This window comes from Longicatena sp. (assembly GCF_982403165.1).
Window position 1 is genome coordinate 1 of record NZ_CEVYEL010000003.1, and the last position, 57,671, is coordinate 57,671.

Annotated in this window: 56 protein-coding genes and 7 tRNA genes (1 of these 63 running past the window's edge); 5 read left to right on the forward strand and 58 right to left on the reverse strand. The window is 38.3% G+C overall.

Annotated features, from left to right (window positions below; translation table 11 throughout):
- Positions 1–33: 33 nt before the first annotated feature.
- From AC1VS3_RS00855 to AC1VS3_RS00910, 12 genes are all read right to left on the reverse strand, one after another.
- Positions 34–1,593 carry a fibronectin type III domain-containing protein gene (locus AC1VS3_RS00855; protein ID WP_481275476.1) on the reverse strand — a complete coding sequence of 520 codons (1,560 nt, stop codon included), beginning with the start codon at positions 1,591–1,593 and terminating at the stop codon, positions 34–36.
- Positions 1,594–1,795: 202 nt separating this feature from the next.
- Positions 1,796–3,664 carry an ABC transporter ATP-binding protein gene (locus AC1VS3_RS00860; RefSeq protein WP_008687747.1) on the reverse strand — a complete coding sequence of 623 codons (1,869 nt, stop codon included), beginning with the start codon at positions 3,662–3,664 and terminating at the stop codon, positions 1,796–1,798.
- The gene (locus AC1VS3_RS00865; RefSeq protein ID WP_008687744.1) at positions 3,657–5,930 is read right to left on the reverse strand and encodes an ABC transporter ATP-binding protein; all 2,274 of its coding nucleotides are present in this window, start codon (positions 5,928–5,930) and stop codon (positions 3,657–3,659) included. The genes AC1VS3_RS00860 and AC1VS3_RS00865 overlap by 8 nt, the downstream gene beginning before the upstream one ends.
- Positions 5,924–6,388, reverse strand: coding sequence for a MarR family winged helix-turn-helix transcriptional regulator (locus AC1VS3_RS00870; RefSeq protein ID WP_008687742.1), 465 nt, complete (start codon positions 6,386–6,388; stop codon positions 5,924–5,926). Before AC1VS3_RS00870 ends, AC1VS3_RS00865 begins: the two co-directional genes overlap by 7 nt.
- Positions 6,389–6,600: 212 nt before the next feature.
- Positions 6,601–7,878 carry a hypothetical protein gene (locus tag AC1VS3_RS00875; protein WP_008687740.1) on the reverse strand — a complete coding sequence of 426 codons (1,278 nt, stop codon included), beginning with the start codon at positions 7,876–7,878 and terminating at the stop codon, positions 6,601–6,603.
- Positions 7,879–8,015: 137 nt separating this feature from the next.
- Positions 8,016–9,578 (reverse strand): putative ABC exporter domain-containing protein, encoded by a 1,563-nt coding sequence (locus AC1VS3_RS00880; protein WP_008687738.1) that lies wholly within the window; start codon positions 9,576–9,578, stop codon positions 8,016–8,018.
- Positions 9,575–10,282 (reverse strand): ABC transporter ATP-binding protein, encoded by a 708-nt coding sequence (locus tag AC1VS3_RS00885; RefSeq protein WP_008687736.1) that lies wholly within the window; start codon positions 10,280–10,282, stop codon positions 9,575–9,577. Before AC1VS3_RS00885 ends, AC1VS3_RS00880 begins: the two co-directional genes overlap by 4 nt.
- A 30-nt stretch (positions 10,283–10,312) precedes the next feature.
- A complete protein-coding gene (locus AC1VS3_RS00890) occupies positions 10,313–11,059 on the reverse strand; it encodes a DUF2812 domain-containing protein (RefSeq protein ID WP_481275477.1) in 747 nt (248 codons plus the stop codon).
- The gene (locus tag AC1VS3_RS00895; protein ID WP_008687732.1) at positions 11,056–11,385 is read right to left on the reverse strand and encodes a PadR family transcriptional regulator; all 330 of its coding nucleotides are present in this window, start codon (positions 11,383–11,385) and stop codon (positions 11,056–11,058) included. The genes AC1VS3_RS00890 and AC1VS3_RS00895 overlap by 4 nt, the downstream gene beginning before the upstream one ends.
- A gap of 288 nt (positions 11,386–11,673) precedes the next feature.
- Positions 11,674–12,228 carry a serine O-acetyltransferase EpsC gene (gene epsC, locus AC1VS3_RS00900; RefSeq protein ID WP_008687730.1) on the reverse strand — a complete coding sequence of 185 codons (555 nt, stop codon included), beginning with the start codon at positions 12,226–12,228 and terminating at the stop codon, positions 11,674–11,676.
- Positions 12,228–13,112, reverse strand: coding sequence for a cysteine synthase A (gene cysK, locus AC1VS3_RS00905; RefSeq protein WP_008687729.1), 885 nt, complete (start codon positions 13,110–13,112; stop codon positions 12,228–12,230). The genes epsC and cysK overlap by 1 nt, the downstream gene beginning before the upstream one ends.
- A gap of 296 nt (positions 13,113–13,408) precedes the next feature.
- Positions 13,409–14,410 (reverse strand): nucleoid-associated protein, encoded by a 1,002-nt coding sequence (locus AC1VS3_RS00910; RefSeq protein WP_008687727.1) that lies wholly within the window; start codon positions 14,408–14,410, stop codon positions 13,409–13,411.
- A gap of 147 nt (positions 14,411–14,557) precedes the next feature.
- Between AC1VS3_RS00910 and AC1VS3_RS00915 the strand changes: the two genes are divergently transcribed.
- Complete coding sequence (locus tag AC1VS3_RS00915; RefSeq protein WP_008687724.1) at positions 14,558–15,121, forward strand: HD domain-containing protein; 564 nt, start codon at positions 14,558–14,560, stop codon at positions 15,119–15,121.
- An 82-nt stretch (positions 15,122–15,203) separates the two neighbouring features.
- Here AC1VS3_RS00915 and AC1VS3_RS00920 read toward each other — a convergent pair whose 3' ends face one another.
- Genes AC1VS3_RS00920 through AC1VS3_RS00955 form a run of 8 tightly spaced genes read right to left on the reverse strand, consistent with a single transcriptional unit; the run spans position 15,204 to position 22,857 of the window.
- On the reverse strand, positions 15,204–15,500 hold the full coding sequence (locus tag AC1VS3_RS00920; RefSeq protein WP_008687722.1) for a DUF4176 domain-containing protein: 297 nt from the start codon (positions 15,498–15,500) through the stop codon (positions 15,204–15,206).
- 25 nt (positions 15,501–15,525) lie between these two features.
- Positions 15,526–16,410, reverse strand: coding sequence for a hypothetical protein (locus AC1VS3_RS00925; RefSeq protein ID WP_008687720.1), 885 nt, complete (start codon positions 16,408–16,410; stop codon positions 15,526–15,528).
- A gap of 32 nt (positions 16,411–16,442) precedes the next feature.
- On the reverse strand, positions 16,443–16,619 hold the full coding sequence (locus AC1VS3_RS00930; RefSeq protein ID WP_008978628.1) for a hypothetical protein: 177 nt from the start codon (positions 16,617–16,619) through the stop codon (positions 16,443–16,445).
- Positions 16,620–16,916, reverse strand: a complete 297-nt coding sequence (locus AC1VS3_RS00935) for a pore-forming ESAT-6 family protein (RefSeq protein WP_008687718.1) — start codon at positions 16,914–16,916, stop codon at positions 16,620–16,622.
- 12 nt (positions 16,917–16,928) lie between these two features.
- Entirely contained in the window at positions 16,929–17,231 is a 303-nt protein-coding gene (locus AC1VS3_RS00940; protein WP_008687713.1) for a WXG100 family type VII secretion target, read from the reverse strand.
- 13 nt (positions 17,232–17,244) lie between these two features.
- The gene (locus tag AC1VS3_RS00945) at positions 17,245–17,499 is read right to left on the reverse strand and encodes a hypothetical protein (protein WP_008687711.1); all 255 of its coding nucleotides are present in this window, start codon (positions 17,497–17,499) and stop codon (positions 17,245–17,247) included.
- The gene (locus AC1VS3_RS00950) at positions 17,492–21,589 is read right to left on the reverse strand and encodes an FtsK/SpoIIIE domain-containing protein (protein WP_008687708.1); all 4,098 of its coding nucleotides are present in this window, start codon (positions 21,587–21,589) and stop codon (positions 17,492–17,494) included. The genes AC1VS3_RS00945 and AC1VS3_RS00950 overlap by 8 nt, the downstream gene beginning before the upstream one ends.
- Positions 21,586–22,857, reverse strand: coding sequence for an FHA domain-containing protein (locus AC1VS3_RS00955; RefSeq protein ID WP_008687706.1), 1,272 nt, complete (start codon positions 22,855–22,857; stop codon positions 21,586–21,588). The genes AC1VS3_RS00950 and AC1VS3_RS00955 overlap by 4 nt, the downstream gene beginning before the upstream one ends.
- 201 nt (positions 22,858–23,058) lie before the next feature.
- On the opposite strand from AC1VS3_RS00955, the gene AC1VS3_RS00960 reads away from it, so the two are divergent.
- Positions 23,059–23,625: a hypothetical protein gene (locus AC1VS3_RS00960; protein WP_008687703.1), complete on the forward strand. Its 567-nt coding sequence runs from the start codon at positions 23,059–23,061 to the stop codon at positions 23,623–23,625.
- Between the two features lie 117 nt (positions 23,626–23,742).
- On the opposite strand, the gene AC1VS3_RS00965 is transcribed toward AC1VS3_RS00960, so the two are convergent.
- The 26 genes from AC1VS3_RS00965 to AC1VS3_RS01090 form a co-directional block, all read right to left on the reverse strand.
- Positions 23,743–24,444, reverse strand: coding sequence for an ABC transporter ATP-binding protein (locus AC1VS3_RS00965; RefSeq protein ID WP_008687702.1), 702 nt, complete (start codon positions 24,442–24,444; stop codon positions 23,743–23,745).
- Positions 24,428–24,796, reverse strand: coding sequence for a GntR family transcriptional regulator (locus AC1VS3_RS00970; RefSeq protein WP_008687700.1), 369 nt, complete (start codon positions 24,794–24,796; stop codon positions 24,428–24,430). Before AC1VS3_RS00970 ends, AC1VS3_RS00965 begins: the two co-directional genes overlap by 17 nt.
- 15 nt (positions 24,797–24,811) lie before the next feature.
- The gene (locus AC1VS3_RS00975) at positions 24,812–25,009 is read right to left on the reverse strand and encodes a hypothetical protein (protein ID WP_008687699.1); all 198 of its coding nucleotides are present in this window, start codon (positions 25,007–25,009) and stop codon (positions 24,812–24,814) included.
- Positions 25,009–25,782, reverse strand: a complete 774-nt coding sequence (locus tag AC1VS3_RS00980; protein WP_008687696.1) for a hypothetical protein — start codon at positions 25,780–25,782, stop codon at positions 25,009–25,011. The genes AC1VS3_RS00975 and AC1VS3_RS00980 overlap by 1 nt, the downstream gene beginning before the upstream one ends.
- Positions 25,783–26,077: 295 nt before the next feature.
- A complete protein-coding gene (locus tag AC1VS3_RS00985) occupies positions 26,078–27,421 on the reverse strand; it encodes an ABC transporter permease (protein ID WP_008687693.1) in 1,344 nt (447 codons plus the stop codon).
- The gene (locus tag AC1VS3_RS00990) at positions 27,399–28,292 is read right to left on the reverse strand and encodes an ATP-binding cassette domain-containing protein (protein ID WP_008687691.1); all 894 of its coding nucleotides are present in this window, start codon (positions 28,290–28,292) and stop codon (positions 27,399–27,401) included. The genes AC1VS3_RS00985 and AC1VS3_RS00990 overlap by 23 nt, the downstream gene beginning before the upstream one ends.
- A complete protein-coding gene (locus AC1VS3_RS00995; RefSeq protein ID WP_008687689.1) occupies positions 28,282–29,001 on the reverse strand; it encodes a hypothetical protein in 720 nt (239 codons plus the stop codon). Before AC1VS3_RS00995 ends, AC1VS3_RS00990 begins: the two co-directional genes overlap by 11 nt.
- Positions 28,998–29,513 (reverse strand): RNA polymerase sigma factor, encoded by a 516-nt coding sequence (locus tag AC1VS3_RS01000; protein WP_008687687.1) that lies wholly within the window; start codon positions 29,511–29,513, stop codon positions 28,998–29,000. Before AC1VS3_RS01000 ends, AC1VS3_RS00995 begins: the two co-directional genes overlap by 4 nt.
- Positions 29,514–29,975: 462 nt before the next feature.
- Positions 29,976–30,051, reverse strand: a tRNA-Phe gene (locus tag AC1VS3_RS01005).
- 3 nt (positions 30,052–30,054) lie between these two features.
- Positions 30,055–30,131 (reverse strand) — tRNA-Met (locus tag AC1VS3_RS01010).
- 44 nt (positions 30,132–30,175) lie between these two features.
- Positions 30,176–30,266: transfer RNA gene (locus AC1VS3_RS01015), tRNA-Ser, on the reverse strand.
- Positions 30,267–30,283: 17 nt separating this feature from the next.
- A tRNA-Ile gene (locus AC1VS3_RS01020) sits at positions 30,284–30,360 on the reverse strand.
- Positions 30,361–30,372: 12 nt separating this feature from the next.
- Positions 30,373–30,449 (reverse strand) — tRNA-Met (locus AC1VS3_RS01025).
- A gap of 6 nt (positions 30,450–30,455) precedes the next feature.
- Positions 30,456–30,532: transfer RNA gene (locus AC1VS3_RS01030), tRNA-Pro, on the reverse strand.
- Positions 30,533–30,539: 7 nt separating this feature from the next.
- Positions 30,540–30,616, reverse strand: a tRNA-Arg gene (locus AC1VS3_RS01035).
- 167 nt (positions 30,617–30,783) lie between these two features.
- Complete coding sequence (locus tag AC1VS3_RS01040; protein ID WP_008687685.1) at positions 30,784–31,422, reverse strand: V-type ATP synthase subunit D; 639 nt, start codon at positions 31,420–31,422, stop codon at positions 30,784–30,786.
- A gap of 2 nt (positions 31,423–31,424) precedes the next feature.
- Positions 31,425–32,867, reverse strand: coding sequence for a V-type ATP synthase subunit B (locus AC1VS3_RS01045; RefSeq protein ID WP_008687681.1), 1,443 nt, complete (start codon positions 32,865–32,867; stop codon positions 31,425–31,427).
- A gap of 16 nt (positions 32,868–32,883) precedes the next feature.
- Complete coding sequence (locus AC1VS3_RS01050) at positions 32,884–34,635, reverse strand: V-type ATP synthase subunit A (protein ID WP_008687679.1); 1,752 nt, start codon at positions 34,633–34,635, stop codon at positions 32,884–32,886.
- A gap of 37 nt (positions 34,636–34,672) precedes the next feature.
- Positions 34,673–35,269 (reverse strand): V-type ATP synthase subunit E, encoded by a 597-nt coding sequence (locus AC1VS3_RS01055; protein WP_008687677.1) that lies wholly within the window; start codon positions 35,267–35,269, stop codon positions 34,673–34,675.
- An 11-nt stretch (positions 35,270–35,280) separates the two neighbouring features.
- Positions 35,281–35,589: a V-type ATP synthase subunit F gene (locus tag AC1VS3_RS01060; protein ID WP_008687674.1), complete on the reverse strand. Its 309-nt coding sequence runs from the start codon at positions 35,587–35,589 to the stop codon at positions 35,281–35,283.
- Positions 35,590–35,892: 303 nt separating this feature from the next.
- Positions 35,893–36,336, reverse strand: coding sequence for an ATP synthase subunit C (locus tag AC1VS3_RS01065; RefSeq protein ID WP_008687672.1), 444 nt, complete (start codon positions 36,334–36,336; stop codon positions 35,893–35,895).
- A gap of 13 nt (positions 36,337–36,349) precedes the next feature.
- Positions 36,350–38,269: a V-type ATP synthase subunit I gene (locus AC1VS3_RS01070; protein WP_008687670.1), complete on the reverse strand. Its 1,920-nt coding sequence runs from the start codon at positions 38,267–38,269 to the stop codon at positions 36,350–36,352.
- Positions 38,270–38,282: 13 nt separating this feature from the next.
- Complete coding sequence (locus tag AC1VS3_RS01075; protein ID WP_008687668.1) at positions 38,283–39,320, reverse strand: V0D/AC39 family V-type ATPase subunit; 1,038 nt, start codon at positions 39,318–39,320, stop codon at positions 38,283–38,285.
- Positions 39,321–39,349: 29 nt separating this feature from the next.
- Positions 39,350–39,661: a hypothetical protein gene (locus tag AC1VS3_RS01080; RefSeq protein ID WP_008687666.1), complete on the reverse strand. Its 312-nt coding sequence runs from the start codon at positions 39,659–39,661 to the stop codon at positions 39,350–39,352.
- A 206-nt stretch (positions 39,662–39,867) separates the two neighbouring features.
- Positions 39,868–41,142 carry a cation:proton antiporter gene (locus AC1VS3_RS01085; protein WP_008687665.1) on the reverse strand — a complete coding sequence of 425 codons (1,275 nt, stop codon included), beginning with the start codon at positions 41,140–41,142 and terminating at the stop codon, positions 39,868–39,870.
- Between the two features lie 183 nt (positions 41,143–41,325).
- Entirely contained in the window at positions 41,326–42,270 is a 945-nt protein-coding gene (locus AC1VS3_RS01090; protein ID WP_008687662.1) for an RluA family pseudouridine synthase, read from the reverse strand.
- A 137-nt stretch (positions 42,271–42,407) separates the two neighbouring features.
- On the opposite strand from AC1VS3_RS01090, the gene AC1VS3_RS01095 reads away from it, so the two are divergent.
- Positions 42,408–44,759, forward strand: coding sequence for an ATP-dependent DNA helicase (locus AC1VS3_RS01095; protein ID WP_226906230.1), 2,352 nt, complete (start codon positions 42,408–42,410; stop codon positions 44,757–44,759).
- A gap of 12 nt (positions 44,760–44,771) precedes the next feature.
- Positions 44,772–45,557, forward strand: a complete 786-nt coding sequence (locus AC1VS3_RS01100; RefSeq protein WP_008687656.1) for a YdcF family protein — start codon at positions 44,772–44,774, stop codon at positions 45,555–45,557.
- A 41-nt stretch (positions 45,558–45,598) separates the two neighbouring features.
- Here the strand turns inward: AC1VS3_RS01100 and AC1VS3_RS01105 are convergent, their stop codons facing one another.
- The 4 genes from AC1VS3_RS01105 to AC1VS3_RS01120 form a co-directional block, all read right to left on the reverse strand.
- On the reverse strand, positions 45,599–46,240 hold the full coding sequence (locus AC1VS3_RS01105) for an HAD family hydrolase (protein WP_008687654.1): 642 nt from the start codon (positions 46,238–46,240) through the stop codon (positions 45,599–45,601).
- A 151-nt stretch (positions 46,241–46,391) separates the two neighbouring features.
- Positions 46,392–46,859 carry a hypothetical protein gene (locus AC1VS3_RS01110; RefSeq protein WP_008687652.1) on the reverse strand — a complete coding sequence of 156 codons (468 nt, stop codon included), beginning with the start codon at positions 46,857–46,859 and terminating at the stop codon, positions 46,392–46,394.
- A 160-nt stretch (positions 46,860–47,019) separates the two neighbouring features.
- Positions 47,020–47,808 (reverse strand): polysaccharide deacetylase family protein, encoded by a 789-nt coding sequence (locus AC1VS3_RS01115; RefSeq protein ID WP_008687650.1) that lies wholly within the window; start codon positions 47,806–47,808, stop codon positions 47,020–47,022.
- Positions 47,805–49,214, reverse strand: coding sequence for an aldehyde dehydrogenase (locus AC1VS3_RS01120; RefSeq protein ID WP_226896975.1), 1,410 nt, complete (start codon positions 49,212–49,214; stop codon positions 47,805–47,807). Before AC1VS3_RS01120 ends, AC1VS3_RS01115 begins: the two co-directional genes overlap by 4 nt.
- Positions 49,215–49,386: 172 nt before the next feature.
- Between AC1VS3_RS01120 and AC1VS3_RS01125 the strand changes: the two genes are divergently transcribed.
- Positions 49,387–50,901, forward strand: coding sequence for a 4Fe-4S dicluster domain-containing protein (locus tag AC1VS3_RS01125; RefSeq protein ID WP_008687646.1), 1,515 nt, complete (start codon positions 49,387–49,389; stop codon positions 50,899–50,901).
- 281 nt (positions 50,902–51,182) lie between these two features.
- Here the strand turns inward: AC1VS3_RS01125 and AC1VS3_RS01130 are convergent, their stop codons facing one another.
- The 8 genes from AC1VS3_RS01130 to AC1VS3_RS01165 all read right to left on the reverse strand — a co-directional run.
- A complete protein-coding gene (locus tag AC1VS3_RS01130) occupies positions 51,183–52,082 on the reverse strand; it encodes a cation diffusion facilitator family transporter (protein WP_008687644.1) in 900 nt (299 codons plus the stop codon).
- Positions 52,083–52,425: 343 nt separating this feature from the next.
- The gene (locus tag AC1VS3_RS01135; RefSeq protein WP_008687642.1) at positions 52,426–53,088 is read right to left on the reverse strand and encodes a DUF4867 family protein; all 663 of its coding nucleotides are present in this window, start codon (positions 53,086–53,088) and stop codon (positions 52,426–52,428) included.
- Positions 53,030–54,436: an MATE family efflux transporter gene (locus AC1VS3_RS01140; RefSeq protein WP_008687641.1), complete on the reverse strand. Its 1,407-nt coding sequence runs from the start codon at positions 54,434–54,436 to the stop codon at positions 53,030–53,032. The genes AC1VS3_RS01135 and AC1VS3_RS01140 overlap by 59 nt, the downstream gene beginning before the upstream one ends.
- Positions 54,437–54,563: 127 nt before the next feature.
- A complete protein-coding gene (deoC, locus tag AC1VS3_RS01145) occupies positions 54,564–55,211 on the reverse strand; it encodes a deoxyribose-phosphate aldolase (protein WP_008687638.1) in 648 nt (215 codons plus the stop codon).
- Positions 55,212–55,247: 36 nt separating this feature from the next.
- The gene (locus AC1VS3_RS01150; protein ID WP_008687637.1) at positions 55,248–56,087 is read right to left on the reverse strand and encodes a PTS system mannose/fructose/sorbose family transporter subunit IID; all 840 of its coding nucleotides are present in this window, start codon (positions 56,085–56,087) and stop codon (positions 55,248–55,250) included.
- The gene (locus AC1VS3_RS01155) at positions 56,074–56,847 is read right to left on the reverse strand and encodes a PTS mannose/fructose/sorbose/N-acetylgalactosamine transporter subunit IIC (protein ID WP_008687636.1); all 774 of its coding nucleotides are present in this window, start codon (positions 56,845–56,847) and stop codon (positions 56,074–56,076) included. The genes AC1VS3_RS01150 and AC1VS3_RS01155 overlap by 14 nt, the downstream gene beginning before the upstream one ends.
- Positions 56,848–56,865: 18 nt before the next feature.
- Positions 56,866–57,339 carry a PTS sugar transporter subunit IIB gene (locus tag AC1VS3_RS01160; protein WP_008687635.1) on the reverse strand — a complete coding sequence of 158 codons (474 nt, stop codon included), beginning with the start codon at positions 57,337–57,339 and terminating at the stop codon, positions 56,866–56,868.
- A gap of 14 nt (positions 57,340–57,353) precedes the next feature.
- On the reverse strand, positions 57,354–57,671 hold the 3' portion of the coding sequence (locus AC1VS3_RS01165) for a PTS sugar transporter subunit IIA (RefSeq protein ID WP_008687634.1). Its footprint extends 102 nt past the window's final position; 318 of the gene's 420 nt are visible here — the last part of the coding sequence; the start codon falls outside the window, past its right edge; the stop codon is at positions 57,354–57,356.

A 57,671-nucleotide genomic window follows, 5' to 3' on the forward strand; every position in this document is an offset into this window, starting at 1 on the left:
CGGCTATAATAGCTATAAATATTTAGTTAAATGTCAACAATACAGTACACTAGTGCTGCGATAAAGCTTATATCGGGCATTATTGATCTTTTTCCAGTTGATGATCACCTTCCCTTTTCCCGGTGATGAAATGGAAGTGATTTTTGTTGTTGGTATTTGTGTCATAGCCATGGTTACATTACTATTACTTCCAACAAACTTCCATTGATAATATTTGCGAATCGGTTTTATCTTATAGTAATAGGTTTTTTTAGGGATAAGTGATGATGAGGCATCCGTATACGTAGTTGTATTTGCCGTTGTGGCAATTTTCACAAAGCCTTTTGTCTTACTGGTGGATCGATAAATTTCATAATTTGTAGCTCGTGTCGCTTTTTTCCATGTTATCTTTATTTGATTCGCATTAACGGCGCTTGCCTTAGCAGACGTTGAAGCGGGATTTCCTATACTGATAAAAGCGGAAACCGTATTAGAAATTGAACTTTTCACACCACTTGCTTCATTCTTGGCGATGATACGATAATAATATCGTTGATTTGGTTTGATTTTATCACCTTTTTGTACATAGCGATTGTCAGAAACACAAGCAATGGCTTTAAAACCTGTTGTACTTTGCGTAGAACGATAAATAGTATATATACTGGCATCCGGCACTTCCTTCCATGATAACGTAATTTGTGGACCACCACTTGCTTTCATGGATGGCTTTGCCAAGTGCATATTGCCACTGACAACCTTACTGAATGCTCCATAATTTGCCTTATTGTTAATGGTTCGTCTAGCTCTGACTTTATAATAATATGTTTGATTTGGTTTACAAGCGTTATTGACGCGATTTGTATAAAAAGTATAATAATTTTCAATTACCGCGATTCTTGTAAATCCCATCGTCGGTGAAGTTGAGCGATAAATTTCATAATATTTGGCTTTTTGTATACTATCCCATGACAAATGAAGATAGGAAGTATTTGCTTCCATTTTCACATTTGGAGTTGCTAACGGCTCCAGCGTTTCCGTTATTGTATTGCTATAAAGTGCTTCGTTTGTTCGTAGGGCTTTGATCTTGTACGTATAGGACTGATTTAAGGCAAGATCTGAATCCATATAGTTAAAGCTGAACACTTTATCTGAATGAGCTATGGTTGCTATTTTTACATAAGCTTTCGTCTTAGCCGTATATCGATATACTTCATAAGAAGTACTGCCTTCTACCGGATCCCAGTTTAATTGTACATATGGATCTATGCCAGAATAATCTATGACATAGGCACTCAGCATGGGAGCTGTCATCGATTGCAGACGATGATTAGTTAATGTGCTTGTAGCGATGAGCCGTGTTCCTGTATATGCCTCGATACGATAATAATACGTTGTATTCCCCTTATTCACCACCCTATCAGTATATTCTAAGTTCCCAACACTGCCTATATAGGTAAAATGTTCTGCATCACCTTCACTGCGATAAATTTTATAAACATCTGCTTCTGGCACCCATTGCCAAGTTAAAGTAATGGATGTCACATTTGATGTGCTGCTGACAGAAAACGGCAGCTGTTTTGCCATTTTATATTCTTGTGCATCAATTCTTTGCATACATACAATAAAAAAGAGAATTACTATTAAACTTCCCTTTATCCAATGTTTAAGACTTTGTATCCTCATCTCATCATCCCCTTGCTATGGTTTATTATAACGCATAGTCCTTCATCTCTCAAGTTTTTATATCATCAGGGTTTCCCAAATAAGAAAACCAGCAAACGATCTTATTCTGCTGGTTTTCATTCTATCTTGATAGTTAAGATTCTTCAAATTGTGAATTATACAGCTGTGTATAGAAGCCATTCTTGGCCATTAATTCTTGATGATCTCCGACTTCCACAATATCGCCATCCTTCATAACCAGAATCAAATCGGCATCACGAATCGTGCTTAATCGATGCGCAATGACAAAGCATGTACGATTTTCCATTAATTTTTCCATGCCCTTTTGAATCAGAACTTCCGTTCTGGTATCTACACTGGAAGTAGCTTCATCCAAAATTAAAATCTTTGGATCTGCTAAGAACGCACGTGCGATGGTTAACAACTGCTTCTGTCCTTGTGAGATGTTGCTGCTTTCTTCATCAATCATCGTATCATATCCATGATCTAAAGTACGAATAAAGTGATCAACATATGCAGCATCGGCTGCAGCCATGACTTCTTCATCTGTTGCATCTAATCTGCCATAACGCAGATTTTCCATAATCGTTCCATTAAACAACCATGCATCTTGTAACACCATGCCAAATAAAGAACGTAAATCACTGCGGCTAAACTGACGTATATCACAGCCATCCACATAAATCGTACCACTGTTTAATTCATAGAAACGCATCAACAGTTTTACGATCGTTGTTTTACCGGCACCAGTAGGTCCAACGATGGCAACACGTTTTCCGGCATTGATATACATCGAGAAATCATTGATGATAATTTTATCTGGTGTATATCCAAAATGAACATTTTCAAACGTCACCATACCGTCAATTAACGATTTTCCATCAGGTGCCGCAATCGGTTGCGGTGTCTTGGTCTCCGCTACTTCTTCCTCTTCGGCCAAAAACTCAAATACACGCTCTGCTGCGGCAGCCGTTGACTGCATGACATTCATTGTCTGCGCCAGTTGGGCAATTGGCTGATTAAAGCTACGAACATATTGAATAAAGGCAGTAATATCACCAATTTCAATAATACCATTCATGGCCAAATAACCACCTAAAATACATACACCGACATAGCCCAGATTACCTACAAACATACTGATTGGCTGCATCAATCCGCTTAGAAATTGTGATTTCCATGCAGAATTATAAAGTTCATCATTAAAAGTCTCAAACTGGGCAATACTTTTTTCTTCCCCATTAAAGGCTTTCATCACCATATGTCCGCTATACATCTCTTCAATATGACCATTGACATTACCTAAAGATGCTTGTTGACGGGCAAAGTATTTTTGTGAATGCTTTACAACCGTTGTTACCAAAATCAAAGATAATGGAATAACAATAAGAGCCATCAATGTCATTTGCCAACTGATGGTCAGCATCATGATTAAAAAACCAAATAGCTGTACAATTGAAGATAATAGTTGTGATAAAGATTGACTTAGTGTCTGCTGAATCGTATCAACATCATTAGAGAATCTTGACAATACTTCACCATGTGATTGTTTATCAAAATATGCGAATGGCAGTTTATTGATTTTTTCTGACATAGATGTTCGCAGATTATAAGATACTTTCTGTGACACGCCTGCCATCATCCAGCCTTGCACGAAATTACAGAAGGTTGAAATCAGATATAAACCAATTAAAAATAGTAATATTTCCGAAATGCGATCAAAATTAATTGCGCCACTTCCTCGTACTTTCGCAATAAAGCCAGTGCTTAATTCGGTTATAGCCTTTCCGCTGATTTTAGGACCTACAACCATAAAAATCGTTGAAAAGATGGCGAATATGAAAGAAATAATAATTTTTACATAATAAGGTTTCATGTAGCTAATTAACTGCTTCATCGTACCTTTAAAGTTTTTAGCCTTTTCAACCGGGCGTCCAGGACCGCGATGTCCTCCCATCGGCCCTTTACGCATTGGTGCAGAAGGACGGTTTGTTTTACTCATTTCCCAATTCCTCCTTTGACAATTGACTATAGGCGATTTCCTGATATACCTCACAGGATTTCATCAATTCTTCATGATTACCGATACCCACAACTTCACCCTTATCCAACACGACGATACGTTCGGCATGCATGATACTGGAAATACGCTGTGCTACCAATAATACCGTGCTTTTTGTTTCTTGACATAAAATATTTAACGCCTTGCGCAGTTTAGCATCTGTTTTAAAATCTAGAGCTGAGAAGGTATCATCGAAAATATAAATTTCCGGTTTTTTCACTAAAGCTCTGGCAATCGATAAACGTTGACGCTGTCCTCCAGATACGTTAGTTCCACCTTGTGTAATCGCTGTTTCATAACGTTCCGGTTTTTCTTCGATAAATTCTAAAGCCTGCGCAATTTCAGCGGCCTTCGCTAATTCTTCCTCAGTAGCATCTTCTTTAGCATAACGTAAATTGCTTTCGATCGTACCCGTAAATAACGTACCCTTTTGCGGCACATAGCCAATATGATCACGCAATTCATGCTGCGTCACATCTTTGACATTCACCCCATCTACATAGATCGCACCCTGCGTCACATCATAGAAACGAGGCACCAAATTAATAATCGTTGATTTCCCTGAACCTGTACTTCCAATAAAGGCCGTCGTCTGTCCTGGTTCCGCAGTAAAGGTGATATTTTTTAAGACATCCTCTTCTGCACCTGGATAACGGAAGGATACATTACGGAATTCAATGCGACCACGCTGATCATCTGCCAAGTGTTTTGGTGCTTGTGGATCTTCGATACTTGGTTTCGTATGCAAAATTTCCGAAACACGTCCAGCCGCTACACTGGCACGTGGAATCATGATAGAAATCATTGTAATCATCATGAAGGCCATAATAATCTGCATGGAATATTGCATGAACGCCATCATATCACCAACTTGCAAGCTGCCAGAATCAATCTGATGACCACCAACCCAAACAATCAGAATGGTTGCACTGTTCATAACCAGCATGATCAATGGCATCAAGGTAGACATTGCACGTGCTGTAAACATGTTTGTCTTCATAATCTTACTGTTAGCTTCTTCAAATTTTTCTTCTTCCTTTTTCTGATTATTAAAAGCACGAATGACTGGCATACCATCTAGCATTTCACGAACGACTGAATTTAAGCCATCCATTAATTTCTGCAAAATCTTGAATTTAGGCATAACAGTCGTAAAAGCCACCATCATGATACTTAAAATAACCACAATAACCAAAGCAATGATCCACGTCATATTGGCATTGGACTGAATTACTTTAATAATCGCACCAATACCAATGATCGGCGCATAAATAACAATACGCAAGATCATAACCAGTACCATCTGAATTTGCTGGATATCATTTGTCGTACGCGTAATTAAGGTATTGGTTGAAAATTTATTAAATTCTGCACTGGAGAAATGCTCTACCTTATGGAAAACATCCTTACGCAAATCACGGGAGAAGCCTGCTGCCACACGCGCTGCTAAAAAGCCAACCGCAACCGCTGCTACCGCAGAGCCTAATGCTACAAACAACATCAATCCGCCTTTCACAAACAAATATTGATATTGTATCGCATCCACATCCATACCCATGGCTTTATATTCATTTCGAACATATTGCGCATTAGCAGTATCTGCTGTGCTTTCCCCCATTGCCTTCATTACTTTATTCATATCTTTCTTCATTTCCTGCAGTTTTTCATGCGGCATCATCTGCATGGCCATGAAGACATCCACACCTTTTGGAAGTTTCTGGATCATCTCCATCATTTCCTTTTGTTCTTTACTAACTTCTTTGCTATCCATTGCATCTTTATCTTTTATCTTATCTACCGCTTGTTCAATGCCCATCACGATTGTTTCTGAGCCAGATAATGCATGCTTGATTGCTGTTCTGGTATCAGCATCAATGTCTTGCAACAGATAAACGTTTTCCTTTTTTAATGCAGGGTAATCATCCTTTGCTTCCTGCTTTGCGGATGCCGGTGTCATGAGGGTATAGTGTTTTTCAAAGAGCTTTTGCTCTTTTTCTTCCATAAACACCTTTAACTTTTGATATTCACTTTCGCGTATCGCTTCTGGAACACCGTCTTCTATACCACCGGCATTAATTCCGATATTTACAATATCAGACATATAATCCGGCATTGCCAGTTCACACATCGCCTGTCCAAATAACAATGCGACGATTATGAGGATCGACATCAGAAACGGTTTCGTATAGCGTCTTAATTTCAGCATTTCCCTGTCTCCTTTCCTTCTTCTTTCTTGCGTTCACATTTGAAAAACGTAAAACCTTTTTCCAAAATACGTACAAATGCTTCTGCATCATCTTCACCAAGTTCAGCGATGAATGCAATGAGTTGCTGTTTCATATGCTCTTCCATTTCCTGCACCATCTGCTTTGCTTCATCACTGACACGAACATACACACTTCGACGATCTGATTCAAGAACGGTACGTTCCACCCAGCCCTTCTTTTCAAAGTTTTTGATGCATTGTGAAACAGCCGCCGGAGTTATCTGAAAATATGCACTGATATCACTCATTTTAACCAAATCGCCCATTTTAATAATGGCATCCAGCATCATGATATCTCGATGTTTCACATTTGGCTGTTTTTGCCCCGTAAAGGCAGCATCACGGCGATGTGTATACACAAGATGTGTTATTTTCCGGACAATATCCATTTCATCCATCGTATCCCTCCTAAAATAGTTAAGTAGCTTAATAGTTAACTACCTTAACTATTATAGTGATATCTTTCAGACAGTCAACCATTTTGCATGACTTCACATAGTTTTCACATCATTATTAGAAAACGAATGCTTACATCATCGAAACATTTTTTCGTTTTCTCGTAAACTATGTAAAGATAAGATCGTATGTAGATGAAAAAAACAGGAACTTTTTACAAAGTTTCCTGTTCACTATAAGCTTCTTCATTCGCTTTTTCTAAAGCGAGAATCGTTTCCATAAAAGAATCCGCTTTTTCCTTAAAATACATGCGGTTGCCATGTTGCTGCACATATTGGAAATGAATTTGGGCTTCCCGCATATCCTGTTCAACAAAAGAGATCAAGCCTAAATAATAGTGAGAATCTACCAATTGAAATGGCATCGCTTGCGCTTGCAATCCTTGCATATAATAAGTTCTCGCCTTACGGAAATCCTGTTTCATCAGATCCAATTTATTTTGAATGCTTGCCAATGCCTGCTGGGCAAACATGTTCATAGGACCTGCCATATTGCCTTTTTTACTTTTCTCACATTCCTGCAAGTGATGTTTTACCATACTTTCATCACCAAGTTGATAATAAGCATATGCCATCAACGTATGATAAGGATATACAAACCCATTACGAGATGGATTGCTGGTAACCAAAACATCAATGGCCAGATGAGGGTCATTAAGATAGATCATGCACTGTGCCAATTGCTGTGTCAATGGGAAATTCTTTTTCTTATGTGCTTTTTTCGCTAACGCAAAGATGGCACTGGCACATGCCTGAGGATCACATTTATCATACAATAGTGCGATAATCGGCTGTAAAGCCTTATTTTTATACTTCGTAAGCTGAAAAAACAGCATCATGTACAACAGACCAGCCGCCATAACAATAAATAAATCTTCTACATACATCAATACAAGAAATAAAGCTAAGATTCCACTGAAATATAAGATATTCACACGAAGCATAATATTCCATGCATTTTTACCATAAATCTCGCAGGTTTCATCATAATGATGATGCAGGCGATATACACGCTCTACCTCTTGTACACTGGTTACGGTATTTTTATCTAGCATGCGCTTTTTACCACGATTCGGCACAGTCAGCCAGCCATAGATACATACGACAAATGCCGGTAACAGTAATACCATGCCTGCTAAAATAATTAGCTCACTTGCCAAAAAGAAAATCATCATAAAGATAAAATAATTAATATTAAAGCGCTGCATCAGCTGAAACATTAACATTAAACCATTCACCAATCCACCAATTGCCAATGCTCCCATAAGGTAAGGAGTCATTGGATCCTGTAAGATTGCTTTATCGCTTGTCACCATTTCTAAAGTGGCAAGTAAACCTTCTCTTTGCCAACCTAATGCCCCAAATACGAGCGCGCCGATGATAACGCCTGTTGTCATATACAGTAAATGTCGTTTACATTCATATTTCCACATAATAGCCTACCTCTTTTACTTCACTGTACCATACTATATCATAAAACCGCCAAAAGCAAAAGAAAAACTCCCTGGACCAGCGGAATTTTTCAATCTTTTTACATCTTCATCTACATCTGGAATCAATACATGTATGCTTAATCACTACTGAGTTCATTTCCATTCATCATATTACGACAACCATATAGGATAATACCGGAAAGCACAAAATTAATGAGCAAATTGTAGATCGTTATGCTATTCATCATTGCTATTGTCAATGTATTTTGTGATATCATATAAATCAGTACCCCGGTAGATGGAATCGCTGCTAAGATCATTAAAAGCATGCGCAACATATTTTCCATCATTACATTGTTACGACTTTTTAAAATACGTAAAGATAAAACGGTCGTGGCAAGAAATAAGAAAGCATAACCACTCAACATAACAAAATATTGCAATGCCTCTTTGAAATCCGGCTGCAAAAGGATATAAGCACTTACGATAGCGATTAACAAGACAAGGAAGGTCTTAATGATAGTAGGAAGCATGACATACCATAGTTTCTTTAATGGGGCATCCGGAATCAGATATATCTGATAATTTTTCATATCCCGCATAAAATCACTATTTTGAATCATGGAAAACATCCAAAAGATCAACATATAGCAATAAAAGCTAAAGCCTAGGCCCATGATGAGCGTTATAACTAAATAAATACCCACAAACATGACATCCTGCATACGAATAAAATCATTCGTTTTCCGCATTAACAACATATTTTTTGAAAAAATAGCTTTCGCCCCTTCTTGAAAAGCAAATTGGACGTCTTTAACCTTACGATCCGCAAAAGAATCCGTCTTGCCTTCTTTTATGGCTTTATAACGCTTGCTGAAAGCCTGAGCATCCGCCATAACATCTTCGACAAAATCCTTGCGATAACAAGACATGCATAAGAAAATCACGATACATGCACCTATCAACAATACGCTGCCAATCAGCATCTTGTAAAAATCATGGGCAACATAGGAAACTAAAATCAGTTTTACCCAGCCAAATACAGGTACCAAATGAAATGGTGTACCCGCGACAAATTCCATACCACTTTTTGTAACATCAAAATCATTTGCTACTAAAACAACAAGGAATATTATGGCAACTAAGAATAGACATGCTAGCGGAATGATACGTATCAGCTTTTTCATTTTTGCATTTTCTAATCCTCTTAAATACAAGTAATATTGGGTGGTCAGAAAAAAGAAATATAAAAGTGATTGCGTCAAAAAGACCAAAAGCAGAAAGCCGCCATCAAATGCAATGTGACTTCCCAACATCACGATCATAAAAAGATTAATCGCGCCAAATAATAATGCTGAAACTACTACACTAACCATCAAATACTGCATGACGGCACTGCGTTTAAATGGTGCAGTAAATAAGTAAAAAGCATCATCTTCCGTGAATAGAGCCATTTTTTTCTGCATCATCATCGTTGTTACCATCAAGGCACTAAATCCGATATTTACCAAAATTACCATAGAAACATCCTGGAGATTTCCCACAGACATCGCAATTTCCGGATGTGATAATGCCATTACAATCAAGGCACCATAAAGCAAAATCATTATAATCGTAAAGATTGCGCTGGAAGGTTTTGAAAAAATATTTCGTATCGTACCTTTTAATTTTAATAAATACAACTTTCCTAATACTTTCATGACGCCTCCCCCACTTCATGCTGCGTAGAAGTAAAAAACAATTCTTTTAAGGTTTGCTCCTGTAACCCTTCCTTACGTACATGGGCGACAATATGCCCCTTATTCATGATATAGGCTTCATCCCATATGGCATCGATGACATCTATGATATGCGTAGATATTAAGATAGCAACCCCTTCTTCTTTAAGTTGTTGGAATAACTGCAAAGTTTCCTCTATACTGGCAGGATCTAAACCAACCATTGGCTCATCCACTAATAACGCCTTGGGCGCAATCAATAAAGCCAGCAGCATACTTACCTTTTGACGCATGCCCTTACTTAGTTCCTTTACCAACTTTTTACGTTTTGATGATAAATCAAACATCGTGATGTAGTGTTCTGCTCTTTCTTGATAATGCTCACAACGATAAGCCTTTCCAATAAACTCTACATGTTCATCTATCGTTAATAGATCATAAAGTACCGGCGTTTCCGGAATATAACCGAAAATGCGTTTTGCCTCTAGCATATCATTGGCATATCCGCCAATCTTAATTTCACCTTGATAACGTAATAAATTTGCAATACTTTTGATCGTGGTAGATTTCCCAGCTCCATTAGGACCTAACAGTACCGTTATCTCACCATCTTTTGCCAATAAACTAATATCATCGACAGCCTTAAACTTCCCATACGTTTTTGTTAAATGTTTTACTTCGATCATAATTTTCTCCTTTTTTCATTTTCCTTTTTCTTATTTCTTAAACAAATATTGTTCCTTGTGATCGCGATACAACGGATATCGCCAATACATAGAAAACAAGGTGGCGATGAAAAGCATCCATGCTCCAAGGCGAAGAAAGCGCCATAGGATATGCAAAGAGGGAACGATATCTGATAGGAACGGCATACTAAGCATAATGAACAGACTGCCTAAACAATAACACATACTGCGTTGAAAGCTCCACATCGTAATGCATAACTTTCGCTTATGTTTGCAAAACTGCGTACCGATCAAAAGCATGAATAAACCTCCTATACATCCACAGCCAAAAGCAAATAGATACATAAATATGGCAGCCTGTTTAATCAAGAAAAAGCTAAACAAGCTAACAAACGCTAATACCAACAATAGATATTTTGCAGTTTTACCGGTACCGGTATATTCTTCACTCAATGTCGCATGATCACTGTGTAAGGGAGGCGTTCCTTGCTTTGCCATAAAAAACCATGTACTAGAGGAGTTACAGGTAATTTGTTCCCATCCTGCTGCCGCAAAAAGATCTAGATATTCTTGCGCGTCTTCTTTCTTTACCTTATTTAGATCATAGCTGAAAATAAGATCTTGTGGTTCTTCTTTATATAAAACATAAGATAAACCACTGAACTTTCTAAAAATCCAGCCATCCAGGGCATATGCATGCAGCATTTCCATCTCTTCTTCTCCACAAAAGGCTAAACCTCCGCATAATATTTGTTTCGTTTTTCTTTTTTCCTTCATACAATCCCCTTCTTTAAAGCCTTATTAGCATCTTCCACCATACGCTCACGCCGTTTCACTTCTTGGCATAAAATACGTTTTCCTTCTTGTGTAATGAGGTAAGTCTTGGTGCGGCTATCACTTGTAAGCTGCTGGATCCATTGCAATTTCGTCAGTTTTTTCAACAGCGTATATAATGTTCCCGGCCCCATCTGCATCATGCCATCACTTAATTCTTCAATATATTTCATGATGACATAACCATAACGCTCCTCTAACAAAGCCAATAATATATAAAACATTGCATCTGTCAGCTGTTCATTTTCCTGCGTTGCCTGTTTTGACACACATATCAACTCCTATTATATCGCAAATGGATATATCCATTACAGATATAGTTTAACAGAACATAGATACTATGTCAAGCAGTCTTACCGCAATAGAAAACCATCTTTTAAATCATCATGCAATGAAAACACGATACTGAAGCAAAATATTAAAGCAAAATGCAGAAACAAAATACAATTACCAGAAACAAGGGTTTATCAGTTCATAATAAAAAAAGAAATCTCTTTATTTGCTTAAGGCAAATGAGGGATTCCTTTTCTAAGATGCTTTTACGATAACACTTATATTTATTCGATAAAGCCTTCCGGCGTACACCTGTGCTTTTGTCGTTTATCTTTTGCGGCTAACCCGATAAAAGTTGTTTCCGCTGGAACATCCGTAATGACCACGGCGTTTGCACCGACTTTCGCATGATCACCAATCGTAATGTTTCCTAAACATTTTGCCCCTGCTCCAATCATAACATGATTCCCCAATGTAGGATGTCGCTTAGCATGCTCTTTCCCCGTACCACCTAAGGTGACACCATGATAAATATGGCAATCATCACCAATTATGGCAGTTTCTCCAATGACTACACCAATTCCATGATCGATCAGTAAACCACGACCAATTGTTGCCCCCGGATGAATCTCAATACCGGTCCAAAAACGGGCAATGTTGGAATTAAAGCGAGCAAGGAAAAACAGATGATGCCGATATAGAAAATGCGATACCCGATGAAATGCCAAGGCTTTGATATGCGGGTATAACAACAGCACCTCTAATTTAGAATGAGCAGCCGGATCATTCTCCAATGAGCGATTTAAGTTATGATTGATATCCTTTAATACGCGAAACATTAGTCAAAATCCAATACGGAAAGATATTTCTCTCCGCCATCCGGTGCGATCGTAACAATCTTTTTATTTGGATAATAGGCAGCTAATCGTTTTGCTAAAGCAATATTGCCACCACTGCTGATACCAACGAGTATACCAGTGGTACGCGCAAAGTTTTTGGTTTCTTCAATTGCTTCTTCATTGCTGATCAACATCACATCATCTGCTAATTCTTTATCGAAATTAGCAGGGATAAAATTTGCGCCAATTCCTTGAATTTTATGAGGTCCTGGCTGATGCCCACTGATGATAGCACTGTCTTTGGGTTCTCCGGCTACACAGCGAATATTTGGATTAGCTTCCTTTAAACGACGAGCAACTCCTGTAAACGTGCCGCCGGTTCCAATGCCGGCCACAAAAATATCCACATCCGGTAATTGCTCCAGGATTTCCTTGCCCGTAGTTTCATAATGAAACTGGGGATTATCCGGATTATCAAACTGTGATAAAGTGATGTAGTTAGGATGTTCTTTCTGTAAGCTTGCCAATGCATCTAATGATCCCTGCATTCCTTTTGCACCTTCGGTTAAAATCAATTCCGCTCCATATGCCTGAATGAGTTTACGTCGTTCCATACTCATAGTTTCTGGCATAATGATAATGACTGGCAAATGATAAATTGCTCCTAACATGGCTAAAGCAATCCCGGTATTGCCACTGGTAGCTTCAATCAAAACACTGTCTTTTTTTATCGTGCCTTTTTCCATAGCCTTTTTCAACATTCCTAAGACAGCACGATCTTTAATACTTCCAGCAGCGTTAAACTTCTCTAATTTTACATAAATATTGGTATTTTCTATACGATATAATGGCGTATTGCCAATTAATTTCAGCGTTTCTTTCATAAACGTTATTTTCCTCCTATTGTTTTACGATATGTTTTTCTTATGCATCTCTTTCGCAACAACATCGTTTCTGAAGCAGGTCATCTGTACATCGCAATCCAACCCTTTCCATACTATATTCTATAAGCTGATGAAACATACAAGTACCTCCTTCTCTACAATAGTATATGCATTCATACAAAGAAAGTCAGTTTTGACGCTCTTTGTTTTTTTATTATGACACATTTCACCAAAAAAAGAAACTGATTTACCATCAGTTTCTGAAAATCAATGTAAATTATTGGAAATATAAGAAATCACTTGCTGGTTATATGAGTGATATTCTTTAACTGGATGGATATGGTTCCATCGGGCTGATTTTTGAATTCGACAAATTCCTTCGTATTCATATAGTCCACAGGTATGATAATTTCAATTCCTTTATCTGTTTTAATCTTCTGTACTTTATCTGAGCGAGTCGGCTTTACATATTCCACCTCAATGGCAGTCGGCACCCCCTGTTTCTTCAACGCTTCTTTAAACTCTGCTTTAGCAAGTGGTTTTTCTGCAAATAATTCTTCTGCTATTTCATCAATTTGAATCGGCTTACTATTTTCGATGTTATCTACCAACATGCTCTTCATTTTCGGAACAATATCAACTTCATCCATTTCATACTTATCACTCATTTCTTCTGTTAACTTGGTGATGCTTTTCACACTTTCTTTATACGAAGGCATTGTCGTACTTTGTAAAATGACCTCCGCATAAAAATTTACCTTTTCACCTTCAATCTCTACCTTATTTTCCACACAACACAGACTTTCATCGGATAGTTCTATAAGAAATGCGCGATCTTTTGCTGTTAACGTAGAACTGATCAATGCTTTGTAAGGTATTATTTCTGTAATTATGGAATCTTCCTCATTTTGAACCGTATGAGTAATACCTTGCGTACAGGCATTATCGAGCACCAATACATAACGACGTTCATCCTTTAATAATAAAGCCACAATAAAATCGCTAACATAGTATTGGGCATGCTCCATCTTTTTATCAAATACATACTGTGCCAATTTCTGCGAAAAGGTTTCAAATGTGATACTATGATCTTTTAATTTCACAAGCAGCTCTTTCACATAACTCGTTTCGCGAAAAACGCCCCTTTTACGAGAGGCACTATGGAATACTTTTTCTGCCTTGCTACTCAACATCTTTGCTATCACATCGTCTTCTTTTTTCATACATCCTTCTGATAGGATACACGTATTGTGTTCACAATCCAAAACATGGACAATTTTCTTTTCAAATTCTAACATCATGCTTCCTCTTTTCCATTTTCTCTGCTATTCATCATACCTTATTTTCATTATTTTGCCTATAGGATGAATTCACAAATTTCTCACATGATTTTTTACACAGAATATGATACATTGATTATATATCAGAAAAAAGGTGGTAATGGCATGCAGAAAGCAATATTTTCCAGAGTAGATCTAACAAGCGATAACGACTTACTGGCAAAAGAATTTGTCAGTTGTATACAAGATTTAATTGAGGTTGACGATGTACAGGAATTAAAAGCCTTTTCTCAGCATATGGATACTTCACGATTTCAACATTCTCTGAATGTTTCTTATTATTCTTTCTTATTCGCACGAAAATTTCGTTTAGACACCTACAGTATCGCACGTGCCGGCTTACTACATGATTTATATTTTTATGACTGGCGAACTAAGAACAATCGTCCCATGGAAGGCAGACATTGTGCAATTCATCCTTTAATTGCTTTAGAAAATGCTAAGAAAACCTGCACAATCAATCCTGTGATAGAAGATGCCATTGTTCATCATATGTGGCCAATGACCCTTCATATGCCTAAAACAAAAGAAGGATGGCTTCTGCAAGCTGTTGATAAGTATTGTGCACTATCTGAAATCATTTTACAAGGTAGCCGCAAAGTTCGTTATTCTAGAGCAGCTGTTTCTTTTTTAACTATTTGCTCTTTCGCAACTCAGATATGGAAATAATACTGTTTATGCATACTGCTGTGAAATATTTTGATATGTGTACTATAATAGGTTCTATATGATGGCATATAGAACCCTTTTTTTATGTTTCCAGCATCCCTTTTTCTTTCAATTTGCCTATCAGGAAATCGCGAAAGCTGAATTCTTCACTATCCTGCATTCCCACAAAATACACGAATTCTACATCTTCGTGTTGAAATAAAAATAGCTCATGTGGATTTAAAATACCTTCCGGATAGTAACATGCCGCATAATCATAAATTTTTTTCGTGGTGGCTTCCTCTTGGATACGACCGCATATCATGATTTTTTTCGTCCCCTTTTTTAAAGTGACGATACTGCCCAAAGGCAGTAATTCCTGTAGATTCGTTTTATTCATATGTACTCCTTTATTGCCTTATCGATCAGTAATTTACTTTTACACGGAAACCCAGACCAGCTAACAAACTGCCTTTTGCTCCAAATGAAAATTCTCCTTTTTTACTGGAAAACTCAGCTCCTGCTCCGATAGCACCTAATTCACCAGTGCCAGTTGCTGTTATGCTCACGCCCAAAATCGTTATGCTGCCTTTTACTTCACCTTGTACTGCTGCTGCACCAACTTCACCCTTTAAAGTAAGCTCTTCTTTATTTAAGACAGCTGTCCCTTCCGCCTTAACAACACCAACTCCCACACTTGCTTCACCATCCGCGTACACATAAGAATTACCTAAATGAATATCGGCAACTGCCTGTGCCAAGGCTGCTTTTGCCACCAAGCTGACGGTTAGTGAAGGAGAGAAACCTTGATTATCATACAACGAAAACTTAGCATCCCCACTGACACTGGCACTTCCAACACTCGTTGATAAATTTCCTTGCGCATACGTTTCATGAAATCCCACAGAAAATTTCACAACATCCAGTCCAGCATAAATCCCTGCACAGACACCATTTTGCAAATAACTAAACAAGGATTTATCTTTGCGAAAAGACGTATGCCAGCGCATAGAATGATCCATCGTGTATGTTTGATATTGCAAATGATCACTTATCGCCTTTGCTTTGCTGCTCAATGACGATTCCATATTTTCATAAGCTGTTGCACTCGTTTTTAAGTGTGTACAAAGTTGTTGCTGTTTTGTTTGTAAAAGTGAAAGTGATCGTGATAACTGTGACAACACATGAGGTTGAATAACATCACTAGTTACCTTTTGCAGTTTTTGTAAATCCTGATACAGTTGTGACAAAGGAAGTGTCTGCAGCAATAGCTCAGCATCTTTCAGCCTTCCAGTATTAATACATGTCAATGCATGTTAAATGGCAAATATTTTACTATTTTTTATATCTGCAGCCACCTTCTTTGCTGTTGCAGTTCTTTTAACATAGAACGAATCACTTGCAATAAAAGCGAATTTTCATTATTATCTTCAACTGTCTGCAAAATGACAGTCACCTGATTCAGCAGTTGTTCACATTGCGTCAAATGTAATTCATAAGCATAGCTGTATGCATTCATTTAACGAAATTGATCTGCTCCGGCCTGTAGCTGCTGTTCCAGTGTATGATAGGTATCTACCGTCTGATCGAGAAAACGGGCATAAGATTCTACAACACTTCGATAGTTATCAAAAACGGGGAGTAAACTGTGAAATCTTGTTCGCAAAGTTTCTGACGCCGGACTCTGCCAATAAGCAGCCAACTGATTCATTGTCATACTAATATCTTGCAAACAATGATTCAATTTCTGATTTTGAGTACGGATGGCAGCGGCACAGCCTTGAACTTGTGCCAGCGTGATCGTTAAAGTATCCATGTATACGCCCTCCTAATTTATTAGATGCCGTGCTTGTTGTGCACGTTCATTCTGTGTATTGCGATATGCCCTAGCCGATGCTTTTAAAAATTCTGCATACTCCTTCATCAAATTTCGCATTGAGGCAAAGTCTTTCACAAAGCCATTAATTTGCTGAACAAATGCCTGATTATCCTTTCCTTGCCAATTATTTCCCATCGTTTGAACATCTTGAAACAAACGACGATATTCACGTTCATAATTCATATACATCTGTTCTATGTGAGAAGCGCTTGCCTCTAGTCGTGCTGGATCTACATTGATTTTTACACTCATGATAAACTACCTCCTAAAATAAATATATACAATCACCGCTTTGGACCCTTGCCTCTTTTATTGTGCTATCCTTTCTAAGCACACAGTTATTGCTAGCGTTATACAACAAGATTGGCTTTGGTATCCATACTCCTTTCTCTACCTGTTGCATCGCTGCTTCATATAAAAGCTGCATCGCCTGTTGAATCGTCAAAGAAGATGCCAGACCTGCATCAAAACGCATTTGCACGACTGGTAGGCACGTCTCCACCAAAATTCTTTCATCCATGTTGATCGTCCTCCCATACACGTATCCATCGTATTTCCCCCTTTCGATACCATAAAGCTTCGTGCTCCTGTAATTCTTTATCCATACATGCCATAGGCAGTTTCAATATTGATGCTGCTTCCTGCAATCCTTTTCCAATCCACAAAATATCCCCTTCATACAAAGCCTGCACATACCATGGCAACAATTGCAGCTCGCTAAGTGTTGTAAGATTTTGTAGTAATACTGGTATGCGCTGGTTTTCTTGTTGCGGTAAGGAAGATGTACCTTGATACAGCGATAAGTGTTGGGCATAACTTGGGAAACGTTGTTTCCATTCATTAAGATAAGCGATAAACGCATTTGCATATTGAAAAGCCTGACATATGAAAAGATAGGAACATGAATCGAGCATTAACCAACAATCTTCTTTACTTTCTATATCTTTTCCTAAAAACAAAGCATCACTACGGTATTGCGTTGATATATGTTTGGGAAGGATAGGAACAGCATATACACTTTGTCCCTGTGTTTGGGCAAGCAGCAATTGTTCTTGTATACTGTTTGCATATGGATAAATTTGAAATAGCATCACGCGCTGTTGCCTGATAAAAAGACCACTGCCTTTTTGTGCCATAGGCCGCAACGAAGTATCTTCTAATAAACAGGCATACTCACTTGAATCCGGCAGTTGCAAAACATAACGTTGCGCGAAATAAGTAAGAAGACGATAAGGTAATAAAGCGATTGCAGTAACACTCATGAAAATATGCACAAAAGGCGTTTTTAAAAATACGGAAGTTAATACATCATCCAGTTGCGGATAGCTTTCCTTCCATTGCTCATAGCCATGAATGATAAGCAATATATGCTTTGTATCATCCTGCCATAAGGTTTCATGTTGCAGCTGATAAAATAAACTTTCCACATATTCGTTATCTTTCATACACATCACATTCGCAACTATATCTAATTGTTGCAAAACCTTTAACTTGGTGGCAAAACCATCCAAAACATAAATTGCCGATAGCTCCCTGTACGCAATTCTCGCGCATTCCCATAAGAATTTCTCAATAAATATCGTTTTCCCACTCCCTTGCTTTCCCACAACCAATGCATGTGTCATGTTCACAATAGGAAATAGAAATGGAAATTGCTGACGCTTGCTGATATCATCCGCCATTCCCAAACAAGGCTCACTTTCTGTACATAAACATTCTTGTACCTTAAACGGTAATGGAGCATGCAAAAAGAACGGGCGCTGATCATCTGCTACTTCACTTTGTTGTTGTAGATAATGACAAATAACATCCAGCTGGGTATGCAAGGAAGCTTCCTGCTTTTTTAACTGTTGCTTATGGATGATTTCAAATTGATCGTTATATAAGCAAATATCCTGTGCTAAAGGTTTTTGATATGTTGTTTCCGGATGATACGGGGCTTGCGTCCAACTGCTTATTCCTTGCAAATATAGCTCATCATTTCCCACCTGCATATAAAATTCACCAGCCTGTTGAAGATTACATGCATCCTCTTTTTTTAACATATCCATACTATCGCTTTTATCCTGCACCTTTAAACATATATGAAAACGCGCATTGCTCCATATTTGATCATCGATGATGCCATATGGCTTCTGTGTAGCCAATACCAAATGAATGCCTAAACTTCGACCAATGCGCGCTGCTTGTTTTAATTGTTCCATGAATTGTGGCTGTTGAGTTTTCAATTCAGCAAATTCATCAGCAATCAGAAACAGATGTGCCAAAGGTTTTTTTACAAGAGCTTCACGATAATAGTGTTGATAAGCATCCATATCTACCGTAGCCACATCAAGCTGTCTTTTAGTATCTTGAAACAACTGCTGACGATATTTCAATTCCGCATCTAGCGCCTGCATAAAGCGATACATATTCCCTTCTTCTAGATTCGTCATACAATATGCGATATGTGGGACATTGGCAAATGCGTTTGCCATCATGCCACCTTTGTAATCTATCAATACAAAACTCACTTCTTCGCAGCTATAACAAACACATAATGACAATATATATGTCATTAAAAATTCACTTTTTCCTGATCCCGTCATGCCGGCAATCAAACCATGTGGTCCATGGCGGCTTTCATGGGCGTCTAAATACACCATTTCACCATGTTGATCTTTTCCCACAATGACAGCTAAAGAACGTTTTTGCTTTCTTTGTTTCCAACGATGTAATACATCTAGTTGCGATACATTCCCACAATGATACATAGACAGAAACGACAGTTTCGTACTTGTTACACAAGACATTTTGGTATAGCTGTCGATAACTTGAAAATTATTTTTTATGACATCATCTGCACATGGAAAAGGCTGAAATGATATGCTTTCACCAGCTTGCTGAAGATATGCCAAATCACGCCGAGGCACATAACAAAGTGTTTCCATTGCCGATGCTAAAAAAGTTTTTTCCTTTGCTTGTTGTAAAACATGTAGAAATGCATATTGCTTTATGTATTCATCAATGGGAAGATAGGACATCTTAGAAGATGTAAAATAAACCAAAAGGCATGTAATATTCTGTTGTTGTAACTTTTGCAGGCTATTTAATAAATAGGATACCGACTGGCGATCAGTTATAAGTAAACGTTGTTGATCTAAGAAAACATGAGGTAAAAAACGTAAATGCCACGCTCGTGTCAGATATTCATCGCCAATTAAAAAAAGTTTTAATTGTTTTGGTGAGTGCGTCAGACATAGTTGCAATACCAATTGCAAGCTCATCCATAAACTCTCTTCACCCCAAATGGCTAGACTACGGTGCTCACCAAAAGAATGCGTAATCGTCTGTTGAAGCTGTAACGTAGCTTGCTCAATAAAACGGGAAAACGCTTTTGTTATAGATGTCTCATACAGCGACAACTCTTGTTGTTGATAGTTCAAAGGCACTTGCAAGCTCATCCTAGTTTCCCCTAACAAGACATCTAAAAAGCCGTTCGCTTGCTTTGTTAGAAACCATATTGGATGCGCCTGCTCTTGCAGCTTTTCATTTCCTAATAACCAAAGCTGTTTTTGCTTTATCATATAAGCAATTTTAGCACTGACCTGATCCTCTATACTCTTTTGTTTTTTTTCTAAATAGGACAAATACACGGTTTCATATTGTCGTTGTTTTTGAAGTTGTTGTCGTTTTTCAAAGGAACGACTTATGATTGGCCACAATATGGTTGAAAGCGCCATACTGGCAGCCATGACCAAAGAAGGCATACTTTGCCATATAGATTGTTTCAGTATGATTGCTTGCATCCATGCTGATATCCCCATCACAATTGATGAAATGCCCATCGTTAAGGAAGGCCCTAGGGAAAGCCATAAGGGAAGCTGATTTTGTGGCACTTTGTCATTCGGTGGTTCTATGGTAATTGGCTCTATCGAAAATTTTGGAAAATGGACACTACTTTCCTTTAAACAGAATTGCTGTGGAGATAACGCTTGTTCAGTAGGCAATTGATAATATGAGAGATTTCGCACGCGGACACCTTCTAACATCTGCACCATAAAAAAATCATGACCAAATACCAGCTGCAACCCCATGATATGAATAACATCGCCACATTGTAGCTTTATTTCTTTCACACGTTGCTGATTCACATACACACCATTACGACTTTGCAGATCACTAAGCACCCATTGTGTTTGCTCACAACGCAATAAAGCATGATGAAATGATACATAAGGTTGTTCATACTGAATTTCACAATCTTTTCCACGACCAATGAGAATTTGCTTATATGATAAAGCGTAATAACGAAATTGGGGCATAGTATCATATTGCTGTAATAATAAACGTAAACTTGGCTGTCCATAAAATTGATGAATATGTGCTCTTTTCAAAAAGCCTTCACAAAGCTGCTTCGCATCATAAAACTGTTGATTACCATACCAATGCCAGCCTAGCTTACTATCCCAGCTTACCTCCATCACAGGTATGCGTTCATCTTTTGATTCTAAATACAGCCAATACTTGGCACGCTCTTTTATAAGTAATTCAATTTGGGTAACATTTTCTTTGGTATATAAACAAAATGAGCTATGTAAACACAATAACTCTGCTGCTTGCCTATTCATGAAGAAACCTTGCTATGATAATAAAAGCACTGATTCGCAAAAGCGATTTTATCACCATCCTGTAGCCTTTGTTCATGAATCTTTTCCCCATTCACAAAGGTTCCATTAGAGGAATGCAAATCTTTTAAAAGGTTTTGCGAACTTTCCATCGCCGCATGATACGCTGATACTTCCAACGCCTGTAAACAAAGATCATTATCCGGGCTTCTTCCTATCGTAAAAGGTTCTTTGATTAAGATAATTCGCTCATGACTATCCACATTTTCCAAATAAGGTATTGTTTCTTCAAATAAAACCACAGTTTGCGCATAGCTGTCCTCTCTCTTGTCTATTGTCGAATATGCTTCTTCTTTCACTTGATGATTATGCGCAAACTCATTTGGAAAGCTTGGAATATCCACTTTATCCAATCTTCTGTTACTTTGATCTTCTGCCTTTTCTATTACCTTTTCTTTATCCTCCATAGCTGCTCGTATAGCATCACTATTTGAATTTTGATCTTTCTTTCCCTGTCTGCGTTTCCTCTTTTTTATTTTAACCTTATTCGAAGCTTTGTCAGATGTATCTTCTTCTTTCATCTTTTGTTGTGTCCCACAGTACAGCCTTTCTTCCTGAATGGAAATTTCCGGCAGAATACTGGGATAAACTTGTACATTAGGTAGATCTCTTACATAATAAGCCTCCTTCTCTTTATGCCATATGCGCTGCCACCAAGTTAACTTTGCCATCGTTTGTTCCTGTAATGCATGCAATTGTTGTAACAAGACAGGCAATGTGAATTCTTTTTGTTTTAATATTTGAACCAATAATCCAGCTGTTTCATAATCTTCATTCGTATGTACCGCACTCAACAACTGTTTAACAAAGGCTTTTACTTCCTCTTTTTGAAATAACCAACCATCTTCTTGTAATGGCAAAACAAGAAATTTTAAATGCTTTCCATCAGCTGATAAAAAAATATATTCTACATCTAAACAGATGGGTTTGCTGGCATTGACACGAACCATATCTTCTAAAATGAAAAGCAAAAAAGCAAGAAATTCTCCCTTTTCAAAAGCATGTTGCTGTAAATAAGAACGTAATGTGAGATGTCCCTTTAGATCATAATACAAACGGCTTTTACTTCGGTAATCACGTATACAAAGTAAACAGCTTGCATCCTCATGCATTTTCTGAAACAGATAGTCATCAAAATCAGCCAGACGTTTCAACTGAACTTCTAAAAAACCATCTTCACGTTTTTCCATCTTTTTCAGCTTATCATTCATTGCTCTATCCCCCTTCACCTTGTATATACGTTTTAAAATCAAAAAAACGTAATTTTTAATGATTTATTTCATTTTTTTATTTTAGGTTCATAAAAACTGATAACAAATACGGTCAAATCATCATCCATGTCATAATGAATGATCTCTTTTTATCTACTTGTTTTTTGTGTATAATAATGACATTAGAAAAGGAGAGTTGCCATGAAGGATAGGAATCAATTCATACAGTACATTGCCATTGTTTTGATTTGTATAATAAATCTGGGAACCTTATGGTACTGTGCTCCCCTAACAGAAAACTTATCTTACCTTGGAAATACATTACATCATCCTGTATATTTAATAATATGGGCAAGCAGCGCTGCCGCCTATTTTTTCTGGTATACAATGAAACTCATGCAAGCGTTACGCTATACATCATCTTTGGGTAAGTTTTGCTTAGGTGTTGTCTGTATCATCATGATCATATCTGTCTGTCTTCCCTATGATCCTATGCAATATCCTCAATTATCCAAATGGCATACACGGCTTGCTATGTGGTCAACCATTGGCTATGTCCTGTTATTCTTTCATTTTCTTTTCGATACATTTAAAAAAGATTATCGCTTCTTTAGGAAAGCTTTTCCTAAATATTTTACCCTTGTTGTATTTGACAGTTTGCTTTTTTTATTAAATGGAGGCGTTTCTACTTTATTAGAAATATCTTTTACGATTGGCATGAGTCTGTTCCTGTCGTATTTACTACATGAAAATGTACCATCTAAATAGCCTAAGCTATTTTCGTCTAGTCCACTACATCCATCACATAACAAAAAAACGTATATCCTCATTCCTAATGAATGATTCTATACGTCATTATTATGCTAAAACAGTTATTTTTTCGCCTTATTCATAACGAAATTCCTCACGGAATAATTCATCTATCGACTTGTTGCTTTCCTGACGAATTTCTTCTACTTCTTTATTCAAAACAATTTTACCTTTCTTAATGAAAATAACATTACTGAAAATTCGTTCAATATCAGCAATCAAATGTGTGGCAATTAAAATGGTCTGCTCAGGTGAATAATTTTCCAATATCGTATCTAAGATCACTTCACGTGCCGCAGGATCAACACCACCAATTGGTTCATCTAAGATAATCAGCTTAGCTTTGCGGCTCATGACCAAAGCCAGTTGAAACTTCTCTTTTGTTCCTTTCGACATCGTTTTAATCCGCACATTTTCCTCAATCTGGAACTTTTTCATAATTTCCAGACATTTCGCATAATCAAAATCAGCATACATATCCATAAAAATTGATAATGCATCCTTAACCTTCATCCAATCTGAGAAATAAGGTTCATCAGGTAAATAAGATACGATTGCTTTCGTTTCCGTGCCAATCGCTTTTCCATTGATTTTTACAACACCGCTATAATCCTTTAACAATCCCGTCAATATTTTGATCAGAGTTGTTTTACCACTGCCATTTGGTCCTAACAAACCAACAATCTGTCCGGGCTGTAAAAATATATCTATATCATGTAATGTCGGCTTATTACCATATGCTTTATTTAATCCGCAAATCTCAACAAGATTTTCCATTTTGTAATCGCTCCCTTATCGTTTCCATCAATTCCTCTTCATCAAATCCATATTCATGTATTTCTCTTAGAAATTGATCTGTTTTCTCTTTCATCATTGTTACTCTTAATTTTTGTATACGTTCAATATCATCACATATAAAACGCCCACTCGTTCGTTCGCTTGCCACGAGTCCTTCGCGTTCAAGTTCACTTAACGCTCTTTGTACCGTATTTGGATTTACACCATAATCAATTGCCAATTCACGTACAGAAGGAATTTTTTGTGATGGTTTATAAGTTCCTGTTATGATCAATCGTTTTATTTCGGTCATAATTTGTAAATAAATTGGTAGATTTGTATCAAAGTCCATCAAGATCACTCCTTTTTAGTACTCACCATTTTTCATACGTTTTACTGTATGCAGACATGCTGCTATAATAATCAGCAAAATGAGGATACCAATCAGATAAAATGGCCATCCGATCGTAAAATAATCAAAGACCAGATATCCGGTATACAAATACCAAAAGGAAAATAGCAGAATCAACGCAATAATAAGTACTTTTTCCTTAAGATCCTTCATCATTCTACCTCTATTTTATGATCTATCAAATACTTACCTGAGAAGAAATACAAACAAACTAACAATAATTCCCAGCCACATAAAATGAGTAATTTCGTCATATCTGTTAACAATGTCGTATTTATATTTTGTCCTATCATTGCATTGCTTGTGACCATTTGTAATAAAGAACCTTGTCCGGGATTGATGAACATGTTCATAATCTCCGATGATACCCAAGAAATAATTAAAAACAGCACAATAGCAATAGGGACACGGAAACGTTGGATATGTGTCGTATGAGTAATATCAATTACAAGATATAATAAGGTAATACTTTCCACAACACCTAGCACAGTGTATACCGCATATAAGATTGCTCCCCATGAAATATGGATATGCGAAAATGCCTTAAAAAGGAGCTGTAGATCGAAATTGTCGACAGATAAACCAATGACAATAATGGAGGCAAGGATAACACCATAGGATAGTGCAAACCAAATAAGCCCTACCAAAATTTTTACAATTAACAGCTTTGTCGTAGATACCGGTAGTGTATGGGTTAAATATGCCGGTTTGGCAAACATGGATGTATGATAATTTTTAATGATGACATACATCGACATGATTAGGATAACACATAGCAGCAATCCATAAATCAATGTTAATGTTACCACAAACATTGAATCTATACTTGGATTGATCATCACCGCCAATAATAATGTGATTGCATATAAAATAAGAAAACCTCGATATGAACATTTCAATTCATGTTTACATAATTTCCAAAACACTTTTATTCCCTCCTTGTTTCTTACTAGATGTATTATTGTATTAATCATCTAATACAATAATACATTGATCTGCCAGTTGTGTCAACCATTATTTCACTTGATATGTGTTATGGAAAATAAAGATCACTAACGTTATGGATAACGTATGAATTGTTTCTCCTTTTTATATAGCGTCGCAATTCCCAAAGATTATCTTAATTTCATAACTATTGTTTCATATCTCTGTAGGTTATCTTGTAAAAAAACCTCATGACATTAACATCATAAGGTTATTAGATTACCAATCAATGAGAAATTATATAAGATGTTTCTTATTTTTCTGATGAATAAGTAATAAACATATACCACAGCCAAGAAACCAAACCAATACATATAGCCATAATCGTAAAATCGTTATACTGCCAAATTGGAAAAACAATTGTGATGTATACCCCAAATTATCAAATATCCGCATTAACAGATAGGATGGAAACCAGACATTGAGATTGGTACTTTGCAACGTAAAGATATTATAGATGGGTAATATCGTCAGCATTAAAACACTGACCCCTGCAATATACGTATTTTTTACATAACGTGATATTGTTAAACATGTTAATGTCAATGCTGTATAGCCAACCAACAATGCAAAACACACGATTATTAAAAGTTCCCCATTCGTAAAAATATAAGGTACGATGCTATTGGCAGATACATCACCGATGCCATAATAAAACATCTGTAAGTCAAAACCACCATACCGTAGATAATTAACCAAACTGGAGATAATTGGTATCAGCATAGGAATCAATACGCCAATAGTCAAAGCGACAATGAGTTTAGCGATAGATACTTTTTTCCATCCAGCCTTGCTTGTACAAAGATATATCATTGTTTGTTCACTTGATTCTTTGCTGTAAATATTGCCTAACAAAATACTGATGAGCAATAGAACAAGAAAATTCACTCGCATGATTTCATCAAAATATTTATTAGCTAGGATGGTGGGATGATAGGTCTTTGACGCATTCAGAAAGCGGGTATTTAACGTATCGTAGTACATCGCATTAAAACCATTACACTCTTTCAAAAAACACTGTGTGGAACCTTGCTCAGCTTTTTCTTTGGTATAAAGATAATCTTGACGGTTCGTTAATATCACCGTATCTGGAAACATTGCCTTAAGATCGGATACCTCTCTTTCATCAGTATAAAGATAATGTATCGTAAAATCTTCCAGTCTTACAATCGACTGTTGCTGGGTATCATCTTGACTCATAACGTTCCAATCATTCAACATTTCTTGCGTCAAAGTGTGCTCTTCATATGCCTTTACAAGTTCTTTCCAGTGTGTACCATACGTTACCTTCATATAATTTTCATCCAAAGAACGACTAGAATTATAATGCTCTTGATCAATCTCATTGTAATGGATGGCGCCCATCTGTTTCTGTAACTCTTCAAAGCTTTTGTTCGCAAAGTTTTGTTGTTCTTTCACCACATCGAGATGTTCATCGGATACGAAATAATAGTCTTTTATATCCGTTGTTACATTCGTTTTAATCTGGTAAGCACAGGCCGCTAACAACACCACGAACAGCAATAAATTGGAACGGCTTTTCGCTAACTTTTTCCATTCATAACAAATTAGTTTCCACATATTCAGCCTCCTCATGAAAATAAGATAAATATACATCATCTAATGTTGGTTCTACAACAATTGAGCGCTTATCTTTCATATCGTCACTTAACAAACGAAACAGGATACCTTCACTTACTCTTTTACAATTCACTACTGTGTAATTTTTTTCAATAATTTCTCGCTCATTTTCTGCTGTTAATAATTCATAAACGTGTCCTTTTAATTCTTGCAATGTATCTGTTACTGTCTTTTGGAAGAGAATATGCCCTTCTTTCATTAGCAAAATATCATCTGCTATATTTTCTATGTCACTGACGATATGAGTTGAAAGAATCACAATAGTATCTTTTGCTAAACGCGATAATAGCTGCCGCAAGGCAATACGCTCTTTAGGATCTAAGCCACTGCTTGGCTCATCCAATATCAATAGCTTAGGATGGTTTAACAGGCTCTGTGCAATACCGACACGCTGTAGCATACCACCAGATAATTGACGCAATTTCTTTTTGGACTGTTCTTTTAGATGTAATAACTCCAATAGCTCATCAATTTTCCGTTTTGCATAATCAGCTTCCAGACACTTTAATACGGCAATATATTGGAGAAATTCAATTACTGTGAAATTCATATAAAATCCTGCATTTTGCGGTAAATAGCCCAAATGAAGAATGTATTCTTCATAATTTTCCATAATATTTTTAGCATTAAAGGTAACTATACCTTCACTTGGTTTTAAAATACCACACAACATCCGCATAAGTGTTGTCTTCCCGCTTCCATTTGCTCCTAATAAAGCATGAATACCTTCTTGCAAAACAAGATTCACATCGGCAACCGCTGCCTTTTCTTTTGTATAAAATTTGCTGAGATGATGTGTCTTAAGCTCCATAATGAATCCTCCTTTGTAATTTTAAGCCATATCGATATGCGGCAATCAGAAATAATACGGTAGAGAACAATGACACAATAAGTGTTTGGATCCAACCTAACTGCAGTGCACTACTGTTAATCAAGATTGGATGAAAGAAATTGCTAAAGAACAAAAATAATATTATATAGCTGATGAAAGCTGTATAAAGTCGTTTGATTCTGTTTAAGAAAAACAACATACAACCATGTGCCAGGAATAAAGGTATTAAGGCTAATTGCATGATTTCTAACATGGAGATGTCCATACGTAGATAGCCAACTATTGAAAAGCTTAGAAAACTAATGAGGTGTATAATAAGAAACGTACACATATGCAAGATAAAGCGTTTACCTTCATGAATTGGAAGTGCCTGCATTAATTCTTCCATATCATTATTTTTAAATTCATATAATTGATAGAGAAAATAGGACCCTAGTAACAGATAATACAGCAACACGATTCCGATTTTCATTTGTTCTGAAAAAAGTAAAAAATATAGTAAACAGAGTAAAAAGAAGCCATATACTACACTTATACGTTTAATTTCTAATTTCGCAAATTGACGATAGGCTGTTTTTTTACTGACGAACCAATTTTCTTTGTGTTTCATTAGTGTTTGGCATTGCGCTATCGTTTTTTCCATTGCCTTTTCATCATATTGCCGCAATTCTTTCCAATGTATTCTCATAGCCATTCCTCCTTTTTCATATACGTTTTAAGTTTTTTTAAGCCCAAACGAACACGCGTTTTTACCGTAGATTCACTAATGTTTAGTAATGTTGCAATCTCTTTACTTTTTAATTGTTCAAAGTATTTTAACAATAATACATCTTTTTGTTCATCCGGCAATTTGTTAAGATAAAAAATCAATCGTTGTCGATCGTATGTATCTTCTGTTTTTTCATCAGCAATTTCCAAATCATCCGGCAATGCTATTTCTTTGTATTTCGCATACCAACTATTGCACTGATTGATGGCAATTCTTAGTAAATATTGTTTGGTTTTTCCTTGAAAGGTGTAGGAGTCAATATGTTGTGTGAAACGGATAAAGACTTCTTGTGTAATATCTGCTGCAATATCACGATGTTTGACACGTGCATAGACATAGGAATATATCTGTGGATAATATTGACGGATCAACGTATCGAGTGCATTCACATCGCCATGTCGTATGTGTTCTATGATTGTATGTTCTTTCATAGCAGCCTCCTCATATAGTTAACTGATAAATCAGAAAAAAAGTTTTCTTTTAATCGTTTTTTTTATGCGTGTCGTAGTAACGCCTATTTTGAAATACAATAAGGTGTGTACGATTATGGATGTGCGTTTGACTACCCTGTTAGGAACGAAGTGCACTTGACGAGATCAATTGAGCATAAAATTGCGTTCATCCTGTCATCCATACGGGTAAGCAAGGTCGCGGGAACGTTATGAAAATAGCCCCCGCCACGTCATACCCAAGTAACATGTTCATGATTGGAAAACCGGTAGGTTTATTTCTCCGCCATTGTACAGGCAGAGCAGCCCTCACGTGCATGTTGCATCCTTCCCCCGCCACTTTTTCGAATAGACGTTAATGAGGAATGTAAGCAACGGACATATCCGAATGTTCAATTCCACACAAAAAAAACCGCCTCATCTAGAGACGGCCAGTTATTCAAATGGTGGTCCCGGTCGGAATTGAACCAACGACACACGGATTTTCAGTCCGTTGCTCTACCGACTGAGCTACGGGACCATTTGGTTGCGGGGGAAGGATTTGAACCAACGACCTCCGGGTTATGAGCCCGACGAGCTACCAGGCTGCTCTACCCCGCGATGTTTAATGAGCGATTCGGTTTTCACATATTTGAATAACGTAATGGCGGAGGAACTGGGATTCGAACCCAGGCGCCAGTTTCCCGACCTACCGGTTTTCAAGACCGGACCCTTCAACCACTTGGGTATTCCTCCAAAATATAGTTTTATTTTGGTGGACCCTGTAGGACTCGAACCTACGACCGACCGGTTATGAGCCGGCTGCTCTAACCAACTGAGCTAAGGGTCCATTTAGCCAAATTGGTGGCGGGGGCGAGACTCGAACTCGCGACCTTCCGGGTATGAACCGGATGCTCTAGCCAACTAAGCTACCCAGCCAAATAATGGTCGGGATGACAGGATTTGAACCTGCGACCCCTTGATCCCAAATCAAGTGCACTACCAAGCTGTGCTACATCCCGATATAAATGGCGCGCCCAGTAGGAATCGAACCCGCAACCTTTTGATCCGTAGTCAAACGCTCTATCCAGTTGAGCTATGGGCGCATTTATGAAACCATTTTTTCTTTTGCACTTCATCAGTGCCCTAATATAATAACAAATAATTCCTACTTATGCAAGTGTTTTTTTCAATTTTTTAAAAACTTTTTTGAATCTTTTTACGGCTCTTTTAAAACCCTTTATTTAAAGCATTTTAACATCATCAGGAACAGCTACAAAGGCCGTTCCTGACTACTTTTTTTATCTTTCGTTGCTTTAATAACCTTCTGTCGAGAAAACTCTTCGCGCTCTTTTTCCTCTAACGCATCACTAATGAATTTAATATTTCCTTCAAAATCCGGTATCACGATATTCTTCAACGCATTTGCTCGCTTTTGCGCCTTGCGAATAGCATTTGCCAAGCGATAAACACTATTCTCAACCTCCGCCAAAACAACGGTCAGCTCCTTCACACGATAAAAGCAGCGATACGCATAATCCAATTTAGAATTCGCATGTTCTAAACCATAACTCAAAGTATAATCCGGCTTATCATAAGAAATCTTAGGAATTTCAACACCCATGACACTGCGATAACTCACATGTATACCATTATCGATAGGAACTGCTTCAACCAGATCACTGATAACACCCAACGTCATATTCGCTTGCTGTAAAGCCGCATATGCACGTTGATAAGTCTCAGTTATTTCATCACGTAACATTTTGACATCATCCAGTAAACCCATCATTTCACGCGTTAAAATATTCCGTTTACGATCCATAAGCTCATATCCCATATGAGCCAGCGCATTCGACTTTTTCGTCGCAATCAGATTTCCCTTCGTAGGAAATACCTGTTTATTTGCCATGACTACTCACCCTCATTCGCCAGTTCACGGATAATTGGTTCCTCTTTGATGTTGAAACGTTTCACAGCACGTTTGTGATCATAAAACTTCTCCAACACCTCGTTATCTACACGATCTAGTTCCGCTTTAGGTAAGACAGAAATCAGATCCCAACCTAAATCCAAGGTTGTTTCAATACTTCGATTATCCTCAAAACCTTGATTCAAGAAATACTGTTCAAATAGATTTCCAAATACCATATACTGTTTATCTGCATCACTTAACTCATCCTCACCGATAACGGATGCCAGACTACGCGCATCCTGTACCTTGGCATATGCTGCAAACAACTGATTTGATACATCAGAATGATCTTTACGCGTATAACCCTCACCTATGCCATCCTTCATCAAACGGCTTAAAGACGGTAAGACACCTACTGGTGGATATACTCCCATTTGATTCAGATTACGATCTAACACGATTTGCCCTTCTGTAATATAACCAGTCAAATCGGGAATTGGATGCGTAATATCATCATTGGGCATCGTCAGAATAGGAATCTGTGTCACAGAACCTTTTGCATCCTTAATGATTCCTGCTCTTTCATATAAGGAAGCCAAGTCAGAATACAGATAACCCGGATAACCTTTCCGTCCTGGGATTTCACCCTTACTGCTAGAGAACTCACGCAGTGCCTCACAATACGATGTGATATCCGTTAAGATAACCAATACCTGCATGTCATGCTCATACGCCAAATACTCTGCGGCAGTTAACGCGCAACGTGGTGTTAACGTACGTTCTATGATTGGGTCGTTTGCTAGATTGACAAACATGACAACCTTTTCCATGACACCAGCCTCTTCAAACGAACGCTTAAAGTAATCTGCCACATCATTTTTTACCCCCATGGCCGCAAACACGATACAGAAATTTTTACCATCTCCATCTGATATCTTTGCTTGTTTTACAAGTTGTACTGCCAATTCGTTATGTGGCATACCGGAGCCGGAGAAGATTGGCAGTTTTTGCCCACGAATCAAGGTCATCAAGGCATCAATACTGCTGATACCGGTATTTATATAATTTCGCGGATATACTCGAGATACTGGATTCAATGGCTGTCCATTGATATCCATACTCTTTTCCGCATAAATTTCACCCAAGCCATCAATTGGCTGTCCACTACCATTGAACGTTCGGCCAAGTATTTCTTTTGATAAGGCTAGTTCCATTGGCCGCCCTGTGAATTTCGTTCGTGTATTTTTTAGTGATAAACCATTTGTACCTTCAAATACCTGAATTGCTGCCTTGTCGCCCTCAAGCTGAACGACCTTACCTAAACGCGTTGTTCCATCACTGCACTTGATTTCTACCATTTCCTCATAGCTGGCATCTAACACATGATCCAGAAAAATCAGAGGTCCATTGACTTCATGCAATCCTACATATTGTAGACTCATTGTACATTTACCTCCTTCACGCTATGGTGCTGATGGCAGAATCAATCATCGTCGGATACTCATCCAACAATGCTATATTGTCATTCGGCACATCATATTTCATCTTTGTAACTTTATCAAATAAACCAAGCTGCATTACCAGACGCAGTGGTTTACCGGTCGTAATTACCTCTTTACAACGACGATATAAATACAAGATTGTATCCATCATCTTTAACTGTTTTTCTAAAGGCACATACGTATCATCTTGATGAAAGGCATTCTGTTGTAGATAGCCAACTCGAATAACCTTACAGATTTCAATTACCAGTTTTTGATCTTCTGGTAAAACATCGCTACCAATCAGCTTAACGATTTCCATTAATTTTGTTTCCTCTGCTAATAACGACATGATTTCCTGACGGTCACGTAAGAAACGCGGATCAACATTTTTATTGTACCAGCGTGACAAATCTGTTACATATTCAGAATAGCTTTCATTCCAGTTAATAGCAAAATAGTGACGCGCATATGCTAAAGATTTATCCAAAGCCCAGAAACAACGAACAAATCGCTTGGTATTCTGGGTTACCGGTTCACTAAAGTCATTACCCTGAGGAGATACTGCCCCAATGATAGACACACTACCGGTCGCATCATTCAAAGTTTCCATATAGCCCGCACGTTCATAGAACTGCGAAATACGAGATGGCAGATAAGCTGGGAAACCTTCTTCAGCCGGCATTTCTTCCAAACGTCCACTGATTTCACGCAATGCCTCTGCCCATCGTGAAGTAGAGTCGGCCATAATAGCAACATGATATCCCATATCACGATAATATTCTGCCAAAGTCAAACCCGTATAAATGCTAGCTTCACGTGCAGCGACTGGCATATTAGACGTATTGGCAATCAAGACGGTACGATCGGTCAGCGGACGATTAGATTTTGGATCAATCAGTTCCGAGAATTCCTCTAAAACCTGCGTCATCTCATTACCACGTTCTCCACAGCCGACATACACAATGATATCCGCATCACACCATTTTGCCAATTGATGCTGTGTCATCGTTTTTCCGGTACCGAAACCGCCTGGAATTGCGGCTGTTCCTCCTTTGGCGATTGGAAATAGGGTATCAAAAATACGTTGACCGGTAATCAACGGTACGCTGATTGGCAAACGTCGTTTCACTGGACGTGCCGTTTTGATAGGCCATTTCTGACATAAGGTCAGCTCATGTACCTCTCCTTGTGCATCTGCCACTTTGGCAATACATGTCAAAATGTTATATTGACCATTCGAAACTGTTTCAATAACCTCACCTTCCAGTGTTGGCGGAATCATACAGCGATGTTCGATCAATGGCGTTTCTGGCACCGTCGCAAAAATCTGTCCGCCTATGACATGATCACCGACCTTTACCTTCATGGTAACATCCCACAAAACTTCTTCATCTAAGCTAGCCACATCACTTCCGGTTGCGATAAAGGCACCCGATTGTTTGGCAATTTCCTTTAATGGACGTTCAATTCCATCAAAGATATTTCTTAAAATTCCCGGTCCCAGTGTTACTGAAATCGGACTTCCGGTAGGTTCTACCGGCTCTCCTGGTTTCAATCCAGTCGTTGATTCATATACCTGAATGACCGTAGCCTCACGGCTGATGGATATTACTTCTCCCATCAGACGCTGATGACCGACGAACACCTTCTCCATCATAGAGAAATCGGTTGAATCTTTCACCTTTACAACTGGCCCGTTGATGGAATAGATTACATTTTCACTCACATTATCACCTCGATCATGCGAAATTTACATTCACATGTTATTTTATAAATAATCCTGAATTTGTATAGAACCAGCTGCGTTGTTCCTCAATTGCCGTATCAAATGTTTCATCAATGACAATGCCGCTATCTTCACAAGCAAGCAAGAATCCACCAATGCTGATACTGGCATCCACTTCACCGACACACCCATGACCATATCGTTCACATAACATTTTCAGATAACGTTCATCTTTTTTCGCCATATGCAAAACCGCATGCTCCTGTGCATGTTCTGCCAGTTTATCAAGCTTATCCAACAGCATTGTTTTATATGCTTCACTTTCACAATAAGCAAGCATACGTTGTTTTACCTCATCAAAAACAGCCTCATTCAGCTCTTTACGCTTTGCCATCAGCTTACGGTTAGTATCTTCATGCAAACGGCTTAAAGCAATGGCATGCTCACTTTGCTTTTCACGCAATTCTGTTTCTCTCAGCATACCGGCCTCAGTTTGGGCACTTTGTTCCAAAGAGGCGATTGTCTTTTTGCGAATTTGTTCGATTTCACGTTCAATACCGCTGATCTGGATGTCGCTGACTCGTTGTATCTCTTCTTTAAAATATTCTTCCAGTTTCATTTTTTCATCAAGCATCACTCAACACCTCATAGTTTCACACCGATTGCCTCGGATACATAGCCATCAATTGTTTCGCCAATTTTGGCGGAGCCATGACGATCCGGTATCTCAACAATCAGCGGTTTCTTTTGTTTTAGTTTCAACTCAGAGATTACTTCGGGACATGTCTGAATCAGTTTGGTTGTCATTAAAACAATGGCCACATCTTCCATATGCATGGCTGTTTCCAAAGCCTGTAGCACCTCATGGCGCTCATGTACAACAACACCCTCAATACCAGCCAGACGCAATCCCATCTGTGTATCAATATTATCACTGAGCAAGTAAAATTTCATAGGAAAGCTCCTTTCCTTACAGCTGTTTATTACTTTCTATACGACCTACATCAACAATACAAGTAGTCTCATCCTATATGGTACAAGATGAAATCATCTTCCTTTTATATATGAAAAGGCATTGTGAAGGCAGTATAAATAAGTTTAGAATATCATCATGATTTAGAATTTCTTCATGTATAGAATTTCACCATGATTTAGAACTTCATTATGATTTAGAACTTCATCAAGATTTATAATTTATCAAGATTTATAATTTATCAAGATTTAGAATTTCATCATGATTTATAATTTCATCAAGATTTATAATTTCATGAAGATCATAATAATAGAAATCAACAAACCATAGATAGCAACACCTTCACCCATGGCAACAAAGATCATTGATTTACCAAAGTTCTTTTCATTTTCTGAGAAAGCACCAATGGCAGCTGGTGCTGCAGCAGCTACGGCGATACCAGCCCCTAATGCTGAAAGTCCGGTAGATAAAGCAGCTGCCATAAAGCCCAGACCCTGACCGATGGAGCCAGCCATCTTCAATGCAATATCATCCTGTGTCGCAGCATATGCCTTAGAAGCAGCAAAGAATACTGTTCCAAGCAGAATGGCAAAGAAGAAACATACATGCGTAATCATGCGGCGTTTGGCCACTGATGCGCTCTTTTTTCCACGAAATACATTCACCAAAGGTAAAGAGATCAATACGATCAAAATCAGTGGCAACAATAATTCAAATGCGTTTAACATAATAAATTTCCTCCTAATCGTTCAGTGTTTTAAACACGATTCCATTTCCCGTAAAGTAACGGGAGAACATTTCATAAAATTCTAATCGCAGTACCTGGATACCGACAATCAGTCCTTCCAAACACATAACTAGAATATTCCCAAAAATACCAACAGCTAATCCGCCGATACCGCCAGCCATTTCCATGATCATGGTAACTGCCATCATCATGCCCGCGTGGGATAAGACGAATCCACCAACACGTAAATAGGAAATGGTATTGGTAATATAAGATAAACAAATTTCAAACAATTCAAAGAATCCTTCCATAAAGAAAGCCCCAAAGCTTTCCGGGAACATGCTTTTACCATCCAGTTTGCGCATGAGTGGTTCTTTTAAAAAGATTAATAGAAGTGGCACAACGATCAGCAGCAGGATATACAGTGGTGAAAATACGCTGATACCAACAGCTGTAAAGCCGGCACCAATTACTAAAGCACCATAGAAGACAAGCCCTGCCACTCCGTTTTGAGAAAACAGGCATTCCCCTTTATTATCATCTTTGGCATGCGTAATGATATTTAAAACGATTGAGAACATATTCAAGAAAGCTCCAATGCCAACCGCTACGATCAATAAAGGCAAAATGAATTCACTTGACATAACTTCTATAGGCTTCTCAGTAAGTCCTAAGATTGCATGATAGAGAGGGTTCAACATGGTTTCATTACCGAAGACGGAACCAAAGACGAAGCCAAAGATGGTAGAAAAGATACCGATACGAATCATGACATCTCCTAACTGCATCTTTTTATATTTATACATCCACCATCCAACAAGGATAACACAAAGTCCCTGACCGACATCTCCAAACATCATACCAAATAATAATGAATAGGTAATAGCGACGATTGGTGTTGGGTCAAAGCCTTCATACTCCGGCGTGCCATACATTTCTATAAACATCGAGAACGGCCTGGCAAACCACCCATTCTTTAATTTGGTCGGAGGCGAGAGTCGCTTGTCGCTATGGGCAGGTCTGACTTCGATTTCCACCTCCTTCAATTCTGAGAATGATGCTTTCAGTTTTGGTACATCATCTTCTGCAATAAAACCTGTTATGGAGAAACGTTCTCCTAATCCAACGACATATTTACGTGCTTCAAAGGTATGATTCAAAAAAGCTAATTCGCTTACGATTTTAGCAATATTTTCACTGCATTCCTTTTTTAAGTTTGCCAGCACTTCTTCTACGTGCTGTAACTGTTTATAATCATTGTCTATTTCCTCTTGCAAAGATTCCTTCGCTCGTTCCGGTGTTCCATGAACAAATTCCGGAATACGGATACGCTCGAAGTATAAGGAAGAGAAAATGTTATCGACATCTCCTTCATATTTTGATGTCGTAATATATAAACACCAGCTATAGGTGTCATCTGTATTGAAGGATTTAAAGACAAATGGACGGTTACGATAGTACTGTAATTTTTCCACACTATCGATTGGCAAACGGCCAAAGCGAATTTTTATATACTCACACTCGAATAAATCATCCAAATTTAAATCAATACTTTCAATATTTCTGACCTGAACTAAGGCGTCCTTATTTTCCTGAATAACGTGTAACAGATCATCTCGAATCTGTGCGCCATCCTGATAACGCTGATAAATGCCATCTACATAAGAAGTCATCTTATCCAGATCATAGTCACGGCTTTTCATACTCAGCTGCGGCAAATTCAATTGCATCTCGTTGACGATTTCTTGTACATGAGATAATACTTCTGCGATAGGATTTTCCTCGCTCAATGTTGTTAAGCCATGTACACTGTCCACAAATTTACTGGCTGGTTCCGGATGAAAATAGTTCAAATCCACAAATTTTAATAAGACATCATTGAGATACTCATTATCGGCCGTAATGTTGATGAGTTTCATTTTTGCGATCGCCATGATATCCTCCTTTCTAATACACCAGCATCGATGCAATATCTTCGCTGTTCACCTGATAGCGAACACCTTCGATGATATTGATGATGTTGTCAAGTTCTCGCTGCATAACGACGAGATAACTGCTGTATACCGTTGGCGCATCCTGAGCAAAATACACATTGCGTTTTGCCATTTTATAAAGATAAGCCTGGGTATAATATTCTACATATAAATCTTCTTTATCTTCCAGATGCAGATGGTAAGGGCCTTCCTTAAGTTTCTTCAAAAATAATGGCAAGGGACTTGCCAGAAGCTCTTCCAATCGCTCTTTGGAAATGCGATGATACAATGGCACTAAAGAATCCCGTATGGTATCCTCTCTTGCCTGAAAATACTTTTTAAAACGATAGATTTTTGTCAGATTATCTAGTTCTGCCTTAGTGGCAAACATATCATGGCATTGTTTACGGCTTTTTCCTTTTAACACATCGTGAATCGTATCCATTGCATGCGCATAATACTTCTGATGCAAAGTCGTCTCGATGTCCGTATAGGCAATATCGTTTTCCTGTCCTTTTTTCACCCGATAAGGGACAAGGGCATCATAATACATCGTTTTTTTCACAACCTCCAGCAATTCATCAAAGCTGCGAACATTCCCCAATTTCGTCAAATCATAACTAGTATATGCTTTTAGGAAAAGGGGAAATTCTGCGATAGCATCTTCATACGCCTGGGAAATCAAAACACGAATGCGTGATAGCAATAAGTCAATTTCTATCTGTTGCATATGCAACTTATAATACTGCTGCTGCTTAGATTCACTGTAACGATACAGTTTCATAGATTTGCGAAAGCTTTCTCTTCGTAAAAGATCTTCCAGCTGTCCACGGTGAATGTTGTTTTCGCGTACATCTTTTAGGGCATGTGCATAGGAAGTGCCATTTTTTAGGTAGGCCGCTATTTCGGCAACGCTGCGCTTGTGCAGCAATTCTTCATAGTCCTGTGCGCTCAGCTGTTCGCCAAGCATACTTCTTGCTTTTGCGGCGATAACACCAGCTGCCATTTCCATTCACCATCACCTCCTTATCGGCATCACATTTATGATGCCAGACACCGTTGAATGATTTCGTTCACCCACTCCTCTTTGCTGGCATCATACTTCGCTTCCAGATTATGCAGTGCATCTTGATAGGCTTTTTCTTCCTGCTCTTGTTCTTTTTGTAAAGCTGCATTCAGTTCTGCCTGTTTCGCTTCCAACAATGCTTTTGTTTCCTGTTGATACCGCGATTTGATTTCATCATCTTGCTGTTGTATCAAATTTTGGATATTCAGACGTTCCTGTTGCTTTTCTTTTACTCGTCTTCTTGCCTGTTTGTCAGCGTCAACGATTTCTCTGATAATCTCTTCCAAAACACGACACCTCCTTTTTTATTATTATAACACTTTCAGCGATTTAGGATACAGGAATCTTTCCTAAATCATTTTCAAAGTATATTCCTTTTTTTCGTATTTTTCAACAATGAAATTAAAAATTGGTTCATGCATGAAAAAAAGGGTCAAAAACCCTTTATATAAAGGATTTTTGACACCTTAGCAGATAACTGATACAAGCTGTATTAGGCAGCACTGCGCTTTTTCTTTTGTTCTAAAATTTCCATATTCTTTCGTTCGTTATTTTCAACTTCACTATAATCTTCAATCAATGCACTATCCGTATAAACATCTGGATCATTGATACGATCTTTAAAGACAAATTTCAATAGGATTGGCGTGACAATTGTCGTAAAGACAACCATGATGATGATCGGACCAAAGAATTGATCATTCATCAATCCAACAGCCATCCCCTTGCTGGCAACAATTAAGGCGACTTCTCCACGCGAAATCATACCGACACCAATACGAGCCGATTGAATTGTCTGATAACCACAAAGTTTTGCACCAAGGCCACATCCCAAAATCTTGCTGAGGACAGAAATAACTAATAATAGCACAGAGAAAATTAAAATACTTGTCGTCATCTCTGGCAGAACAAATTTTAAACCGATACTAGCAAAGAAAACCGGTGAAATAAGCAGATAGCTTAAAGTTTCTATACGCATCTTCACATAAGAAGAACGACTCGTTCCGGAAATGATCAATCCGGCAATAAAGGCTCCCGTGATATCAGCGACACCGAAGAATTCTTCTGCGCAGTAAGCAAACAATAAGCAGAAAGCAAAAGATAGGATAGAAAAACGACGGTGTACTTTTTCATAACGATCAAACCATTTTTCAATCAGTTTATGAGCTGCTAAACCAATCACCATGCTGACCGCAAAGAAAGCAACAATTTTAATCATGACTGTCGTTAAATCAACAGATGTATCTGCCATACCAGTAATTAAGGTCAACGCGATAATTCCTAATACGTCATCAATCAAAGCAGCTCCTAGGATGGCATTTCCACTAGGTGTTGATAATTTCCCCATTTCTTTTAAGGTTTCCACACTGATGGATACCGAAGTTGCTGTCAAGATAACACCGATAAACATGTTTTCCAAAAATGCTTTATCGCCACTGTTATAGAAAGAAGCCAGTAAATAACCGCCGATCAATGGTATTAATACACCAATCAAGGCAATCACAAAACTCTTTCCGCCACTTTTCTTAAGTTCATTGATATCCGTTTCCAACCCGGCTGAAAACATTAAGACGATCACACCGATTTCAGCAATATGATCAATGAATTGCGATTCATGAACAATTTTCAAAAAGCCTGGGCCCAACACGATACCGGCCATCAAAGCACCGACAACCTGTGGCATCTCTATACGTTTTGTCACAAGTCCCAATACTTTGGTAAAAATTAAAATTAAGGCAATATCTAATAAATATCCATAAGATTCCATAACGATTCTCCTCTTTTTACCACCCGAATATTATACACTACAACAATGAAAAAGCAAGTTATATTTTTACATCTTTTCTCTTATGCGTATTTGTATAAAAAAGTATGTTCGTATCGAAAGCGTCTACATATTTGTAAAGGCGCATCCATCAAAAAAACATTCCTTTTCGTGATTGTTTTTTCCTTATTGTTCTAATAGTTCATAGCGTGCTTTGATATGGTGATGGATAAGCGTAAAGGTTTGTTGAGAAATGGCAGATAAAAGATCATCATCAAAATTAAAGTGGACTTTATAAGCGCATAATGCTTGAAAATCCTTACGCTGATTCTTTTGGGCGCCATATTTCACATCCCCAAATAAAGGATGATGAAGATATGCCATTACCGCGCGTATCTGATGACTTTTTCCCGTATGCAATTGCACTTCCACATACGCATATCGCTTTCCTTGATGCAATGTGCGATAGCTGGTTTCTATGCGTTGACTGTTCTTTTGTTCATGGGCATACAAATGAACCTTGTTGCTTTTTGCATCCTTTTTATGCCAAAGTACCACATGCCCTGTCTTTTGCTCCATAACACCTTCAACAATACATACATAATGTTTTTCAACTTTATGTTCGCGAATATAGGCATTCATACGCCGCAATGCTTCCGCTGTCTTCGCTCCTATGACAATTCCTTCCGTATTGCGATCTAAGCGATGACATAGAGCCGGTGTAAAACTTTGTCTTGTTTGTGGATCATACTGTCCTTTCTTATATAAGTAATGTAAGAAGCGATCTGCCAGATTATCTTGTATTTCATTGCTATCTTTATGTGTCAATAAGCCGCTCGGTTTTTTCATTAAAATGACATTTGCATCCTCATAAAGAACATCCAATTCGCTGCTAACCTTTAAAAAGGAGCAATCTTCTCCTGTTTCAAAAAATTCTTCTGCAATAAAACATAATACGTGATCTCCTGGCAGCAGACGCTGCGCGATTTCGCAACGTTTTCGATTTACTTTTATTTTCTTATTTCTTATATATTTATACATCAAACTTTTAGGCAATGCTGGCAACGTCTTTTGCAGAAATTTATCCACACGCTGGTTGGCATCATCCTCTTGGATAATAAATTCACGCATGTTGCTTCCTCCTTGTATCCCTATGCTGATGGCTCATTGCTAGTAAGTACGAAGAAAAAATCTTATTACTTACAGACTCCTTAATTATACATGACGATTTCCAACTTTCCATTGTAAATTTTCGTTTTTCTAGTAAAATGAACTATACAAAAGGATGTGAAGGTATGCAATATCGTCTTTCAGTCAGAGAACTGGTTGAGTTTTTATTTCAAAGCGGTGATTTAGTCTATAGTGGTCAAAGTGTCGAAAGAGCGAATTTAGGCAGTCGAATTCATCGCATGTTGCAATCACAGGCCACAGGTGATTATCAAAGTGAAGTTTATCTGAAACAGGAGACGATCATCGAAGATGTGACCTTTGTGATTGATGGCAGAGCCGATGGCATTTTAAAGGACGAACATGGTATCACTATTGAAGAAATCAAGACGACTGCTCTTCCCCATGATGAAATAAATGACTCTTGTTTTGTGCATTGGGCTCAGGCATATTGTTATGGCTACTTGTATGCCATGCAACATGCGTGTGAACAGCTTACCATTCAATTAACCTATTATCAGATTGAAACAAAACAAATCTTCACATTTCAACAAGTAAAAACACAGGAACAGTTGACCGCCTTTTACCTCGATTGTCTAAAACAACATTTACGCTGGGCACGTCTTTCCCAAAATATTCGTATTGCTTCTTCCACTACCTTAAAAAAACTAACATTTCCTTTTACTTCCTATCGCAAAGGACAACGTCAGTTTGCCGTAGCTGTATATAAAACGATTTTAGATAAACAAAATCTGTTTGCTCAAGCTCCTACCGGTATAGGGAAAACCATTTCTACAATATTCCCCTCTTTAAAAGCCATTGGAGAAGGAAAGGCCGAAAAGCTTTTTTATCTCTGTGCGAAAAACATCACGGCAAGTGTTGCCTATGATACAATTGCGTTATTACAAAAGCAAGATGTATCGTTTAAAACGGTCTGCATTACGGCTAAAGATAAAATCTGTTTACTGGAAGAACGTAATTGTGACCCTAAAGTTTGTCCTTATGCCAAAGGCTATTATGACCGAAATAAAAATGCTTTGTATGAGCTTTTAAGTGGTGAAGACTTCATGAATAAAGAAGTGATTGTACATATGGCTAAGCAGCATGATATCTGTCCTTTTGAATTGAGTCTTGATGCCAGCCTGTATGCAGATGTGATTATCTGTGATTATAATTATGTTTTTGATCCTCATGTCTATTTAAAACGTTTTTTTATGGAAAAAGGCAATTATATCTTTTTAGTAGATGAAGCTCATAATCTGATTGACCGTGGTCGCGAAATGTATAGTGCTGTCTTGGAAAAAGAGCAGTTTCTTTCCATACGCAAAAAGATTCCTAAGGATGCGGTGTTGCTTCATAAGGCACTGCAAGCTGTCTTAAGTGAATTTGCAAAGCTGAAAAAGTGTTGTGAATATAGTGATTTCTTTGCGGATGAAGAACCCTGTTTGCCTTTTCTGGAAAAGTTAGAAAGTTTTTCTGAGCATTGTGATGCTTATCTGCAAAGTGAGCATGAAGAAAGCCACGATGATGAACTCAAGGATGTTTATTTCGCAGTAAATGCTTATATCCGTATCGCTGATTATTATGATGAGCATTTTGTGACCCTAATACAAAAGGATGCAAATAATGTCATCGTCAAACAATTTTGCATGAATCCCCGCCATCCTTTACAAAACATCATGAAAAAAGGACGCAGTACAATCTTATTTTCAGCAACGCTGTCACCTATTGATTATTATCTGGAGCTTTTAGGCGGTGATGAAAAGACTCCTCGTCTTTCCTTGCCTTCACCTTTTGCAAAACAACAGATCAAAGTCATCATCAATAATGCCATTTCGACAAAATACCGTAATCGCAGTCATAGTCTTATCGCCATAGTGGAAATGATTCACGCATGTGTGCTTGCAAAAGCCGGTAATTACATTGTCTTTTGCCCAAGTTATGCATATTTACAACAGATTGCCGAAGAATTTGCGAATCAATATCCGGATATTGCCATTTCCATACAGGATGGCAATATGAATGATGAACAAAAACAAGCGTATCTAAAGCAGTTTGAAGAAATGGATGGTTTGCATGTCGCTTTTTGTGTATTAGGTGGCATGTTTGCGGAAGGCATTGATTTAAAAGGTGATCGTCTGATTGGTGCTATCATCATCGGTGTCGGTCTTCCCAAACTTCATCCTCAGCTAGATCTGATCAAAGCGCATTTTGATGAAATTAATCAAATGGGCTATGCCTATGCCTATCAATTTCCCGGTATGAACAAAGTTCTACAAGCAGCCGGCCGTGTCATACGTTCCCTTTCTGATAAAGGGATGGTCGCTTTCATTGACGAACGTTTTACCACACGGTTTTATCGCAATTTATTACCGATACAGTATGCGCATTATGAAATTATTAATGAGCCTCAACGCGTATATACTGTTCTATCCTCTTTTTGGCAGGAATAAGGAGATTATCTCATGAAACCAAATAATCATTTTGTTCTTTCGCTCGTATGCATGGCATTAGGTGGCTTATGTATAGGGTATTATAGTTATTTATGCATTGTTTATGGTATCAATGAAATTGTTTTTTCCTGGGTCTTTTTACTTGGTGGGATGTTGTTACTTATCATAGGAATGATGACCTATAAAAGGAAAAAACATATCTTTTCATATCTGCCTATCCCCTTACGCCGCATAGTATACTTGTGCACTACTATCATAATTATCCTATTTTTGGGATTACAATCCTGCATCCTCTATCAAGGTATGCACACGGATAAACAACAAGGTGATGCTGCTATCATCTTAGGGGCGCAGTTGCATGGTTCTTCGATTTCTCGCTTACTTCGTTATCGTTTGGAACGAGGTATCCAGTTTGCTGAGGAATATCCAAATACCTATCTGATAGTAAGCGGTGGCAAAGGGCAAGCGGAAACTTGCAGTGAAGCCAGTGCCATGAAACAGTATCTGATTCAGCATGGTGTAGCAGAATCACGTATCTTAATGGAAGATGCTTCTATGAATACACAGGAAAACTTAGCTTTCTCAAAAGTGCTTATGAAGAAATACCATATAAAAAGTGCTTCCATCATCACCAATGATTTCCATATGTTTCGTGCCGGTTTCATCGCAACTTCTTTAGGTTTGTCTTATCATAATTACCCTGCTCGCAGTGATCTTGATCTGGCACCCAATTTTTACTTTAGGGAATTTTTTGGTTCTGTTAAAGATATCACCTTATCAATAATCAAAAGATGCTAACATCGTCATAAAAAGGAAAGCGAACGCTTTCCTTTTTGATCCTATAATAACTGAGCAAATTCCTTTATATTGCCAACCACACGTCGGCCTGTCTTTGTAAGCTTATCTCTGTGTTCATGTCCATTCGCTATCAAGATACAATGACATCCGGCATATTTTGCCACTTCACTGTCATGTACACTGTCACCGACAAATACAACTTCATTTGGATTTAACTGGCGTTCTTTTACAAAGGCTTTCGCCAATTCTGCTTTGGAATGAGCATGAATGTTATCTAAGCCTTGAATATCCTGAAAATAATTAGAAATGTCATAAACAGCAAGCTGTTGTTTTAGAAACTGCAGATCACTGGCGCTCAACAAGTATTGGCGATAACCCTTTTGTTCTGCTTTTTCCAAGGTTTCTTCTACCCCAGTATGCAAGGAACATTGTAAAGAATGAGGCTGATAATATGCCATATATTGTTGTGCCAAGATGGGAAATGGTGTTTTGGCAAAGTCGAAACCAACTTTTTTATAATATTCAATGACAGGAAACTGAAAGTATTTACGATATTCATCTTTATCCAGGACAAGCGGCAATTGTTCTTTCGTTAAGATGCTGTTTAATGCATCCATGCTGACATCTAGATCATCCAATAAGGTACCATTCCAATCCCAAATAATATGTTTCATATGCAGCATTTGTATCCACCTCCTGTATAATTTTCATCATTATATACTATCTTATGTATTTTTGCAAAAGTTATTACGCTGAATCCACAGGAGAAAAGAACCTTTCTTTAAGAAAGGTCCTCATCAAAAAGATAATTGGATGGATTGCCAATAGGATGGATTAGTCTTCGTACTCCCAACGATCTTCATTCATCATGTCTGTATCATACTGGCCTTCTTCATAGCCACGTTCAAAACCTTGCTCATCTTCACGCATACGACAGTTTCTCATACACTGGCGATATTGTGCACGGCAGCGGTCTTCACAACTTGGGCGTGGAGGGCATGGACGTGGTGGACAAGGTCTAGGTGGACATGGGCGTGGTGGGCATGGTCTTGGTGGGCATGGACGTGGCGGACAAGGTCGCTGACAGCCACAGTTACAATTGTTATGACAGCCGCAGCTGTGATTGCCCGAATTACCACAGCCAGAGCCTGGGCGATACGTGTTTGCACATGAGCAGCGAGAACGTTCTTGAACATTATGATTGCTGCAATTTGACTGATTTACCATGATTCTTTCTCCATTGCGGTTACAGTTCGATGAATTGTTACAGCTGCAGGAGTTGTTGCAGTTTGCATGATACATATAGTTAGTTCCTCCTTTTTCACTGAGATTTCCTTCATCTCAATCCACTATATGCATTCACCCTCATGGGCTTCTAGGCATATCATTCAACTGAATAGGAAAAAGTTGATGTTTTCTTAATAAAGACATCAACTTTCCCACGATAACGTATTCTCTTTGCTTATTGTGAAACCATCTGATAAAACACATCCAGCTTCGTATATGCATTCACATTAAATCTTGGTAATGCATAAGGATCATCCTGTCTACTGGCTTTTCTATTTTCGTTAAATCCAAATGCCAACTTCGTACCATGTTGTTTTAATACCTCCTGTATCAAAGGATTATATTTTCCATATGGATAAGCATAAAATTCTGTTGATACAAGCGATGCTTCTTTTTGCGTATCTATTTGCAATGCTTCTTTCGTCAATTGATGAACACGAAAGCCTCCATCCTTATGATGAAGATCAAAGGAATGCGCATAAAAAGACAACTTTTTTGCATGTTGCATATCTGCTAAGGTTGCATGCTGACGTTTATTGGGTTTATATTCGCTGCGATTCGCCTCAATTTGTGAGCCAATCACAAAAACACTTCCCTGAAATCCATATTTTTCTAAAATTGGCTGTGCATATTTAATCGAGGAATAAAATCCATCATCAAAAGTGATGACAACGCTTTTTTCATCTAACTCTTTTCGTCCCATACGCCATTCATAAACATCCTGTAAACTAACACTATGATATCCCTTTTCCTTTAACAACTTCATCTGTGCTTCAAAGGAAGACAATGAATTCACCCACATATTTCCTTTAAAATACGCTTCTTTATCCTTATCCTCGACAATGTGATGATAGCCTAAAATAGTGATTTGTTCACTTGGCAAGCTTTTTACATACACAACCTGCAAACCATAAGCAAGCAAAAGGGTCATCACGACTAGCATGGTTTTTCTTCTCATTTTCATCGTAAAAACATCCTCACGATCGTTTCTTTCGTTTTCGTATATGGGTGATAGCGCATAGGAAGATCTAACCATGTCGCCTTTTTTACGATACTGCGGAAATGAGAAAATGTTTTAAAGGATTCATATCCATGATAACTCCCCATCCCACTTTGTCCTACACCGCCAAAGCCCATCTGACTGGTTGCCAGATGAATAATGGTATCATTGATACAACCGCCGCCAAAGCTCAACGTATGCAAAATGCGCTGTTCTACTGCTTTTCTGCTCGTGAATAAATACAAAGCCAGCGGACGTTCTTGTGCTTGTATGAACGTTATGACCTCATCAAGATCATCATAAGGTAAAATTGGCAAAAGCGGTCCAAAAATTTCTTCCTGCATGATAGCAGAAGTCAAGGAAACATTTTCTAACACAGTCGGTGCAATCTGTAAGGTTTCTTCCCGCAACTGCCCACCAATACATATATCACCACTCTGCATAAGCTGGCGTAGACGCGTAAAATGTTTTTTATTGATAATTGCTGGATAATGGGGATTGGCTAATACATCCTCACCGAAGAAAGATTGCAATTCCTGTTGCAAATAGGCAAGAAAAGCTTGACGTATCGAAGAATGTACAAACACATGATCAACGGCTACACAGGTTTGCCCGGCATTAAGAAATTTGCCAAAGGCAATACGACGTGCGGCGATGCGTAAATCTGCACTTTCATCAACGATACAAGGACTTTTCCCTCCTAATTCTAATGTGATTGGTGTAAGATATCGACTAGCTTTCTCCATCACCATTTTACCAACCGTTACTCCGCCAGTAAAAAAGATGTAATCAAACCGTTGTTCCAATAGTTCATTATTTTCCTTGCGGCCACCTTCTACAACGGCAACATACTCCTCTTCAAAGCATTCCCTTAGGATCTTCGCCAAGACTGCACTACACGCTTTGGCATATGCGCTGGGCTTTAAGATCACCGTATTACCAGCAGCCAATGCCCCAATCAATGGTTCCATACATAATTGAAAAGGATAATTCCAAGGTGCCATGATCAACACTACTCCATAAGGTTCTGCAGATTGAAAGCTTTTAGCGGGAAATTGGGCAAGAGGTGTACGCACTTTTTTAGGTTTTGCCCATTGTTCAAAATGTCGCAGTTGCATGCGTAATTCTGCCAACACCATTCCGGTTTCACTCATATAAGATTCCATTGTTGCCTTATGCAAATCTTCATACAAAGCTTCATGAATAGCCGTTTCATTTCTTTTGATACATGCCTGCAGCCGCTGTAATGCCTGTTTACGTTTTATCAAAGAGCGCGTATTTCCTTTTTGATAATATGCTCTTTGCCGCTGTACTAGTTCTTTGATTTCCATAGGGTTTCCTTTCTCAAGCTTTTTCCATAAGCCTTGTATTACGTTACGATGTTGATTTACATTTTTCGTTTAATGATTTCTATCTTTCTTTTATTTCATCCTTATCATGATAATGCAATTCCTGCATAACGACAAGTAAAAGGGTTGAAATTCTGAAATTATACTTACAAATACTGGTAAATACAGTATAATGGAGACGAGGTGATACATAATGAGAGGTATTTATAATTCGGTAACGGATATACGAAGAAAGGTCTTCACTGAAATTGCCCGATTGGCATATGAAGGTGGAGATTATGCCACTGAAATTGAAAAGCTTCCTTTTAAGATCTTACCAGGAGAACAAGCAAAGTATCGAGAAAGTATCTTTTTAGAACGTGCCATTGTTGGGGAACGTCTGCGCTTAGGAATTGGGTTGCCATTACGTAAAATGGATGAGCATGCACCCTTAAGCGATGGTATTGAAGAAAGTGCGATCGCTGAGAAATATTATGATGATCCTTTGATCAACATCATTAAATTTGCCTGCAATGCCTGCCCGGAAAAGCAGATTGTTGTCACGGATACCTGTCAAGGGTGTTTAGCACATCCTTGTAAAGAAGTTTGTCCGAAAGATGCCATCAGTATTATTAATGGTAAATCTGTCATTGATCAGGATAAATGTATCAAATGCGGCCGCTGTATGGATGTATGTCCTTATGGTGCTATTAACAAGTTGGAACGTCCTTGTGCCAGAAGTTGTGGCATGGATGCCATAAAAAGTGATGAATTCGGAAGAGCTGAAATTGATCATGAGAAATGTGTTTCTTGCGGTATGTGTTTAGTCAATTGCCCATTTGGCGCGATTGTTGATAAAGGACAGATCTTTCAGACGATTCATGCGATGAAAAGCGGAAAAGAGGTTATTGCGGCAATTGCCCCGGCCTTTGTTGGACAATTTGGGGCAAGCGTGACACCTGAAAAAGTAAAAGGGGCCTTAAAAGCGTTGGGTTTTGCGGATGTTGTAGAAGTAGCCATCGGCGCCGATTTATGTACGGTTGAAGAGGCTGAAGACTTCTTAAACAAAGTGCCTGAACAACAGCCATTTATGGCAACATCCTGTTGCCCTGCCTGGTCAGTCATGGCGAAAAAGCTTTTCCCTGATTTTAAGCCTTATATTTCTATGGCCTTAACGCCGATGGTCTTAACCGGTCGTTTGATTAAAAAGCAAAAACCGGATGCAAAAGTCGTTTTTATCGGCCCTTGTGCTGCCAAGAAACTAGAAGCCAGTCGCAAAAGTGTACGCAGTGATATCGATTTTGTCTTAACCTTTGAAGAAGTCATGGGTATGTTTGAAGCCAAAGGCATTGTTTTAGAACAAGCCATGGTAGATGAGCCATTTGCCGAAGGAACTGCGAATGGACGTGGCTTTGCCGTTAGCGGCGGTGTTGCCAATGCGGTGAAACAATGTATTCAAAAAGAACATCCGGATAAAGAAGTATTAATTGATTCGGCTGAAGGTTTAAAGAATTGTAAAACGATGCTCATGATGGCAAAAGCCGGTAAACGCAATGGCTACCTGTTAGAAGGAATGGCATGTCCCGGCGGTTGTGTTGCTGGTGCGGGAACTTTACAGCCTGTAATGAAATCCAGCGCATTGGTAAAGAAATATACGAATGAAGCTGAAAAGAAGCTTGCTTTTGAAAGTGAGTATCTGGAGAACTTAGCATTGATCACAAAAGAATAATGTGATAAAAACATTTGCATATACAACCTTATGGAACAAAGAGGTGAAGAATAAGAAACACCTCTTTATTTATAAGGTAACGACATATGCGTGTAGATCACATATAAGAGTACATGAACCCATAGATAACATTACCAAATAAAAATAAATACGATTTTCGATAGGCGTTATAGCACTATCCTAAGAAAATCGTATTTTCTTTATTTACATCATATCCTCTTAACTGTATCTAACCGCGTAAATCGATCACTTGTATTCCATATGACTATCGTTAATGCGTTTTATTTTATGATCAAATCCGGAGATATTTGTACATCTACCCCTTCATAGCGATCATGCAACCCCTTTTCGATGCGTAGCTTTAGCTGTTCCAATTGCGCCACATTCAACATATTGGAATGCGAGCGAATATAAATTTCAATCCACAATTTACGTCCTGTCTGAATAACATCATAAAATGTAATTTCATATGCATAATCATCAAACAACTCTTGAGCACACTGTTTGATTTCTTCCATGACCTCTTCTTCAGGAGCAAATAAAACAAGATTCTTTAATGATTCTTGAATCAGATGGAAAGGCTGCGGTAACATGATCAGCGCAATAATAATGGCAATGATCTGATCTATATAAGGGGAAAGCCAGTAAAGTGGTGAGTTGTCCAATAAGGAGCCAAGGAAAAAAGCCAATCCGACACCAATACTGCTAAAAACATCCAATTTCCAGCCAAGGATTTCGGCTTCTACTAAAGGTGCCTGCACTTGTTTATGCATACGTGTTAAAAGCCATAACACAATGGCACTGATCATTGCCAATCCAAATTCGAAATATCCAATCAATTGCTGATCGATCGTGTTTCCACCATGTAATAGCATTTGCACATTCGCTAAGATCAATCCAATTGTAACAGCAATCAACAGTAAACCTTTCCCAAGAATCAGTAAGCTTTCAACTTGAGCATAGCCAAATGGTTTCCGTTCACTGACCGGTTTATAAAATAAAGGAATTAAAAAGATAATTAAGCCAAGGACAATCGCCTCTGCAAAATCATAAATACTATCCATCAACACTGCCTGTGAATTGGCATACAATGCCATCATGATTTCTAATACCGAAAATAAGATACCTGCATAAACAGGCAGTTTCATCATTTGTTTCTCTGTTTTCATTTTTTTATTCATTATCATCAACCCGCCTTTTTCGTAAATGAAAAACACGGATAAGGTACAAGAATCGTTTTTTCTTATATTGAAACAAGAAAAAGTCTAAAAACTAATTGCGTGTATCGTAATAGCTTTCAGACTTCTTCTTGAATTTTTATGAATATACATTAGCAAATATCATCCTTAGATGGCTTATGATTGTATTCACGCATTACAAAAACACACATGTATTCTCTGCCCTTATCCTTTTTTGAATTATTTTACAAAAGGCCCGGGTTTCATATTTTGTTTCGTCGTATGTTTTCGTCTTTTGTCCATCTGGACACGCATGATTTCATCTCTCTTTCCTACATCTTCTCCTTTATTCTACAGGAAGTAACGATATCTGTAAAGGTTCTCCCAACAATCCGCCAACATTTCCCTCTTGGATCTTCTTTTGATTCTGCACATGTGCGATAAACCATTTATTGCGTTTTGTCAAAAGTTCTCCTTTTCGATAAGAAATCGGTGTATTTGTTTTATCTAAGAGGATCACAATTGTGGAAAACCCTTTTTGATCTGCCGAAAATGGGCAATAATGCAAAGTACCTTCAAACAACTCTATGACACTGCCTTTGGGTACATAAAATACTTCCAATGCCTCCTTATCAATACCAGGTGCCTGAAAGTCTTCCTTTCGTCCTAACGCTAAGACACAATCGGTAATGGCCATATTCACCTCAGATCCTATATGGTATTCCAGCCCCAGTAAGGTCGTATTATGTCCATGACAGATGCCTACTTCAATTGCCATTTCAGCAAAAATACGATGGGCGATTTCAGCTACACAAGCAAAAGGATGTAACGCCGCAATATCAGCAATATATGCATTCCCGCTAGTTGGTATCGGATACTGTTTTTCTGCTTCTTGTAACAAAGCATCCACATCCAAGTGGATGAGCTTTCCATAGCGTGAAAATGCTGCATCATTCACATTTTTGATACATACTTGTGGATTTCTTTTCTGTAATATTTCTTGTTTCATGTAAGTCATGCTTCCTTTCCGTTAAATTCTTTAACCACGTTTCTTTTCGATAAAACCAAGTAGCAATAAAAATTTTAAAAATACTGCTGCCTTCTACGATTGCAAACATCCATAGCATAGGGATATGCAGTACACGTGCGCACAGCGTTGATAAGAGTAAGGGTCCAAAGCAAGTAAATAAGCCATCAATACACAAGACGGAACGCGTATCTCCACCGGCTCGTAAAATATAATAAATGGTTTCTGAATAGCCTTGTGTCCAAGTAATACAAGCCTTGATCATTAAAAGCTGCATCGCCATATGCCGACTCTCTCCTTGTAACGAAAACAGAAAAGGTGCTATCGGACTGGTGCATAAGACCAAAGCACACCCAATGATATAAATGGATAAACCGATCCGTATCATCTTTTTGGCATCCAATTTGGCCTGCTTTAGCTTGCCTGCCCCTAAATCATTGCCAATGACGACACCCGTCACCGCACTGCAGCCGCTAAAGGCTACATAAATCATGCTAGCAATCGTATCAACTACGGTTAAGGCAGGTATATAGCGTTCATCTACAGCACAATAATTCATAAAGATAAAGGATAATCCTAATGACCAAATAAATTCATTGCAAACAAGTGGAATTGCCCGCTGGGCAATCTTGTATTTCTCCCTTAAAGAAAAACGAGTATAGGCAGTTAACAAATAAAATTCACTTTCTTTACGTAAAGCAACAGCACATAAGAAAAGTGCTTCTACAATGCGTGAACATAAGGTCGCAATACCGGCTCCTGCTACACCAAGGGATGGAAAACCAAAATGTCCAAAAATCAAGGCATAATTCAAGGCGATATTCAAAAGGAAGGATAGACAACCGGCATACATAGGAATACGCGGCTGGGCAATCACACGATAGCCAACGCCCAACATCTGTGCTAATGCATAAGGAAGATAAGAGAATACCACAATGCCATTATACACATTGCCCAATCTGATCAACACCTCATTTTTCACAAAAAGCGACATGATGAAGGAAGGAAATACAAGTAAAATAACCATAAAAATAATGGCTGTATATACGCACAAGCGCAAGCCAAAACGCAATGTGCGATTTTCATTTTCTTTCTGCAATGCCCCATGATATTGCGAGATAAACAGTCCTACACCATTGCTTAACCCAAAGATTACCAGGTTATAGATAAAGAAATATTTATTAGCTACACTGACAGCACTGATTGCATCTTCACTGAAAGCTCCTAACATGATCGTATCACTCATCGCTAATAAGTGTGCTAAAAGTTGTTGCAAGATGACCGGCAATGCCAGTCCCATAAAATAACGTAAAAAACTTCTCTGCTGCATGTCCACCTCCTTGAATACTCTCATTTATCCTAATATCAAGTATAAACGCTTAAACATGCGTGTATATTTGATGAAAAGCTTATAAGAAAAGAGGCAATCATCAAAGGACGTTTACCTCTATTCTGCTTTATGCTTGTTTCTCCCCTTCACAAATGGCAATTCCTGCACTTGCCCCCAATGCCGATGCGCCGGCATCAATCAATGCTTTTGCCTCTTCATATGTGTGAATACCGCCGGCTGCTTTGATACGTACCTCATCTTTTAAGATTTTCTTCATCAATAAAACATCTTCTAACTTAGCTCCGCCAAAGCTCTTACCAGTAGATGTTTTTAAAAAGGCTGGTTTTACGCGCAATGCAATCTCGCATACCTTCTTTTTCGCATCCTCATCCAACTTACACATTTCAACAATTGCTTTATCGCAAATGCCATGTTTTCGACAGAAAGCCGTAATGGTCTTCATTTCTTTTTCAATATAAGCATAATCTCTTGTTTCGATAGCATGCTGATTTAAGACATAATCAATTTCCTTAAAGCCTTTCTCCGCATATGCCTGGAAACGTTTCATTTTTTCATCTAATGATAAGACACCTTCAGGAAAATCAATTGCTCCTGCGATGATGATGCCGCTATCCTTTAAATAAGCAACGGCTTCATCATAAGTGTCAATCTGCGCAAAGATACAGCGGAAATGATACTTTTTTGCTTTCTCTAAATACTGTTCGTAAGTATCATTTGGATCATCAATGTAATCAATATACGTATGTATATTCATATGTAACCGCCTTTCTATGCATCTTGCATGCATATATTATCCTAAGAAACCAAAATAAACACCAACAACACCAAGAATCATCGTGCCGAGAATGAGCCACATTGGATTGACTTTCTTTTTCAACAGCCAATAATAGATCCAAGTAGCAGATAAGCCTAGCATACCAGGCATGATGCCATCCAAAATCGTTTGTACGGTCTGTACATCTTCTCCGGAAACATTTGCCCCAATCTTCAACGGAATCGTCGCATAGAACATGTCTTTGCTCATGGCACCGATTACCATGATACCAACAATACCGGAAGCAAACATCACTTTTTCCATCAAACCGCTTTTCTCAGCATTCGCCAAGAAAGAGAAGCCTAATTCATAACCTTTCACTGCTCCGATGAAACGTACTAAGAAGGCTGGAATATTATAAATCAAGAAATAAGCAATTGGTCCCATGATGTTGCCGGTAGATGCTAATGAAATACCAACGGCAACGGCAATGACACGGATACAACCTAAGAAGATAGAATCACCGATACCACTTAATGGTCCCATTAAAGCAGCTTTGACAGAATCAACAGCAGCTCCTTCCAATTCCCCTTTCGCAACACGCTCTTCCATAGATACGGCAATACCGCCAACAAAAGGCGCAAGCTGTGGCGTGATATTAAAGAATGCCACATGTCTTGTTAAAGCCTCTGCATAACCTTCAGGATCATCTGCATAAATCTTTTTTAACATTGGGTTGATCATTAAACAGAATGCCAAATGCATTTGGCGAGGATAGTTCCAGGAATATTCCATTCCTAAGGCACCGATATTGCATGCTGAATGCAACAGGTCCTTTTTGGTAATCAGTTTTTCATCCGTATTAGAAGTCGTCATCATCACTTACCTCCTCAGCATTACCAGCCATCACTGGCCGATCTTCCAAAAAGCCAAATTTCTCTACGGCAATGATGACCGCAATGATAGCGACACCAAGTACCGGAATGTTGGCATAAGATGCCAAAACAAAACCTAAGAAGAAGAAAGGAATCAGCTTCTTGTTAATGATCATACGCATCAGCATCGCAAATCCCATTGCAGGAAGAATACCGGCTGCCACGCCCATGCCATCTAGTACAAATTGTGGAATAAAGTCTAACAAAGCCTGTACTTTATCAGCACCAACATAGAAAGCACCAAAGACCAACAGGAATTTATAGATGGTAGCAAATGCTCCCATAAGCCACTGCGTAAACATGATTTTCTTATCATTACCAGCCGCTGCACCATCATCGGCTATTTTCAAACAAACAGGTGTAATGGCGGAAACTAAATTTCCGATGCCCAAGGAAATTACGGCAATTGGCATAGCTAAAGCAACAGCAGCGTCAACACCTTTTCCCATTGAAATGGCAAATGCCGTCGCTAAGACACCGCCGATATTAACATCTGGTGGAATATAGGCACCTACAGAAATTGCCCCCATAAACAACAGCTCTAAGCTTGCCCCAATTTCAACTCCTGTTTTTACATCCCCTAAAACTAAACCTACTAATGGTCCTAAAACGATTGGTCTAAAGGTATATAATGTACCGAATGCATAATCCAAAGAACCCCATGCAGCAATCAGACCAATTAAGATAGCTTGTACTACCATGATTATTTCCTCCTCATTTTACTTTAAAACGTGGGCGACATTAAGTTTATTATCATCTACAAGTGCTCTGATTTCACACTCTACGCCTCGTTCCATCAATTCTTTCAAAATCGCTTTCTCTTCTTCTTCAAGGAAAACCTGTTTGCTGACTTGTGTTGTTGTCTTGCTTTCCTTGGTGTTTCCTAAATTGATACTGGTAATCGATGGACAACCATCCACAAGCTGTTTTGCTTCTTTAATGGTCTGAACAACAATAATCAGTTTGTATTTATCCGTTACTCCACTGTTAATAGCCGCTATGGAATCGGCCATATTTTTAATTACCAATTTCACTCCGCTAGGTTTCCCCAGCTTTAATGTGGTCTTCCATACATCATCATGTACTACGGTATCACTTGCTACCAAAATACAATTTGCGCCAACACCATTGGTCCAGGAAAAAGCCACCTGACCATGCAGTAAGCGATGATCAACGCGTACTAATTTAATCATGTTACATCACCTTTCTAGAAGTCTTCTTCTTCTTTTGCTGCGCTACGCAGCATATCGTTACAGTACTTTACGCGTGTATCTTCACTGTTCACGATATCATGGATCATCTTTTCCGTATCCTCTTCAACACTGAGAAACAACTGCATCAACAATGGCAGATTCATGCCGGTTATCAAATGCATATGGTTGCGATTTCTCAGCTGTTTCATGAATTCGTTGTTGACACTGCCGCCAAACACATCGCTGCATACGATTACTTCATCTTCAGGCGGAATCGCTGCTAAGGTTTCCTCTACTAAAGATGTGATATCGTTATTGCCTTCCACAAACGC

What these genes read in the sequence shown, in the direction of transcription:
- AC1VS3_RS00890 (WP_481275477.1), bottom strand. Translation starts at nt 11,059, where the DNA reads ATGAAGGAAAAAAGAAAAACGAAACAAATATTATGCGGAGGTTTAGCC.
- AC1VS3_RS00970 (WP_008687700.1), bottom strand. Translation starts at nt 24,796, where the DNA reads ATGGACTTTGATACAAATCTACCAATTTATTTACAAATTATGACCGAA.
- AC1VS3_RS01150 (WP_008687637.1), bottom strand. Translation starts at nt 56,087, where the DNA reads ATGACGACTTCTAATACGGATGAAAAACTGATTACCAAAAAGGACCTG.
- AC1VS3_RS00960 (WP_008687703.1), top strand. Translation starts at nt 23,059, where the DNA reads ATGAAGGATAGGAATCAATTCATACAGTACATTGCCATTGTTTTGATT.
- AC1VS3_RS01000 (WP_008687687.1), bottom strand. Translation starts at nt 29,513, where the DNA reads ATGAAAGAACATACAATCATAGAACACATACGACATGGCGATGTGAAT.
- AC1VS3_RS01130 (WP_008687644.1), bottom strand. Translation starts at nt 52,082, where the DNA reads ATGAATAAAAAAATGAAAACAGAGAAACAAATGATGAAACTGCCTGTT.
- AC1VS3_RS00915 (WP_008687724.1), top strand. Translation starts at nt 14,558, where the DNA reads ATGCAGAAAGCAATATTTTCCAGAGTAGATCTAACAAGCGATAACGAC.
- AC1VS3_RS00965 (WP_008687702.1), bottom strand. Translation starts at nt 24,444, where the DNA reads ATGGAAAATCTTGTTGAGATTTGCGGATTAAATAAAGCATATGGTAAT.
- AC1VS3_RS01085 (WP_008687665.1), bottom strand. Translation starts at nt 41,142, where the DNA reads ATGGAATCTTATGGATATTTATTAGATATTGCCTTAATTTTAATTTTT.
- AC1VS3_RS00910 (WP_008687727.1), bottom strand. Translation starts at nt 14,410, where the DNA reads ATGTTAGAATTTGAAAAGAAAATTGTCCATGTTTTGGATTGTGAACAC.
- AC1VS3_RS00945 (WP_008687711.1), bottom strand. Translation starts at nt 17,499, where the DNA reads ATGGATGAAAGAATTTTGGTGGAGACGTGCCTACCAGTCGTGCAAATG.
- AC1VS3_RS01115 (WP_008687650.1), bottom strand. Translation starts at nt 47,808, where the DNA reads ATGAAAATGAGAAGAAAAACCATGCTAGTCGTGATGACCCTTTTGCTT.
- AC1VS3_RS01155 (WP_008687636.1), bottom strand. Translation starts at nt 56,847, where the DNA reads ATGGTAGTACAAGCTATCTTAATTGGTCTGATTGCTGCATGGGGTTCT.
- epsC (WP_008687730.1), bottom strand. Translation starts at nt 12,228, where the DNA reads ATGTTTCGCGTATTAAAGGATATCAATCATAACTTAAATCGCTCATTG.
- AC1VS3_RS00870 (WP_008687742.1), bottom strand. Translation starts at nt 6,388, where the DNA reads ATGGATGAAATGGATATTGTCCGGAAAATAACACATCTTGTGTATACA.
- AC1VS3_RS01045 (WP_008687681.1), bottom strand. Translation starts at nt 32,867, where the DNA reads ATGAGTCTACAATATGTAGGATTGCATGAAGTCAATGGACCTCTGATT.
- AC1VS3_RS01065 (WP_008687672.1), bottom strand. Translation starts at nt 36,336, where the DNA reads ATGTTAAACGCATTTGAATTATTGTTGCCACTGATTTTGATCGTATTG.
- AC1VS3_RS01055 (WP_008687677.1), bottom strand. Translation starts at nt 35,269, where the DNA reads ATGCTTGATGAAAAAATGAAACTGGAAGAATATTTTAAAGAAGAGATA.
- AC1VS3_RS00930 (WP_008978628.1), bottom strand. Translation starts at nt 16,619, where the DNA reads ATGAATGCATACAGCTATGCTTATGAATTACATTTGACGCAATGTGAA.
- AC1VS3_RS01095 (WP_226906230.1), top strand. Translation starts at nt 42,408, where the DNA reads ATGAACTATACAAAAGGATGTGAAGGTATGCAATATCGTCTTTCAGTC.
- AC1VS3_RS00985 (WP_008687693.1), bottom strand. Translation starts at nt 27,421, where the DNA reads ATGTGGAAACTAATTTGTTATGAATGGAAAAAGTTAGCGAAAAGCCGT.
- AC1VS3_RS00860 (WP_008687747.1), bottom strand. Translation starts at nt 3,664, where the DNA reads ATGAGTAAAACAAACCGTCCTTCTGCACCAATGCGTAAAGGGCCGATG.
- AC1VS3_RS00950 (WP_008687708.1), bottom strand. Translation starts at nt 21,589, where the DNA reads ATGAATAGGCAAGCAGCAGAGTTATTGTGTTTACATAGCTCATTTTGT.
- AC1VS3_RS01040 (WP_008687685.1), bottom strand. Translation starts at nt 31,422, where the DNA reads ATGGCAAATAAACAGGTATTTCCTACGAAGGGAAATCTGATTGCGACG.
- AC1VS3_RS00855 (WP_481275476.1), bottom strand. Translation starts at nt 1,593, where the DNA reads ATGCAAAGAATTGATGCACAAGAATATAAAATGGCAAAACAGCTGCCG.
- AC1VS3_RS00885 (WP_008687736.1), bottom strand. Translation starts at nt 10,282, where the DNA reads ATGATCGAAGTAAAACATTTAACAAAAACGTATGGGAAGTTTAAGGCT.
- AC1VS3_RS00880 (WP_008687738.1), bottom strand. Translation starts at nt 9,578, where the DNA reads ATGAAAGTATTAGGAAAGTTGTATTTATTAAAATTAAAAGGTACGATA.
- AC1VS3_RS01135 (WP_008687642.1), bottom strand. Translation starts at nt 53,088, where the DNA reads ATGAAACAAGAAATATTACAGAAAAGAAATCCACAAGTATGTATCAAA.
- AC1VS3_RS01105 (WP_008687654.1), bottom strand. Translation starts at nt 46,240, where the DNA reads ATGCTGCATATGAAACATATTATTTGGGATTGGAATGGTACCTTATTG.
- deoC (WP_008687638.1), bottom strand. Translation starts at nt 55,211, where the DNA reads ATGAATATACATACGTATATTGATTACATTGATGATCCAAATGATACT.
- AC1VS3_RS01075 (WP_008687668.1), bottom strand. Translation starts at nt 39,320, where the DNA reads ATGGAAATGGCAGCTGGTGTTATCGCCGCAAAAGCAAGAAGTATGCTT.
- AC1VS3_RS01060 (WP_008687674.1), bottom strand. Translation starts at nt 35,589, where the DNA reads ATGAAATTTTACTTGCTCAGTGATAATATTGATACACAGATGGGATTG.
- AC1VS3_RS01100 (WP_008687656.1), top strand. Translation starts at nt 44,772, where the DNA reads ATGAAACCAAATAATCATTTTGTTCTTTCGCTCGTATGCATGGCATTA.
- AC1VS3_RS00875 (WP_008687740.1), bottom strand. Translation starts at nt 7,878, where the DNA reads ATGTGGAAATATGAATGTAAACGACATTTACTGTATATGACAACAGGC.
- AC1VS3_RS00975 (WP_008687699.1), bottom strand. Translation starts at nt 25,009, where the DNA reads ATGAAGGATCTTAAGGAAAAAGTACTTATTATTGCGTTGATTCTGCTA.
- AC1VS3_RS01110 (WP_008687652.1), bottom strand. Translation starts at nt 46,859, where the DNA reads ATGTATCATGCAAACTGCAACAACTCCTGCAGCTGTAACAATTCATCG.
- AC1VS3_RS01140 (WP_008687641.1), bottom strand. Translation starts at nt 54,436, where the DNA reads ATGCAGCAGAGAAGTTTTTTACGTTATTTTATGGGACTGGCATTGCCG.
- AC1VS3_RS00995 (WP_008687689.1), bottom strand. Translation starts at nt 29,001, where the DNA reads ATGAGAATACATTGGAAAGAATTGCGGCAATATGATGAAAAGGCAATG.
- AC1VS3_RS00990 (WP_008687691.1), bottom strand. Translation starts at nt 28,292, where the DNA reads ATGGAGCTTAAGACACATCATCTCAGCAAATTTTATACAAAAGAAAAG.
- AC1VS3_RS01070 (WP_008687670.1), bottom strand. Translation starts at nt 38,269, where the DNA reads ATGGCGATCGCAAAAATGAAACTCATCAACATTACGGCCGATAATGAG.
- AC1VS3_RS00955 (WP_008687706.1), bottom strand. Translation starts at nt 22,857, where the DNA reads ATGAATGATAAGCTGAAAAAGATGGAAAAACGTGAAGATGGTTTTTTA.
- AC1VS3_RS00920 (WP_008687722.1), bottom strand. Translation starts at nt 15,500, where the DNA reads ATGAATAAAACGAATCTACAGGAATTACTGCCTTTGGGCAGTATCGTC.
- AC1VS3_RS01160 (WP_008687635.1), bottom strand. Translation starts at nt 57,339, where the DNA reads ATGATTAAATTAGTACGCGTTGATCATCGCTTACTGCATGGTCAGGTG.
- AC1VS3_RS01125 (WP_008687646.1), top strand. Translation starts at nt 49,387, where the DNA reads ATGAGAGGTATTTATAATTCGGTAACGGATATACGAAGAAAGGTCTTC.
- cysK (WP_008687729.1), bottom strand. Translation starts at nt 13,112, where the DNA reads ATGAAAGAAACGCTGAAATTAATTGGCAATACGCCATTATATCGTATA.
- AC1VS3_RS00935 (WP_008687718.1), bottom strand. Translation starts at nt 16,916, where the DNA reads ATGGATACTTTAACGATCACGCTGGCACAAGTTCAAGGCTGTGCCGCT.
- AC1VS3_RS00865 (WP_008687744.1), bottom strand. Translation starts at nt 5,930, where the DNA reads ATGCTGAAATTAAGACGCTATACGAAACCGTTTCTGATGTCGATCCTC.
- AC1VS3_RS01090 (WP_008687662.1), bottom strand. Translation starts at nt 42,270, where the DNA reads ATGCGTGAATTTATTATCCAAGAGGATGATGCCAACCAGCGTGTGGAT.
- AC1VS3_RS00940 (WP_008687713.1), bottom strand. Translation starts at nt 17,231, where the DNA reads ATGAGTGTAAAAATCAATGTAGATCCAGCACGACTAGAGGCAAGCGCT.